This window comes from Vibrio breoganii (assembly GCF_024346795.1).
GTDB classification, from domain to species: domain Bacteria; phylum Pseudomonadota; class Gammaproteobacteria; order Enterobacterales; family Vibrionaceae; genus Vibrio; species Vibrio breoganii.
Map to the genome: position 1 here is coordinate 288,357 of NZ_AP024865.1, position 57,671 is coordinate 346,027.

Here is a 57,671-nt window from a genome sequence, read left to right on the forward strand (position 1 = left end):
TGTTCCCATCGCGCTCCATTTCAATCAGAAATAGCGACTCCATATGACGCAAACCGTTCTGATTGATGTCTTTACCAATTAAGCCTGAGCCTGCTGTAACACTCGCTTCGATGAAATAACTATCGCTAACGGGCGCATTAGTTTCGTTACTAGGTAAGAATCTCACTAACAAGGTCAACATCAAGCCACAAGCCACCACCACACATAAGCCAACGGCGGTAAAGTCAAAGAATGCCAGCGGTGGTAAGTCAGTATCAATAAGAAGGCTGTTAACAATCAAATTGGTCGAAGTGCCAATCAGCGTTAATGTGCCTCCCAGTATTGCCGCATACGACAAGGGTAGAAGTAACTTAGTAGCACTGTGATGTGGGTTATTGCGTATTGGTGATAGCAGGCTCGATACAACCGCAGTGTTATTCAAGAAAGCCGAGAACACCACGGTAAAGCCAAACAGACGAGTGAAGGTTGTCCCGTAGCTTGGGCGTATGACGTATTGCGCCATAATCCTGAGTACGCGGGTTTTTTCAAGGGCAATAGAGCACAGCATTAGCAATATCAGAGTCAGCAGGCCCTGGTTGGAGCCTGCGTTAATGACCTGTTCGCTAGAGACTAAATCCAAAGAGAAGAGTATCAGTAAGGCTAAACCAAACACTCGTGCTGGATGTTTCTGGAAACGAATCAGCGCAATAATGGTGGTAACGAATACCACCAATACAATGCTACTTTGCAAGCTAATGCCCATTGTTTAGCCTTTGCTTAGCAGGTCTTTAGCATCCCAATGCGGGAAGTGCTTACGAACCAGTTGGTTAAGCTCAAGCTCGAACTCTGAGTAGTCGTGGCTGGTTTGAGTTTGGTTCTCCAATGCATCTTCAATCATGCCCGCGCCAACCGTGGCGTTGCTTAATCGGTCGATGATGATAAACGCACCTGTGATACGGTTGTTGTCATAGGCGTCAAACACGACCTTTTCATTAAGGGTAAGGTTACATAGGCCGATCTCGTTAAGGTTTAGCTGATTAGCATCAAGCTTTTGCATGCTATTTACATCAACGCGATGCGCAATCTTAGATACCTGGCCAGTAACGGTTTTTGTCCCCACCTTGATCAGATATTCACGGTTAAGCTGCAATGCATCTTCGTTCATCCAAACCACGTTAGCTGAAACGGCATTGGAATAATGAGGCTGCTGATCTGGACGAACCAAAACATCACCGCGGCTGATATCGACTTCGTCTTCTAAAGTGAGCGTAACCGCTTGCCCTGCGTAAGAGGAAGTGAGGTCGCCATCAAAGGTAACAATGGATTTCACCTTGCTTTCTTTACCAGAAGGTAGCACCTGAATGCGATCGCCAACGCGAATTTCACCAGAAACAACAGTGCCACAAAAGCCACGGAAATCTAGGTTAGGGCGGTTTACATATTGAACCGGGAATCTAAATTCGCCTTCCTCTTTGCCTTTATTGGTTTTAGCCGAGTTAAGCAAGCGCATTAACGTGGAACCCGGATACCAAGTCATGTTCTTGCTTGGGAACACCACGTTATCGCCATGCAAAGCAGAGACAGGTACAAACTGAATGCTGTCAAAATTCAGCTCTTTAGCAAACTCACGGTACTCTTTCTTAATAGACTGGTATCGTTGCTGACTGTAATCCACCGTATCCATCTTGTTTACCGCAATAATGGCGTGCTTAATTCCCAGCAAAGAACAGATAAACGAATGGCGACGGGTTTGTGTTTGAACCCCATGGCGAGCATCAATAAGGATAATGGCGAGATCGGAAGTAGAAGCGCCGGTTGCCATGTTGCGAGTGTATTGCTCATGCCCTGGAGTATCAGCAATAATGAATTTGCGCTGGTCAGTAGTGAAATAGCGATAAGCAACATCAATAGTAATTCCTTGCTCACGCTCAGACTGAAGCCCATCAACCAGTAGTGCAAGATCAAATTCTTGGTCGGTAGTGTTATATTTCTTTGAGTCCTTTTGAATAGCAGAAAGCTGGTCTTCAAAAATCATCTGATTGTCATACAGCAATCGCCCAATCAAGGTCGACTTCCCATCATCCACACTGCCACAGGTAATAAAGCGCAACAGATCTTTGTTTTCGTGCTGTTTTAGATACGCTTCCACATCAACTGAAAGCAAATTCGAAATCGTGTTCATTTTAAATCCTTTTAGTGGGTACTAGCTGCGAGCTTCAAGCTTCAAGCTAAAAACTAGAAGCTAGAGGCTTGTAGCTAGCTACTTGCTTTTAACTTGTTCATCAGTCCAGTGATCATCGCGGACAGTTCGTCGGTTTCTTGAAGCCAAACTTCAGCTTTGTTCTTTGATAAATAGTTGATCTTTAGGCCTATGATTATTTGTGTTTTAGCCTCAGCGAGAGACGCGCGACTAATATCTAAAAACCTTATTTTTTCTTTGTGACTAGAGCGAGTCATACCCTCAGCAATATTGCTTGGTACAGATAACCCAGAACGTGTTAACTGGTCGCGAAATCCAAAGTCATTCAAATGTTTAGTTTCCGTATAAATATCAGCAGATAGACCAACAGCCCTTTGCCAAACAGCCAATTTTTCATAATTCATTTTTACGCCCCCACAACTCCAAAGCTTGGCTAAATTGAGGGGTTGTAAGGTCTGAAAAAAGGCTCAAATTTTTCTAGCTTCTAGCTTCTAGCTTCTAGCTTCTAGCTTCTAGCTTCTAGCTTGTAGCTAAAAATAACCTTCCATCTTCTTCTTCTCCATCGATCCAGAAGAGTCATTATCAATCACTCGTCCCTGTCTCTCCGAAGTAGCCGTCAACAGCATTTCTTGAATAATCTCCGGAAGCGTCTCAGCCTGAGATTCAATAGCGCCTGTTAATGGATAACACCCAAGCGTACGGAATCGAACCTTCTTCATTTCTGGCGTTTCACCAGGCTCAAGTGGCATGCGTTCGTCATCGACCATGATCAGCGTGCCATCGCGCTCAACCACAGGGCGCTCCTTGGCAAAGTACAAAGGAACCATGTCGATGTTTTCTAGGTAGATGTATTGCCAAATGTCGAGCTCGGTCCAGTTGGATAGGGGGAAGACGCGAATGCTTTCGCCTTTATCCACGCGAGCGTTATAGACTTGCCACAATTCGGGGCGTTGGTTTTTTGGGTCCCAGCGGTGGTTTTGGTCGCGGAATGAATAAACACGTTCTTTAGCGCGAGACTTTTCTTCGTCGCGACGAGCACCACCAAACGCAGCATCGAAACCGTGTTGGTCTAGCGCTTGTTTTAACGCTTCGGTTTTCATGATGTCGGTGTGTTTAGCACTGCCGTGAGTGAATGGGCTAATGTCCATGTCTAAACCGCGTTGGTTTTTGTGCACTAGCAAATCAAGGTCGTACTTTTCCGCCAACTCGTCGCGAAACTCGATCATCTGCTTGAATTTCCAGTTGGTATCAACATGCAGCAAAGGGAAGGGCACCTTGCCCGGATAAAAGGCTTTACGTGCAAGATGAAGAAGAACGGAAGAGTCTTTACCAATAGAGTAAAGCATCACTGGGTTTTCAAATTCAGCAGTAACTTCGCGGAAGATTTGAATCGATTCCGCTTCAAGTGCTTTTAAGTGGGTAAGTCGAGCCGTATCCATAATCGAATGTCTATCCCTGTTGTGTCGGTGTGCTAGAAACCTAACAACAATCGGCACACTTGGCTCATAATCAAACAGTCTAAGATAGGCGGGTAAGGACTAAGGGCGTGATTTTTGTGATTTTCATAGTGTCATTTTGTTTTATTTCAATGACTTAAGGTGTGATGTTGTTTTGCTTTATGTCTCATCATCGGCAAAGCATAAAAAGACAATAGTTATAACTAAAAGTTTTATAAGTGGTTTTTGCGTGAGTGATGGGGTGGGAGTGTTGTTGTTTGTGTTGAGTGTTTTCGGACCTAAGATGCTGGATCAAGCCCAGCATGACGGCATTTTTGACTTATGACGGCATTTTAACGAATCACTGCATTTCAACTTTAGATCTTTGTTCTGCCTATTAGAGCTATCTATGTCTGTATAAGCAAAGCGAAACTAAAAATTCCAGTCATCCTCGAGCGCTTCTCTGGGCCGGCAACCCGGTCGAGGATCTGGGTAGTTCAGTAGTTGAAGAGGTCTCCGATAAGGGACCTCGGAGACGACGGAGATTTTGGGCTTGTTCTGCACAATAGAATTGCCACTTGTGGTATCAGTACAGCGAAATTTAAAACTAGAGTCATCCTCTTGTGCTTCTCTGGGCCGGCACCCCGGTCGAGGATCTGAGAAGTTCTGTAGTTGAAGAGGTCTCCGATAAAACACCTCGGAGACGACGGTTCGTTTTGGCCTGTTTTGCGTAATAGTATTGCCATGCGTGGTATTAGTGTTGCGAAATTTTAAACTAGCGTCATCCTTGAGTGCTCCTATCGAGGATCTGAGTAGCTCAGCAGATGAAGAGCTCTCCGACCAGTGTGCTGGCCCAGAAAAGACTCCGTAAACGACGGTGTACTGCCACCTACTGAAAACAAGACCTCATCATCTGCACCTGCTCAATTCACTAAAAACTTCTCCATCAACCATCAACAAACCAGATAGTACCCATCTAGACACTTTCCAAGAACTTCATAGAATAGCGGGCCTATGACGTAATACGATTTGATGCATTGATGCATTGATGCATTGATGTAACTAGTTGAATATAAGCCATCTAAATCAGTGACATCAAAGATACCCAACACCATTCATACTCAGTATGAAACCCGTTTATTGGAATATTTGAAATTATACAATTTTTGTTGAGTAAGCTCTCACTTTGGAGTTAGAGTACTAACTCTAAAGTGTTACTAACAGTAAACTGTTCATCGTATTGTAAAATTAGCATGTCATTTTACGCCAGCACATTGGACTAGATGTCGCGAAAGTAGCGGATGTCTCCTAATATTGCATCGATATTAAAGAAAGTGCCTATAAAGTTAGACGTGAATATCAATCTATACGTTAATGGTATGCTTTAATTATTGGCGTGATAGCAATTTAATTTATTGAATGAATTAATGGCATATTATACCATAAGTGGCATATATGCGGGATGTAACTTGTTGTAGATCAAGGCTTTTGGTTGCTTAACAGCGTTTAATCTTGCGCCAATGTATGTGGTTACACATTACAGACAACTTGTTGTTCAATACTTGAACGAAAAACATCGAATCGTGGAATTTCGAATAATCCTCTGGGCGGTAGCGTATCCAAATTGCGCAGATCGTGTAAAATACCGCTAACTCAAAGTGAATTGATACCCTCTTATGAAACCTAGTTTTAAAACAGTTTTGCCGTTAACCGCCATGTTAGTTTTATCCGGCTGTACCATGCCCGGATCGAGTGTAGATCTTAGTGACAAACAGATTTATAACACGACACCTGACGAATCAAACATGTCGGAACAAGAACTAGCACAAACGCCAATCAATGTTGTAAACGTCTATCCGTTGTCGCCTTCGTTCGTTAACCGCTATTCATCTTTCTTTAATGTTGAAGCACATTCTCGCAGTAACCCAGCATTAGATTCGCAGGTTGCAGCTTATGAATATGTCATTGGTCAAGGTGATATTTTGAATATCACTATCTGGGATCATCCAGAGTTAACGATCCCTGCGGGTTCTTATCGTAGTGCTCAAGAAGCCGGCCATTGGGTACATGCGGATGGCACTATATTTTACCCTTACATCGGCTTTGTAAAAGTTGCAGGTAAGACGGTTACAGAAGTACGCAAAGACATTTCTACAAGGCTTGCGAGATACATAGAAAGCCCTCAAGTTGATGTCAATATTGCAGCGTTTCGTTCGCAAAAAGCCTATGTGACTGGGGAAATCCGCCAACCTGGCTATCAGCCACTGACCAATGTCCCTCTAACTTTTTTAGATGCGATCAACCAAGCTGGTGGATTAACGACCGATGCAGATTGGCGCAATGTTACTTTAACCCGTAATGGCAACGCAGAAACTTTGTCCTTGCATGACTTGATGCAAAATGGCGATTTAACCGAAAACCGTTTGCTTGAAAAGGGAGACATTATTCATGTCCCACGAAACGACGCCCAAAAAGTATTCGTATTAGGTGAGGTTAAAGACCCACAATTGCTTAAAATTGATCGTTCTGGCATGACTTTGACGGAAGCGTTGAGTGGAGTGGGTGGTATCAATGAGTTAGCCGCGAATGCAACGGGTGTTTTTGTGTTTCGTAGCGCACAACGAGATAAGCAACACGAAGAATATTTAGCTGAGGTCCGTGATGCGTCATTATCAGCAGAAGAAAAACAAAAACTAGAACAAGAAAAGCAAGAGCTCGCTGCACAAGGTAAAACGCCTCGTCCAGAAAAGATTGTTGCTAACGTTTACCAACTTGATATCAGTGACGCTGCGGCCTTAGTGACCGGTACAGAGTTTGAACTTGAGCCTTATGACGTCGTTTATGTTACAGCCGCTCCGATTGAACAGTACAACCGTGTTGTGCGTCAGTTATTGCCAACAATAAGCGCATTGAATGACTTCAGTGAGTTTGCGAATCGAATCAATAATTGGTAATCCATTCATTTAATTGAAGTGAATCAATGTTTAATAAAATACTCGTCGTCTGCATCGGTAACATTTGTAGAAGCCCCATTGGTGAAGAGCTACTACAGCAAGCTTTACCTAACAAGCAGGTGACTTCTGCAGGGCTTGGTGCATTAGTAGATAAACCTGCCGATGAAAACTCTGTAAAAGTGTCAGCTTTGAGCAATGTAGATTTGTCTAATCATGTTGCTCGCCAGATCACTACAAAAATGATTGCCGATAACGACCTAATTCTTGTAATGGAAAAGGGGCATATTGATGCAATCACAAAGCTGGCCCCAGCGGCTCGCGGAAAGACTATGCTTTACGGGCACTGGCTGAAAAAAGAAATCCCCGATCCATACAAACAAAGTTTTGAAGCGTTTGAGCATGTCTACGAACTAATAGACAAGTCCGCCAAAGAGTGGATCAAAAGATTGTGAAATCAACCACCGACGCTTTTCTGATAGCTGAAAGCTTAAAGCTGACAGCTATAAACTAGAATCCTATAATTGAACACATTAAAAAATGACCCAAAATACTCGTTCACAACGCACACAGCAACCGCCACAGCCGGATGTCATCGACCTAGGTAAATTGCTTGGTCTATTACTTGATGGCAAATGGATCATTATCTTCACTACCTTTGTGTTTGCAGTAGTGGGTGTTGCTTATGCCCTTCTTGCGACACCAATTTATAAAGCTGATGCACTGATTCAAGTAGAGCAAAAAAACAGCGGTATGCCTGTGTTGAGCGAAGGCCTAAGCGATATGTTTGCGCAAGAGTCTAACGCAGCGACAGAGATAGAGATTATTAAATCTCGTATGGTACTAGGCAAAACGGTCGATAAATTCAACCTAACCACAGTTGCCTCGCCAGACTACTTGCCTGTTATTGGTAAAGGCCTAGCGACTCGCCTAGGTACTGAAGCACACATTAAAGTAGAACGCTTCGAAATCCCAGATTACGCAGAAACAGGTGGCTACACCCTAACCCTAGACAACCCAGAAACAGGTGCATACACCCTATACGACCAAAACGAAAAACTGCTCCTAAAAGGCACCGTAGGTCAACTAGCTTCAAGCTCTTCCACTCTAGGCTCTACCCAGAACCCAGAAGCCCAGAGCCTAGAACCTAGTTCTTCAACGACCTTTATCCTTTTCGTCTCCCACTTAGACGGTCAACAAGGACAAGAATTCAACCTATCTAAACGCTCAAAACTAACTGCGATAAACTGGCTTGCAACGAATCTATCAGTATCTGAACGAGGCAAACAATCCGGTATTCTTTCTTTCGGCTTTGAAGGCCCTAACTCACAGCAAAATATTGATCTTCTGAATGACATTGCAACCAACTACTTCCTACAAAACGTAGACCGCAATGCAGCAGAAGCGGAGAATAGCCTAGAGTTCTTGCAAGAAAAACTGCCAGAGATCAAATCCCAGCTTACTATCAACGAAGATGCCCTCAATCAATATCGTCAAGACAACGAATCTGTAGATCTAGGTCTAGAAGCACAATCAACGCTTAAGGTAATGGTAGAACTTGAGGCGCAACTGAACGAGCTTACCTTCAAAGAGAGTGAATTAGCACAGCGATTTACTAAAGAGCACCCAGCTTACGTTGCGGTATTAGAGAAGCGTAAAACTTTAGAAGCACAAAAACGCAAGCTAGAAGGTCAAATTCGCAAACTTCCAAAGACACAACGTGAAGTACTGCGCTTAACGCGTGATGTGCAAGTAAACCAAGAAATTTACGTTCAACTCTTAAATAAATCTCAGGAGCTTGCGATTGTAAAAGCAAGCACAGTAGGCAACGTACGTATTCTTGATAAAGCTGATTCGAACGGCTTAGCAGTTAAACCTAAGAAACCGCTGATTGCTGTTTTAGCCACTCTGCTTGGCGGTATGTTGAGTGTGGCTTTTGTACTGCTACGTGCTGCGTTCCATCGCGGTGTTGAAAGTCCTGATCAGATTGAAGAGATAGGTTTGTCTGTTTACGCGACTATTCCTAAGTCGGAGCAGCAAGATAAAATAAACAAACAACTGCAGAAGTTAAAGAAAGCCAAGAAGACACGACCAGTTCAGGCTGCGCTTTTGACCGAAGTTAACCCTGCCGATTTGGCGGTAGAAGCATTACGTTCACTTCGTACCAGTTTGCACTTTGCCATGATGGAAGCGAAAAATAACGTCATTATGATTACTGGTCCGTCGCCAGGTATCGGAAAGTCTTTTGTTTCGACGAACTTCGCTTCTGTCATTGCAAGCAGCGGACAAAAGGTTTTAGTTATCGATGCCGATATGCGTAAAGGTCACATTGGTGCTGGACACCAATTTGCTCATAGCCACGGTCTTTCTGAAGTTCTAGTGAATAGCAAAAGCGTTGAAGAAGTTATTCATACTTCTTTACTCGAAAACCTCGACTTTATTGCCAAAGGTAAAACACCACCAAATCCATCAGAGCTATTGATGCACGCAAGGTTTACTGAACTAGTAAAATGGGCAAGCGAAAACTACGACATTGTATTAATCGATACTCCACCGGTATTAGCGGTAACAGACGCAGCAATCGTAGGTCGCCATAGTGGTACAACATTAATGGTTTCAAGATTTGGCGTCACCTCAACGAAAGAACTTGAAGTAGCAAGCGACCGCCTAGAACAGGCGGGAGTAGAAACGAAGGGCGTTATCTTAAACGCAGTAGAAAAGACAGCATCTAGCTATTACACCTACGGTTACTACAATTACGCGTATAAGAGCGAGTAACAACGAAGGTTGAAACAGTGAGAGAAGCATATGTTTCTCTCACTAGTTTGTTACTTAGCTCCCTTTAGAACATACGCTAGCGATGCTAAATGATTCGTCATTGCCGTATGCTAAACCATCGGGGTTTTTCCCGCAGGCTAAACAATCCGTCATTCCCGCATGCTTTTAGCGGGAATCTTAGCCCCAAAACGCGACTCGCTATCTACCGTCATGCTGGACAAGATCCAGCATCTTAGGTACTACGTTAGTAAATAACCCATAGAACGTCCGAAAGGACTATTTTCATGGACCTATTGGGGCAGTTTTAGTAAAACAAGCAAATTGTATGCTTAACAAGGCATAGCACGAAATGGGCTGTCTCAAAATGAATAGAATGTGTCTCATCCCGTTTTTATTTTAATGAATGCTTCAGAGGTAATAGTGTTTCTAGACAACAAAGAATTGGAATTATTGGGATTAAAGTCATTTGGTGAAAATGTTCTTATATCTAAAAAAGCTTCGATTTATAACGCTGCTAATATTTCTCTGGGCTCTAATGTTCGAATAGATGATTTTGCTATTCTTTCCGCTGGAGTCGATGGCATTGAAATTGGTTCTTATGTACATATAGGTTCCCATTCGACAATTATCGGAAAAGCAAAAATAATCTTTGAAGATTTTACAGGTCTATCCATTCGTGTATCTGTTTTTTCTTCTTCAGACGATTTTTTAGGGGAAGGATTAACCAATCCAACTGTTCCAAGCGAGTTTAGAGCTACTGTGAATGCAAGGGTACATTTTAAAAAGCATAGTGGCGTCGGTGCGCATAGTGTTGTATTGCCAGGGGTGACGCTTGAAGAAGGAGCAGCTGTCGGAGCAAATAGTTTAGTTCGCACTTCTTTAGAATCTTGGGCTGTCTATTTTGGGAGTCCAGCGAGAAAGATATCCAAAAGGGCAAAACTAGTTCTCGAGAAAGAAAAGATGTTCAATTTGTCCTTGAAATAAATAGGTTGTCCTGATCTTAAAAACGCCATTCCTTTGAGTCGACGTTAAAGGTGGTTTTGTAAGTAAAAATATATTAACTATCTCTTGTCATCCATCCTTTTTTGAATGATGGTTTTTTACGAGCATGCACTATCTCGTTACGCGCGAAAGTCGTGCTTGGTTTTCAATGCGTCAGATAACCTCTTTTTCAAGATTGGGTGATTATTTCTTTGCGTAACACAAATATCTTCGATGTTCTTGAGCATAGATAGCCACTTTTAAATAAAATTGATATAAATTTAATATAGAGAATATTATGAAAATCCTCGTCACTGGCGGTGCTGGTTTTATAGGTTCAGCAGTCATTCGTCACGTCATTAATAACACTACAGATACTGTTATTAATATCGATAGTTTGACCTATGCGGGCAATCTAGAATCACTTTCAGAAGTTGATTCCAGTGAACGCTACCATTTCGAACATGTAGATATTTGCAATCGTTCAGAGTTAGACCGAGTATTCACAGAACATCAACCTGATGCAGTTATGCATTTAGCCGCAGAGTCTCACGTTGACCGTTCAATTGATGGACCTGCAACTTTCATTGAAACCAACATTGTAGGCACTTATACTCTTCTCGAAGCGGCTCGCTCTTATTGGAATACTCTTGGTGAGAACGCGAAACAGCCATTCCGTTTTCATCACATTTCTACCGATGAAGTGTATGGTGATTTGGAAGGTACTGATGACCTATTTACTGAAACCACTTCATACGAACCTTCCAGTCCATATTCGGCATCAAAAGCATCAAGCGACCACTTAGTTCGCGCTTGGTTGCGTACGTATGGCCTGCCAACGATAGTTACTAATTGCTCAAACAATTACGGACCATACCATTTCCCTGAGAAACTGATTCCACTGATGATCCTCAATGCTATTTCAGGTAAGTCATTGCCTGTTTACGGCGATGGCATGCAAATCCGTGATTGGTTGTATGTCGAAGACCACGCACGAGCGCTTTATAAAGTGGTGGTGGAAGGTGTCGTAGGCGAGACTTATAACATTGGTGGTCATAATGAAAAAACCAACATCGAAGTAGTAAGAACGATTTGTTCACTGTTAGATGACTTGGTACCAAACAAGCCCGAAGGTATTAAACAGTACGAAGATCTAATCACTTACGTAACTGACCGCCCAGGACACGATGTGCGCTATGCCATTGATGCTTCAAAAATAGAGCAAGAGTTGTGTTGGAAACCAGAAGAGACGTTCGAGTCCGGTATTAGAAAAACAGTAGAATGGTATCTTAATAATAAAGAGTGGTGTAATAATATTCAGGATGGCTCATATCAGCGAACACGATTAGGATTGAAAAAATAATATGTACTCATTCAATGATAATAAAGTCAAAACATCAGGTACTAAAGGGATTGTCTTAGCTGGTGGCTCTGGCACACGTTTGTATCCATTAACTCGGGGCGTATCTAAGCAGTTACTTCCGCTATACGATAAACCAATGGTTTATTATCCCGTAGCGACTTTGATGCTAGCAGGCATCAAGGATATTTTGATAATTACGACACCAGAAGATCGACTCAGTTTTCAACGTTTACTGGGTGATGGTAGTGCTTTTGGTATCAATCTTAGCTATGCAGAGCAGCCAACTCCGGATGGGTTGGCGCAGGCGTTCATTATAGGTGAAAACTTTATTGGAGATTCGCCTGTGTGTTTAGTTTTGGGAGATAATATATTTTATGGGCAAGGTTTCCCGCAAACCTTAGCAAAGGCGAATATTAGAACTTCAGGTGCAACTATTTTTGGTTATCATGTAAAAGATCCAGAACGTTTTGGAGTGGTTGAATTCGACAAAAAAATGAGAGTTATATCGATTGAAGAGAAACCAACGAATCCAAAATCTAATTATGCTATAACGGGTTTATATTTTTTCGATAATTCAGTAGTAGAGAAAGCAAAGCAAGTAGAACCATCTGAGCGAGGTGAACTAGAAATAACCAGTATTAATCAAATGTATCTAGATGAAGGCAGTTTAAACGTCGAACTTTTAGGTCGTGGTTTTGCTTGGCTTGACACTGGTACTCATGAAAGTTTGTACGAAGCTTCGAGTTTTGTACAAACCATTCAACATGTTCAAGGTTTAAAAGTTGCTTGTTTAGAAGAAATAGCATGGAGGAATGGATGGTTAACATCAGAAGAAATAATAGAAATTTCCAAGCCTATGCAAAAAAATGAATACGGAAAATATCTTTTACAATTAGTAAGTGATTAATGAAACATAGTAAGCAACAAGTTAAATCTGGCTTTGTTTGGAGTGCGATAGATAGTTTCGGTAACCAAGGAATCGGACTGGTAATTAGTCTAACTCTTGCCAATATACTAGGTCCATCAGCTTATGGACTAGTAGCTATGCTGACTATTTTTATTGCTATCGCTGGTGTGTTTGTAAATAGTGGATTTGGTTCGGCTTTAATAAGAAAAAATGATAGAGATGAGAAAGATTTTTCAACCACGTTTTATTTCTCATTAGTTGTTTCTCTAACTTGCTACAGTATATTATACTTATCGGCTCCGGTTATCGCTAAATTTTATCAACAAACAGAATTGATAAATTTAATGAGAGTGGTAGCTTTAACCATTATTATCAACACATTCGCTATTATCCCGAGGGTCAAACTAACTGTAACGCTTAACTTTAAAAACCAAGCCAAAGCGAATGTGGCAGCAATTCTTTGCGGTGGTTTTGTTGGCTTAATTATGGCTTTCAATGGATTTGGAGCATGGGCTTTGGTTTTACAGCAATTAGTATCTGCAACGATAAGCGTTGCCGTGCTAAATGTTTTATCACCCTGGCGTCCTATAGAAGCATTTAGCAAAAATGCATTTAAGAACCTCTTTGGTTTTGGCTATAAATTATTGCTATCTGGATTACTTGATACGATATATAACAATATATACGGATTAATTATTGGTAAGCATTTTAGTGCGACACAATTAGGCATGTTTAATCAAGCGCATAAATTGTCTTCAATGCCTTCAGCCATGATTACAGGCGTTATTCAGAAAGTCACATACCCAATATTAAGTTCAATGCAAAATGATAGTGTAAAGTTAGATGATGCATACTTAAAAACTCTGAAAATTGCGACTATGGTTGTTTTCCCTGTTATGTTTGGGCTTTGTATAATTGCAGAACCTTTAATTAACCTATTGCTTGGAGAAAAATGGAAGGGCAGTGCCCCATTAATTAGTATACTTTCTATGGGGCTACTTTTGTATCCTATACACGCCATTAACTTAAACATGCTGCAAGTCAAAGGGCGCTCTGATCTGTTTTTAAAAATAGAAGTTATTAAAAAAATCATTATCACATTCAGTCTTATAATTACAGTACCATTAGGTATTACAGCGATGTGCATTGGTATGGTGACTACATCATACCTAGCGTTAATTATAAATACATATTACACAGCAAAACTATCAAGTATATCTCAGTCAAAACAACTCTATACATTACTTCCGATAGGTTTGATAACTGCTTTATCTGCAGCTATAGGATATTTGTCTGGATTCCGAATACTTATTGACTGGCTTTCTATTATTATTATGCTGGCTGCTTCCTTATTTAGCTATATAGTTTTAATGTCACTATTTCAAAAAAAATTATTAGTCGAAGCTAAGTTTTTATTAAATAAAACAAATTAAAGAGGAATATAAATGATAGCATTAAACAGCCCAATTAAACCAGATTTAAAAAAACTTACTAAGTTACTAGAGCAAATAAATAATAATGGATGGTTTACAAACTTTGGGCCGTTACATAAAGAGTTGACTGCCAGACTTGAAGACTACCTAGGCGTTAAAAATCTATTACTTACCAATAATGGTACTTCGGCATTGCAAGTGGCAGCAAAGGCAATCGGCACTCGCTCTATTTTAGCAACACCATTTAGTTTTGTGGCAACTGCAAGCGCCTTTAAGTGGCAGAAAGATGAACTGGCCTTTGCCGATATAGATAAACAATCGCTAAATCTTTCGCCTGAAACTATTAGACTTGCATACCGTAAAGGGTGTAAAGCAGATACTTTAGTAGCGACACATGTGTATGGAAACCCATGCGACGTTAATGCTTTAGATGAGTTGAGTGAAAAATATAACTTTCAAATTATCTACGATGCAGCACATGCTTTTGGAGTTAATATAGCTGAAAAATCGGTACTAAATTATGGTGAAGCCTCAACTTTAAGTTTTCATGCCACTAAGATTTTCCACACCGTTGAAGGTGGTGCAATAATCTTCAAAGATAGAGTAAACTTAGAAAAAGCAGAAGAAATTATCAACTTTGGTATCCGTCCAGGACGAGGCGTAGTCGATGTAGGTATTAACGCTAAACTAAACGAATACCAAGCAGCCGTTGGTCTAGTAAACCTAGAAGAAATCGATAATATTTTAGAGCACAGAGCAGAACTGTTTCATAAATACCGTGAAGGTTTGAAAAATATTGTAGAACTTCCTCAATGGCACCCACAGGCAAATGCTAATGGTGCTTATATGCCAATTTTGCTGAAGAGTGAAGAAGAGATGAAAGCTGTATCTGACGGTTTAGCTGAACATAATATTCAGTCAAGACATTACTTCGAACCATCTTTAGACAAAATATTTGTCGATAGTCATAATTACGGTACTCGAAACAGTGTTTCTTCATCAAGTCGAGTACTGTGCTTGCCAATGCACGCTCATTTAACTTCGGAAAATGTGAAAAAAGTTATTAATATTATGGGGAAATTATTGTGAAAATAGGAATAACAGGTCCTACTGCCGACAGAAATCTAGGGGACTATGCAATGTTTGTTAATAATGTATATGATATGGGTAAATCCCATACATATACAGTATTTTCTTATGATGGACCATTTACAAATCAACTTCGCAAAGATTATTTTTCAGGATATGAGCTAAACTTTACTCCGGTATCTTTCAGTAATTCTGAAGAAAACAAATCGAAAAATATCATATGGGAAAAAATCAAAAGAATTAAAAGAATTAAAAGGCGCATATTAAGGAATGTACCGCATTATCCAACAGATAATGAACTCATAGCTAAATGTGATAATTTTGATCAAATTAGAAAAGAAGTTAGAGAACTTGATGTGTTAGTGGTTTCTGGTGGCGGCTATTTAAATGATCTTTGGTTTAACTGGTCGAGAAGAGATGATCTTTATAAGATATTTATACCGATATTTGCTGCAATTAGAGAAAAAACCAAGATAGTTTTTACTGCTAATGGATTTGGCCCGTTCGATACAAGTGCGCCGTTCTATGAAATTATATTCAGTGATCTGAAGAAATCTAATGCGATTATAAGTTCTAGGGACGATAAGTACTCTCCTTTGTACTTAAATAAGCTTGGAGTGACGGAATTTGTGGCTCTTCCTGATGATTTGTATTTAGTAAATGAAAATATCATGGATAATGTTGATAAGAATTATAATGATAATGGTTATATATTAATTGAAATGTATGGCGGATTAGAATATAAAAAAGACAACATAGCGAAAATAATTAAAAAATATAATGAAGATGGCTATTTTGTTAAATTTGTGTCATTTGATGTTGATGAATCTGTTCTCCCTACTTTAGGTGAATTTGAAGGTGAGGGGTTTGAGATAGTTAGATTTAAAGATGGGTATCTCCAAATTGAAAAAATAATAGAGCTAATAAAGGGCGCTAGATTAGTAATTTGTAATCGCTATCATGCGTTAGTTTTAGCTGTGACAAATTCAGTTCCTGTTATTAATATTATAAAACCAGTGTATGATTACAGGTATTATCAAAATAAAAATGTTGGCGTTCTTGATAGAGCATTTAAAGGTCTTAGTTTTGATGAGTTAGATTTTATTTCATTCGATTTTGATAAATTTACAAATGATCTTGATTTATTATCAGATATAATGGAAGAACAAACGATGTTATACAAAACTGAAGAGTACAAAGAGAACAAAAAGAATCTGGCTATGATTAGAAGTGAGTTCTTTAAGGATAATTTTGGAGCCTGACTATGAATATTCTAATCGTACCATCGAGTACCGAGGTTGCACATGAGATAGTAAGGTCGCTTCAATCTGTAAAAAATATAGAATTATTTGGTGCTAACAGTATTGATGCATACTCTGAATTACCTTCTAAAAATAATTTTATTGGAATTCCGTACATCAACGATGACAGTTTTATATCTGAAATATCAGATATTATTAAGCAGTGTGGTATAACGCATGTATTTCCTGCCCACGACGCAGCGGCATTAAAGCTATCAAAGTTTGTAGAAGAGCTAAATGTAAAAGTAGTATCTTCTTCTTATGAAACCAACAGCATATGTCGTTCTAAAAAGTTAACATACCAAGCTTTATCTGGAATCATTAGAACACCTAGGTTATACGATCCTACAAGTCCAGAGTTACAATTACCGCTATTTTCTAAACCAGATATAGGACAAGGCAGTGTTGGCACTTTTACCGTCGAAACACAGGCAGATGTAGTAAAAGTAAGCAGTAGTGATCTGTTATGCGAGTTATTACCTGGAGATGAATATACGGTCGACTGTATAAGCGATGCTAAAGGAAATCTTATACATTCAAGCGCAAGGCAGCGTAATTCTATGCGTAATGGTATTGCTGTCGAATCTCAGTTAGTTAGCAATCAAGAAATATTTAGAGGTATAGCAAGTAAGATCAATGGGAAATTAAACCTAAAAGGTGCTTGGTTCTTTCAAGTTAAAGAAACTAAAGACGGTGAATTATGCTTACTTGAAGTAGCTACTCGTATTGCAGGTTCTATGATAACTAGTCGGTTTAACGGTATTAATTATGCTGAACTATCGTTACTTATAAGTGAAGATGTACCAGTCATAGCGATAGATAATAAGCTGGATGTCACCCTCTATCGTAATCTCTCATATCAGTTTAAAACGAGCTTAAGTTATGACACTATCTATAGTGATTTCGATGATTGTTTGATATTTGGTGATAAAGTAAATGAAGATTTAGCAAAGTTGTACTTTTCTGCTATCAACGAGGGGAAGAAAATTGTATTGATAACGCGCCATGCTGGCAACTTAAAGAAAAAGCTTGATTCACTACGACTGCAAAATTTCTTTGATGAAATTATTCACATTACAGATGGCACTCCTAAATCAGAGTTTATCAAATGTAAAAACGCGATATTCATAGATGATGCATTCAGTGAAAGGTTAGATGTACACAACAACTGCAAAATACCATGCTTTTCAGTAGATATGATAAAAGGACTAACATGTTTACAAAATTAAAAGCACCAAACTCTGAAGATGAGATCACAAAGCTATGGAAACACACAGATAAAGTCTACGTATCTGTACTATGTACAAGCTTTAATCATGAACTATATATTCAAGATGCGATTGAAAGTTTTTTAGCCCAGGAAACTGAATACAAATTTGAGATTATTATTCACGATGATGCTTCACATGACAACTCTGCAGAAATCATCCAGCGCTATCATGAGAAATTTCCAAGTATCATCAAACCAATATATCAAAGAGAAAACCAATTCTCAGAATACCCTACTAAGCCACTAATTAATTGTCTTATGGATTCTGAAGGAGAATACATTGCTATCTGTGAGGGTGATGATTTTTGGGTGGACAATCGTAAAATTCAGAAACAGATTTGTTCGATTGATGAATTTAAAGAGGTTGATATTTGTTTTACCTCTGCATTTGGGTTGTCACCTGGTAATATAGCCACTAAATTAGCTGAATATGGTACTCAAACAAAGTTATTTGGAGTTTCGGAAGTAATAAGGTCTGGTGGTGGATTTATGCCTACTCCATCGCTGTTTATAAGGCGAGCTGTTTTGGTAAACCTTCCCGATTGGTTTAAAGAAGCTAAAGTAGGAGATTTTTTCATACAAATACTAGGCTCACTGAAAGGTGGAGCTTTATATATTCCAGAACAAGCTGTATGTTATCGAATTATGGCGATAAATTCATGGACGTCTAAAAATACGGGTATTCAGTTGTATTATCATCGAGTGAATATGAAAAATACGTATTGTAAACTTGCTTATAATTATCCACAGCTTGTTGAACCCCTTAAATATATATCTCGAAAAGGAGACTTTCAAGCATTGTTGGCATTCGCTAAACGCGGGCAAATTATGTTATCTGTTAAAATGATATACCAAATGATGAACAAAAAAATTAGTATTTACAAGCGAGGTTAGTTTATGGCATCACTTTACGAATATAGTAGTTTAGGATTCATGAATCCGTTTTATCTCGAAAAGCAAGAGGGTATAGTAGTAGGCGATTTTAAAAGTCTTGCTCTTTTAAGTTCAAGGGTTTTAGATACTACATCCGTGGTCCAAATCCTTAATAAATCTCATACGCTAGGTGATAGGACATTAATTGAAGGTGTAAAAATGACACCTTGGAATGCATACTTATCTCACGACAAAAATAAATGGGAATATAATAAGTATCTTCCTAGACATGGGTATGAATTGACAACGCCGGAAGTAGCAGCAGATAAACTTTATGAGAAGTTAGAAAAAGAATTAGCTACTCAGCTAGTAGGAAAGAAAAAGATTGGTATTCTTCTCTCAGGGGGGATGGATAGTAGGGTTGTTGCTGCGATAGTAAATAATATTCTTTCTGGGTCTAATGTCGAAGTTGTGGGTCTGACATGGGGTTTAGTTCATTCGCGAGATGTCGTGTATGCTCAGCGTATTTGTAAAGACTTTGAGTGGGAATTTAGACATTTTAAACTAGATGCTGATATGTTACGTGAAAATATTGACATTGCGGCTGAAGCGGGAGCAATCTATTCACCAGTTCATTTGCATGCTATGCCCTCTATAAGTAAGCAAACTGATTTAGATATTATTCTAGCAGGGAGTTTCGGAGACAGTGTTGGTCGTGCTGAATACTCGGGAACATCTTTAGTTAACCTTAAGTCACTTAACTATACTCCTAGAAGTAAATTCAATTTGATTAAAAGAACTATAATAGAAGAAGCAAAGTCTAATATAGCTAACGATATTAAATTATATAGGGAATTATTTCCAAGAGATGAAGAATATCAACACTGTGAAATAGAAAAACAAGCTCACTATATGCGAAAGCAACTTAATCAGTGTATGGCGTTTATAAATGATAGAATCCCATTATATCAGGCATTTACATCTGTAGAAGTATATGGGTATATTTGGGGTTTAGATCCGACTATACGAACTGATGAAATTTATTATAAATTACTGACTAAGTATTCTCCATCACTCTTAGATATACCTTGGGCGAGAACTGGAACGAAGTATTTTACCTCTAACTCTGAAAGTTCACCTTTAGATGAACTTTCAAAAGATCATCACGACTATGGTACTTGGATTAGACATGATCTCTACGAAGATATTAAAAATTTAGTACTTAGTGATGCTATTGATAAAATAGGTATTTTCAATATGAGTTCCCTAAAAGAGTTAATTTCTCTTAATAAAGGCATTAAAGGGAAAATGACCATGGTTGATGAGTATTTAATTTGGATTGCTTGTTTAGCTAAGTTTATTGAAAGGTACAATATATCAAATAACAAAAAGTCCCCGAAGAAAATAATTGGTGTGTTCGACGTGGTCTTCACAAAATCTGAGTTCTATGCTTTCAAAATTAAAAATAAAATTTAATGGTTAGAAAATTTTTCACGCTACAAAGCATCATATCAGTGTTGCTTTTCTTTATACAACCCTTTGCTAGTTTTGTTTATTTTCTATTCACTTTTAATAAACTTAAGACTTATGAAGTTCTTCTATTTATTTGTATAGTTTTCACTAGTATTTCGTTTTTCTTTGTTCCATATGCCGGTATGGACTTGCATAGTCATTATCTTTATTTTTCTGATAGTAAATTTGGATTTACTTTATTTGAATATTCAGATCGCTACGCGATTATCAAATTTCTTTACTCTATTACGAATTACTTTTATTTGGATAAACGTCTGGTTCAAGTGTTTTGCGTATTCCTTGCCACGATGTTCTATATGAAGTCATTTTTATTAATGCTAAAGAGTGATAAATCTGAAAATGATAAACTAATTATATTTTTGCTATTTTTATCATTTAATTTCTTGGCAAGTGTTAATGGGTTACGTTCTGGTGTTTCGATGTATGCATTAATATATTTCATAACACTGTATGAAAGTAAATCAAAATTGTCTATATTTGCGTTATCTGTAGCAATTATCTTCCATTCATTCGCTTTAGTAGTTTTATTCACTTGGTATATTTCACGTAACTTCGATGACCATAGACTTTACAAATTAGTTTTACTATTTTGTTTTGTAGCTTCTCTATTGAAATTTAGTCCTCTTGATTATTTTGCTTCAATATTTTTATCAGAACCTTTATATAACGCTTATTTTGGATCAGGTTTATTTGCATCAACAGAAGAGTTTTCTTTAGCCACAATTTTAATGAGTAAAATACCATGGGTCATTATAGGAATTTACGTATTTGTAGTTAATAAATTTACCTTAATAGAGAAACTGTCAATTGCTTTATTGGCTTTGGCGCTTCTGTCATTTGAAAATGTTGCATTCTCTGGTCGATGCTCAATGTATGTTTTATCACTTTTTCCTCTGAGTCTGGCCTATAGACTTCAGAGAAAAGAACTATGGTTCAAATATTATATCGAGCTTTGTATGCTGTTTATTTTTACCATTTTAATACAAATAATGTGGTCATTCTATTCGTATCCTGGAGTATTCATTAATATGTATAAGGGCTTAATTGGCATTAATGTTTTTTCTCTGTTTGCATTTTCTAAGTTTGGTAGTGGATTTATTTTAAGATGATGAATTTTAGTGAGATAATTAAAGTAGATGCGAAAGCAAATAAAATTAAACCTAAGGCATTAATGTATTTTAGGAATGATATATGGGCGTTTATATATTCACTGCGGTTTCTCGAGTGTAATAGTTTTAGGTTAAGCCCTATATATATCTATCATCGTATTAGATTTAGAACTTTGTCAAAAAAACTATCATTTAGTATACCTTTGAATACTTGTGGTCCAGGTCTATACTTACCTCATTATGGTACTATTGTTATTAACAAAAATGCTCGAATTGGGTCCAATTGTACTATTCAGACAGGTGTAGTAATTGGGATGCATCCAAGAGATAAAATGTCAGTACCCACAATTGGAGATAATTGCTATATAGGTCCAGGTGTTAAAATATATGGTAAAGTACAGATTGCTAAAAACTGTGCTATTGGCGCTAACGCCGTAGTTAATCGTTCATTTCTTCGAAATGGTAGAGTAATTGCTGGTGTTCCGGCAAGAGAGGTAGGGTTAAATGGTTAGGCAAGACGTTATGTTGGTTATACCCTCACTATCTTCTGGTGGTGCTGAACGCGTTATGGTAGAGCTAGCAAAAAAATGGGCTAGTTCACACAAACTAAACATTCATTTTGTAATATTAACCGATCTTGAAGACTTCTATTCACTACCTAGTGAAATAACGGTGCATCGCTTGGGTTACCCTGTTTCAAAAACATCAAAATTTAGCAAGGCTTTGATGATAATTCGTACAATGTTTAGGTTTAGAGTTTTAGTTAGAAATATAAGACCGACGTTTGTTTTGAGCTTTATGACCCAAACAAATATTTTCTCCTTGTTTTCTCTTTTTGGCCTCAATATAAGAAAGATATATTCCGAAAGAAATATGCCAAAGAAAATAGGTAAGCACTTTTATAGCTTCATAACTAAATATAGCTCTGGAATGATTTTACAAACTCAAGAGTTATATTCTAGACTTTCTCAGGTTGGTTGTGACTTAAAAAAGCTGCACGTTATACCTAATCCAGTAGCTGAACTAAACGTTGACAAATACGATCTGAATCGAAATTATGAAATTCTGACGATTGGTCGACTCGTTGAGCAAAAAGGACATCGTGATTTACTTCATGCTTTTTCAATTTTTGTTAAATTAAACCCTGAGTATAAACTGATTATTTTAGGGAAAGGCCCCTTAAAAAATGAGTTGATAAAGTATGCGAAGAAGCTCGCTATTTATGACCAAGTCACTTTTTGTGACCCTATTTCTAATATTGAAAGTTACTATAGTAGAGCAAAATATTTTGTTCTTTCATCAAAGCGGGAGGGTTTCCCAAATGCTTTATTGGAAGCATATTGTTATGGTGTGCCTTGTATTTCATATGATTGTTTGACTGGACCCGCAGACATTATATCGAGTTCATCAGAAGGACTTTTGGTTCCGATTGGAGATGTTGAATCTTTGGCACAAGCAATGCACAGATTTGCTAATGAACCTGATTTGCTCATGGGAATTTCTCAAAAATCTGTTGAATCAAAGAAAAAATATTCTATAGAGTCTATTTCTGATAAATACCTTGAAGTTTGTTTAGGTCGTTAATAATGAAAAAAATCAAAGTTATTTACAACTGCTCAGTAAATGTAGTTGGTGGAGCAGTTCAAAATGCGGTTAACTTCATAAAGAAAGTAGAAACTACAGAGCAAAATGATTTCCTATTCTATTATCTGCTAAGTCATGCTGTTTATAAACAAGTTAAAGATATTATCCGTGATGAGAATTGTTCAGTAGTTAGTTCACCAGCTAAGTCTTACAAATCACGGTTGGAAATTAAGAAAATAGTTAAAAACTTGAATCCAGATATTGTTTATACCAATGCTGGTCCAGCATATGTTGATTTTGATTGCTACCATATCATGGGGTGTAGTAACCCGTATCTCTTGGCACCAAGTAAATATGCGCTACAACTAGATAACAATCTGTTAGAGCGTTTTAAAAGAGCACTCCATTCATATTATCAAGCGCATTATATTAAATACGCCGACGCTTATATTTTCCAAACATTGAATTCAAAAATTGCATTTGAGAAGAAAAACACTTGTATCGATAGTTTTATTGTTAGTAACGCTATATCAGAAAGTTTCTTATCTGCGACCTTTGAAACTCAAGTGAATGAAGGAACCATTAAACTTTTAGTGCCCTCAGCTTATTATAAACATAAAAATTTAGCTTTAACCGTGCATGCGCTCAACCTTTTGGAAATAAATGAAACAGTTAAATATAGCTTGTCTTTTACATTGAAAAAAGAAGATTTCGAAGCTCACATTCAGCCATTGGTTGAATTCTATGGCTTGCATGATGTAGTTAAAAATGTAGGGCCGTACAATCATGAAAATGCGTCTGAATTATATGCTTCTCATGATATTTTTATTCAACCGAGTGTCTTAGAGGTTTTTTCTACTACATATTTAGAAGCTATTGCTACAGGGAAGCCTTTGGTTGCAAGTAATCTACCTTTTGCAACAGAAATTTGTGAAGATTACGCTTGTTACTTTGAACCTGATAGTGCTGCTAGTCTAGCCAACGCCGTATTAGAATGCTCTAATTGCGATAGCGTTACTGATGATAAAAAAGCCATGTCAGAAAGAATTCTTCATAATTACGGTAGTCAAGAAGAACGCACAAATAATTTATTAAATATATTGAGAAAAGTGGGGAAAAATGTTCGACAATAAAACACTTTTGATTACAGGTGGTACGGGTTCATTTGGTAATGCCGTACTTGACAGATTTTTAGAAACAGATATCGCTGAAATTCGTATTTTCTATCGTGATGAAAAAAAGCAAGATGATATGCGGAAGAAGTACAACTCATCGAAGCTTAAGTTTTATATCGGTGACGTTCGCGACTATCAAAGTGTGAATAATGCCATGCGTGGCGTCGACTACATTTATCACGCTGCAGCCCTTAAGCAAGTCCCTTCTTGCGAGTTTTATCCATTAGAAGCGGTGAAAACTAACGTACTTGGCACTGAAAATGTACTAGAAGCCGCGATTCAAAATAATGTTGAACGTGTTGTTTGTCTGAGTACAGATAAGGCAGTCTACCCAATTAACGCAATGGGTATTTCTAAGGCGATGATGGAAAAAGTGATCGTCGCCAAGAGCCGTAATCTCGAGCATACCAATACCACTATCTGTGCAACGCGCTACGGTAACGTTATGGCGTCTCGAGGGTCGGTTATTCCTCTATTCCTACGCCAAATATTCAGTGATGAGCCTATCACAATCACTGACCCTGGCATGACACGATTTATGATGACCCTTGACGACGCCGTAGATTTGGTTCTTCATGCGTTTGAACACGGCTCAAATGGCGACATCTTCGTGCAGAAAGCACCAGCAGCGACAATCCAAACCTTAGTGGATGCGTTACTCAAAGTGGCAGATAAACCTGAGCACACCGTTAATGTGATTGGTACTCGCCATGGTGAAAAATTGTTTGAAGCATTGTGTAGTCGAGAAGAGATGTTCGTCGCTCAAGACCAAGGTCAGTATTATCGAGTCCCATCGGATAATCGTGATTTAAATTACTCCAAGTTCAATGAAGAAGGTGAGAAAGACTTATCTTTAGTCGAAGATTATAATTCCCATAACACTGACCGCTTGGATACATTGGGTATGGTTGAGTTACTTCGTAAACTTAGCTTTATTCGTGATATTGAAGCAGGTAGTACTGTCGTACCAGAGGGAGTGTAAATGAATATTGTTGTGACGGGAGCGAAAGGGTTCATCGGAAAAAATCTGTGCATGATGTTAGCAGAAAAAGGTTTTAATTCGATAACGCCTATTGACCAGGATACACCGCAATCAGAGGTTAAGCAGGCGTTGGCAACTGCTGACTTTGTATATCATCTAGCGGGTGTTAATCGTCCGAAAGACGAATCAGAGTTCGCTGAAGGTAATGCAACCCTGACCGAGTTTGTTATTGAAAACATAAAGCTAAACGGTCGTAACACCTCAGTGATGTTGAGCTCTTCTATTCAAGCAAGCCTAGACAATGCTTATGGTGTAAGCAAGGCTCAAGCCGAAGCTCTTGTGCACGATTACGGTATCGAAACGGGTGCTGGTGCGTTTGTTTACCGTTTTCCTAACGTTTTCGGTAAATGGTGTCGTCCTAACTACAATTCTTTTGTTGCGACATTTTGTCACAATATCGTCAATGATATCGAAATTAGTATCCACGACCCTAGTGCGGCTGTGACCTTAGTTTACATTGACGATGTTTGTCAGGCGCTCATTGCTTTGCTTGATGGAAACTCTGAGAGTGGTGTTAAAAGCGTTCCAGTTGAATATAAGACAACGGTCGGTGAAGTTGCGAACCTACTTCGTGGATTTAAAGAAAGTAGGGAAACGTTGGTTACTGAGCACGTGGGTACGGGTCTAGCTCGCGCTTTGTATTCTACTTATTTAAGTTACTTCAAACCTACTGACTTCCACTACACTCTACCAAAATACGGTGATGAACGTGGTGTGTTCTGTGAAATGCTGAAGACTAAAGAGTCAGGACAGTTCTCTTTCTTTACTGCCCATAGAGGCATTACTCGTGGTGGTCATTATCACCACACGAAGAATGAGAAATTTCTGGTCATCAAAGGTAAAGCATTGTTTAAGTTTGAGCATATCATTACAGGTGAGCGCTATGAACTTACGGTGGATTCAGATGAAGCGACTGTCGTAGAAACAGTACCTGGCTGGAGCCATGATGTTACTAACATCGGTGAAGAAGAATTGATTGTTATGCTGTGGGCAAATGAGATATTCGATAGAGAAGCGCCCGATACCATCGCGAAACCGCTGTAAGGATTTAAGAGAACTATAATGAAAAAACTAAAAATTATGTCGGTGGTGGGTACGCGCCCTGAGATTATCCGACTATCACGTGTATTGGCCAAACTCGATGAACACTGTGAACACATATTGGTACACACTGGGCAGAATTACGATTTTGAGCTCAATGAGGTGTTTTTCAACGATCTTGGTGTTCGCAAGCCGGATTACTTCTTAAATGCTGCGGGTAAGAATGCGGCAGAGACTATCGGTCAAGTGATTATTAAGGTTGACCAGGTTTTAGAAGAAGTACAACCTAGCGCTATGTTGGTATTGGGTGACACGAATTCATGTATTTCTGCTATCCCTGCGAAGCGTCGTAAAGTCCCTATCTTCCATATGGAAGCAGGCAATCGTTGTTTTGACCAGCGGGTTCCAGAAGAAACCAATCGAAAGATTGTCGACCACACGGCGGACATCAACTTAACATACAGTACTATTGCGCGTGATTATCTTATTGCTGAAGGCTTACCGGCAGACAGGGTAATTAAAACGGGTAGCCCAATGTTTGAAGTCTTGAACCACTATATGCCTCAAATAGATAGATCAGATGTACTTGAACGATTAGGTTTAGAAATAGGTCAGTTCTTTGTGGTCAGCGCGCATCGTGAAGAGAATGTTGACTCACCTAAGCAGTTACTGAAATTGGCGGAGACATTGAATACGGTAGCGCAGCATTACAATTTGCCAGTTATCGTGTCTACTCATCCCCGCACACGTAATCGCATTGAAGCACAAGGGCTGGAGTTCCATCCGAATATTCAACTTCTTAAGCCACTGGGTTTTCATGACTACAACCACCTGCAAAAGAACGCGAAAGCGGTATTGTCTGACAGTGGCACTATCAATGAAGAATCGTCGATTATGAATTTCCCGGCCCTCAACTTGCGTGAAGCGCACGAGCGTCCTGAAGGAATGGAAGAGGCGTTTGTAATGATGGTGGGTCTAGATGTTGAGCGAGTTCTACAAGGTTTGGCAATATTAGAGTCTCAGCCAACGGGTGATGAGCGTCTATTACGACAAGTCTATGATTACTCAATGCCGAACGTATCAGATAAGGTAGTACGTATAGTTCATTCTTATACAGATTATGTTAAGCGTGTTGTCTGGAAAGAATATTAATGAAACTTGCTTTAATCATTGATGATTATTTGCCCCACAGTACACGTGTTGGGGCAAAAATGATGCATGAACTAGCTCTAGAGTTAATAGGGCAAGGACATGAAGTCACGGTCATTACCCCTCATTTTGATGAAGGTGAGCCAAGTTTTAGTGAAGATAAACTAGACGGTGTCATAGTTTGGCGCTTTCGTTCTGGCCAAATTAAGGATGTCCCTAAGGTCAAGCGAGCGATAAACGAAACGCTACTTTCCCATAGTGCTTGGAGTGCAATTCAATGTAAAGTCGATAAGAACTCATTTGATGGGGTTGTTTACTATTCTCCATCAATTTTCTTCGGCTCACTGGTCTCAAAAATAAAAAAACGCTGCCAGTGTAAAAGCTATCTCGTTCTGCGCGACTTTTTTCCTCAGTGGGCTATTGACTCGGGCCTGATGAAAGAGGGCTCTTTAATTGAACGTTATTTTAGGTTTTTTGAATCGGCCTCTTACCGCCAGGCAGATACTATTGGCGTTATGTCTGAGAAAAACCTCGAGATATTTAACACCAATACTGATTCGCAATATCCAACCACCATACTGCGAAACTGGGCCAATTTATCGCCTCATTACCTATCAGATAAAGATTCTAGCTTGAGAGAACGATTGGGAATAAACGACGAAGTCATTTATTTCTACGGTGGTAATATCGGCCACGCTCAGGATATGGCTAACCTGATGCGTTTAGCCAGAGCTATGAAGAGTTTTGATGACGCACACTTCCTGTTTGTAGGACAAGGTGATGAAGTTAAGTTAGTGAATGACTTAATTAAGGAGTGGGACCTAACCAATTGCTCTTACTTACCTTCTGTTTGTCAAGCTGAATTTAAAGATATTCTGGGTCAAGTTGATGTCGGACTGTTTTCATTATCAGCCCAACACACGGCTCACAACTTCCCAGGTAAGCTTTTAGGCTATATGGTTCAGTCGCTGCCAATCTTAGGTAGTGTGAATAAAGGAAATGATCTACTTGAGTTGGTGAATAACAATCAGGCTGGGTTGATTAGTGTTAATGGCGAAGATGAAGTATTTTTTGAGAATGCGAGCAAATTGCAAAGTGATGTAAAGTTGCGCAGAAGTATTGGAACCTCAGGTTATAAGTTATTAGAAAAAGAATTTGCTGTAGGGAATATAGCGTCATCTATCGTTGATTCTTTAAAGGGTGAGTAATTTAGACCTACTTTAATGGTTAATATAGTGGTATTGCGGTGGAGCAATTGGTTTTTAGTATCAGAAGACAAATAGCTTGCCCATGCAATCTGGTTTAGGGAAATTAAATGAAGTATTTAGTTACTGGTGCTGCAGGATTTATCGGCAGTGCAGTTGTGGAACAGTTAACAGCAAAAAATCATCAGGTTGTCGGTGTTGATAATCTGAATGATTACTACGATGTAGCTTTAAAAGAAGCGCGTTTGGCCCGTATCCAACATAGCAACTTCAAATTAGTTGAGCTCGACATTGCTGATCGCGATGGTGTAGCTAGCTTGTTTGAAGCTGAGCAATTTGACCAAGTCATCCACTTAGCGGCACAAGCCGGTGTTCGCTATTCAATTGAAAATCCGCATGCGTATGCGGATTCAAACCTTGTTGGTCACTTAAACATTCTAGAAGGGTGTCGTCACTGTAAAGTGAAACACTTGGTGTATGCTTCTTCTAGTTCAGTCTACGGGCTAAACGCGAAAACACCATTTGCAACATCAGATTCGGTTGACCACCCAGTGTCACTGTACGCTGCGACCAAGAAATCAAATGAGCTAATGGCGCACAGCTACTCTCATCTATACGATATTCCAACCACAGGTTTACGATTCTTTACTGTATATGGTTCGTGGGGCCGCCCCGATATGGCACCGTTTATCTTCACCAAGAAGATTCTCGATGGCGATACCATTGATATCAATAACAATGGTGATATGTGGCGTGATTTTACCCATGTAAAAGACATCGTTGAAGGCGTGGTACGTATTGCTGAGGTAATACCAACACGTGATAACGATTGGTCGGTTGAAGCGGGTTCTCCAGCAGCCAGTTCTGCTCCTTATGCCGTGTATAACATTGGTCACGGTTCTCCAATCAATCTTATGGATTTTGTAAAAGCCATTGAAGACGAACTGGGTATTGAAGCGAAGAAAAACTTCAGAGAAATGCAACCAGGCGATGTTTATCAAACCTACGCAGACACTAAAGACTTGTTCGCTGCCACGGGTTACACGCCAAAAGTAACGGTTAAAGAAGGCGTGGCTGAGTTTATTAAGTGGTACCGCGAATTTTACAACAAGTAGAGTTCCAGTAGGGTGCGCGAAAGGGTGTGCTTTAAAAGGCTTAAAGAAAACAATCGGTTGGTGTTTTGCTTTTCTTGATTGAGACGCGGATGAGACGCAAAACGGTCGTCAACAGGGCGCCCAATAGTGTCTCAGGTCGCGCGCAGTGTGAGGCACTCATTTGAGAAGCGTCCGTCTCAATATTGTTAAGGCACCGTTGTATCGATGCGCTCTATGCGCACGAAAACATCGAGCTAGGATAATCGACTCACCCGTTATTTTGGGCCATTTGGTGTGTATTGTTAGCCGCATTCATTTCGGCCGAATTCGCCATTTAATTGTCAGAGTTTCGAGTGGGTGAAGCTAAGCACCTAAGTGAAAAGCTTCGTGATTACAATCACATTAAGATTGGATAAATTTCAAATCTGTTTTACGTTTGTTCTTGAGCTTCTGGTAAAAGTTTTCGTGAGAGTCTAAGTGAAGAAGATAGATCTCAAGTTTATTCTCGACCCATGAATAACCCAGTAGCGCGAGTTGATCGTTAAGCTGAAATTTGTGGACGCGCATATGAGAAAGATCACCTTTCTTTTGTTCGCCTATTTCTGGATGCTCAACAATTTTTTCTATTTCATCTTCCACGATGGTTAATAGAGTATCGGGAAGTTTCGCTAGTGCTTTCTCAAAGCGACGTGATTCGTAAATATCAATGTTTTTTTGTTCTTCGCACATAACGTTGAGTCAGACCTTGTTTCACTTCTTGATTTGCCAATAGAGATTCTTTTACAAATTCATAGGGTAAATCTGGATTATCAATCATGATTTGTCCGATTTTGGCCCAATACTCAATCTGTTTTGGTACAGAGCGGTTTTCTGCTTCTGCATGTACCTTAGCTTGGTTCACGAAGTTTTCATCGAGTCTTACACTAGTCGCCATAATGAGTTCCTTGCTTGCTTATATTTAGGTTAAGTATGCGACAATTTGTTGCGTTGGTCAATCAGGTACGGCGACAAGGGAAAAAAGGCGAGAGCTGGTCTTTCGTTTTGAACATCAAGTTTCTATCTCTAAAATATATTATTACCAAGGTAAACTATGAAAATTGCCATTGCTGGTACAGGCTATGTAGGCCTGTCTAATGCGATGCTGCTTGCTCAGCATCATGTCGTTGTCGCGGTTGATATCGTGGCTGAAAAAGTTGAGATGCTTAATAACAAGCAGTCTCCAATTGTTGATACGGAAATCACCGATTTTCTTACCAACAAACCACTCAATTTCACCGCAACCTTAGATAAAGTAGTAGCGTACCAAGACGCGGAATACGTCATCATTGCTACACCAACGGATTATGATGTTGAAACCAATTACTTTAATACCTCTTCAGTGGAAGCGGTGATTAAAGATGTCATGGCGATTAACCCAAATGCAGTGATGGTCATCAAGTCTACCGTACCTGTAGGTTATACGGCTCGCATTAAAGAAGAGTTTGGTTGTGAGAACCTGTTGTTCTCACCTGAATTCTTGCGTGAAGGCCGCGCTCTTTACGACAATTTGCACCCCTCTCGTATTATCGTTGGTGAGCGTAGTCAACGTGCAGAAGTGTTTGCTAATCTTCTTGTTGAAGGTGCAATAAAAGACAATATTGAAGTGTTGTTTACAGATTCTACAGAGGCGGAAGCCGTTAAACTGTTCTCTAATACTTACCTCGCTTTACGTGTTGCTTACTTTAACGAACTAGATTCCTACGCAGAAGCACATGGGCTAGATGCACGTCAAATTATTGAAGGCGTAAGTTTAGATCCTCGTATTGGCAGTCATTATAATAATCCGTCGTTTGGCTATGGTGGCTATTGTTTACCAAAAGATACTAAGCAACTTCGTGCAAACTATGCCGATGTACCAAATAACATCATTGGTGCGATCGTTGATGCCAATACCACTCGTAAAGACTTCATTGCTGACTCTATTTTGAAGCGAAAACCAGAGCGTGTAGGTATTTATCGTCTAATTATGAAATCTGGTTCTGATAATTTCCGTGCATCTTCCATCCAAGGCATCATGAAGCGACTCAAAGCCAAGGGCATTGAAGTGATCGTGTATGAACCTGTATTAAAAGAAAAAGAGTTCTTCCATTCAGCAGTGATTGACGATCTTGGTGAGTTTAAAGCAATGTCGGATGTGATTGTATCTAACCGTATGGTGGAAGAACTGCAAGATGTGGCGGATAAGGTGTACACCCGAGATTTATTCGGCAGCGATTGATTCTGCTATTTCAATAAACCTAAAACTCTAATTATTTAGTGCCTCACTGCAGTTGGGAGAGGCACTCATTGGGGTGCAAATGCTTCAATTTAATACCTCAATCATTTTATATAACAAGTCAGTACAAAAACTAAAAACACTAAATATGATTAAACACTGTTTATTCCCAGCAGCAGGCTATGGGACGCGCTTTTTACCTGCTACTAAATCCATGCCAAAAGAAATGATGCCGATTGTTAACAAGCCTCTCATTGAATATGGCGTTGACGAAGCTATCCAAGCCGGTATGACAAGCATGGCCGTAGTTACCGGTCGTGGCAAAAGCTCATTGATGGATCACTTCGATAAGAACTACGAGCTTGAGCATCAGATTCAAGGCACGAATAAAGAGCCTTTGCTTAATGACATTCGTTCTCTTATCGACTCGGCGCAATATACTTTTATTCGCCAGCGTGAAATGAAAGGGCTAGGGCACGCAATATTGACAGGTAAAGAGTTAGTGGGTGATAACCCGTTTGCTGTGGTGCTTGCTGATGACCTTTGTATTAATGATGACAAGGGTGTGCTTGCTCAAATGGCTGCGCTTTATCGTCAGTTTCGCTGTTCTATTGTTGCAGTGGAAGAAGTGCCTGAATCTGAAACGCATAAATATGGCGTAATAGCAGGTGAGCACTTAAGTGATGATTTGATCCGCATTACCGATATGGTGGAAAAACCGGAACAAGGCACTGCGCCAAGCAATCTTGCTATTATTGGTCGTTATATTCTTACGCCTGATATCTTTGATATTTTGGAAGAGACTGAGCCTGGTAAAGGTGGTGAAATTCAGATTACGGATGCACTGCTTAAACAGGCGAAAAGTGGATGTGTGATTGCGTATAAGTTTAAGGGTAAGCGTTTTGATTGCGGTAGTGTGGATGGTTACATCGAAGCGACGAACTACTGCTATAAGAATGTTTACTTGAAAGGTAGCAAGGCTGAGATTGATAAGGACTCTACTGAGAAGTTGTAGTTGGTTTCGTTTTGGTTGTGTTAGATCCCCGATAAGAGACCTCGGGGATGACGGGGTTCGGACTTCGGGGACTATGGGGTTTGGACTTCGAGTATGGCGGTGCCTGGGCTCTGGGTGACTGGTTCCTGGGTTATCGGCTTGCTGGTTTTTGGACTCGGGGATGGCAGTTTCGGACTTCTGGGATAACCTGTTGCAGAAACCGGCAATGAACAATTTTAAGGGTTTCGCTGAGAGTATGCGAAGCCTTTCTGGGCAGTATGGGATGGGATACCTGTGCTCCCTAAGATTCTGGCGTTCGCCAGAATGACTCATTATTTTAATTACGTCATTTTTCGAAGTTACGTTTGGTTGGCTAGACCGATAAATTAGATTCCTAGATTCCTAGATTCCTAGATTCCTAGATTCCTAGATTCCTATTTCATAGCTTCACGATTTTATATTTACATTACTAATAGGCTTAACGTCATGTCATTTTTCGACTATCTGATCGAGCTATCGATGTTCTTCTTCCTCTCGCTTGCTGTGTTGTACTGCATGCGTAAAGTGGGGTACGCGGTAGGGCTCGTGGATAAACCCAATGCTCGTAAACTCCACCAAGGCAGTGTGCCGTTGGTGGGCGGCATCTCTATCTGTATTACCGTACTGTACTTTTTGTACGTGAATGCAGATGACTTGGAGTATCCGGGATTATTTGCATCGTGCTTAACTATACTGGTATTGATTGGTGTAGCTGACGACCGCTTTGATATCAGTTATAAACTGCGTATGGGCATACAAGCAGTTTTGACGTTGGTAATGATTCATTACACTGGGTTGACGTTGACACATATTGGTAATGCCTTAGGGTTCGGTGCTTGGCACTTCCCTCCGGTTGTCGATACCATTGTTACGTTATTTGCCGTCATTGGCGCAATTAATGCGTTCAACATGGTTGATGGTATTGATGGCCTACTAGGCGGTTTAACCATTGTGGTTTTTGCTTCACTAGGGCTTGTCTTTTATGCGCACGGTTTAGAAGAGCCAACGTACTTTGCGATGGTATTCATCACTATAACCATACCCTTTGTGCTCTTTAACCTTGGCTATTTTGGCAAGGTCAGAAAAGTGTTCATGGGTGATGCCGGTAGTATGATGATCGGTTTTACCGTTATTTGGATTCTGATTGGCGGAACCCAAATGGCCGATGACACTTACGTTATCAGACCCGTAACGGCTCTATGGCTTATTGCAGTGCCGCTTATCGACATGATGGCGATTATGATCCGTCGTATTCGTAAGGGTCATTCACCATTCCATCCAGATCGTGAACACTTCCACCACATCATGCAACGCATTGGCTTTACGCCGCGTGAAGCCTTGGTTGTGATTTGTTCAGTACAAATCTTGTACTCAACGATTGGTCTATTAGGCGAATACTTCCAAGTACCTGAATACATCATGTTCTACACCATTGTAGGGTGTTTCCTATTCCACACTTACTGGATGACGCACTCGTTTCAGATGGCGAAGATCGTGAGAAAGTGGAAGAGGTTGGAAGATGTGCCGGTGGAGGAGCGGGTGTAGAGCGGTTTTGTGGGGTTTTGGTTCTGGGTTCTTTGATGCCGAACTCAATGTACGGACTAAGCACCTGAATCAGGAATTAGGTAATGATGTTTGAGTTCCTGGTGATTTAGCGACTGACTTAAATGCATGACGTGATGATGAAAACCCTAGAAGGCTTATGGCTTTCTAGGGTTTTGTTGGTTTTGGGCCTAATGGTCTTTCTTAGGCTAATACGATGCGAAGCCAATACGCCGATGTACCAAGGTGTGCAAGGCACTATTGCAGAATTAGTATGATAACAAATTAATAAAGTTTCTCTCGTATAAGTGTTGGTTAGTTAGCCCGTTTTTTTAGAAGCTTAAAAACAGAACGGATACCAGTGTGTGGTTATCGAAGTGTAATTGAAACTTAACAGAGTGTTTAAGAATACACCATAAGACACTGCAGTCGAACGAGACCTAGAGGGTTTGACTGATGAGAAGGAAAGTCTCGATTGGCCACCTAAGTACTACATTCTTTAGTTCAGACCGACTCACATCGTAGTTACATACATTTTTACCTTTGCTAGCAGCTTTGTTGATTGCTCGCCTACTAGAAAGCCTTGGGAAAAAAGATTATGATTGTCTTAAAATCTAGAAGGAACGAGAAAATGAGAAAAATAATATTAGCAAGCTTTAATGAAGCACTAGAGCAGACGAATGCAAGTGAGCGTTACGAGCAGATTGATGATGATCAAATTTTGCTCGAAAGTGGCTTAGATTCGCTAGGTTTTGCAATATTGGTTGCGCTTTTGGAAGAGGAGTTGGATTTTGACCCGTTTCAAGAATTGGAAGATGCAATTTATCCTACGACCTTTGGAGAATTCGTAGCGATCTATGAGAGGGCGGTTAATTGAGTAATCTTTTAGATTATGTCAGACAAGTTCCTCCTGAAAGAACGTTTCTCATATCTAAGCAATCTGTATATACATTCGCTAGTATCATCGAATTGAGCGTTGACTTTGCGTCAAGATACTCTTTTTTAGAAAATAAAAGTTGCGCCATTATTTCAAACGATAGATTATCGTTAGCTTTGTATCTTCCAGCAATTGACAACTTGTGTAACCGAGTATTTTTGCAACCAAGCGACATCGGAGGGAATGAAGACTTTTTTTATTCTTCTGCAAATATAGAGTATGTGGTTGAATTAGACTCTTGTATGGTAGTGTCTGTAACGCATCTTCAAGAATATAATGGTAAGGCTGATACTCAATCTAGGGATTACTTATTAGCGACATCAGGCACAACTGGAACCCCTAAAATTGCAAGTTATAGTTTAGCCTCATTGACGTCTACCGCTAAGAAAGACGTTAGTCGTGGTTGCGAGTTTGTTTGGGGGTTAACTTATGACATCAACAGATTCGCTGGCTTGCAAGTATATCTGCAAGCAATTGCTAGTGGTTCAACATTAGTAATACCAACTGAATCTAGCAATATAAGCACATTGGTGAGTTTGTTTTCTGAGCACTCTGTCAATTGTCTATCGGCTACTCCGTCTTTTTGGAAAAAAGTTTTAATGGTACCGAACCATAAAAATTTAGCATTAAAAAGAATTACGTTAGGCGGAGAAATTAGCACTCAAAGTGTATTAAATAACTTGGTTAAAAGTTTCTCAGAAGCTTTAATAGTGCACATTTACGCTTCTACAGAGGCGGGTGTTGGATTTGTAGTCAAAGATAAGCTAGAGGGATTCCCCTCAAGTTACTTGAACCACGGTGGTTATGACGGAACTGACCTGAAGATTATCAATGGTATACTTTGGATTAAAAGCTCCAAGGGGTGTTCTGGATTTATAAAAAGTACTCTTGAATATGACGATGAAGGATATATTTGTACCGGTGATATTGTTGAAGAAGTAGGCAAACGAATAATCTTTTTGGGCAGAGATAGCGGTTCGATCAATATAGGTGGTAATAAAGTAATGCCTGAAAAGATTGAAGCTGTTTTGGAGCAACACCCAATGGTGGAATTAGCTAGAGTATATTCGAAGAAGAATCCATTATTGGGTGCTTTAGTCGCCTGTGAACTATCGATTCATCACGATGCAGAGCAATTAACAGCTAAAGACCTTAAACGAAATATAGTTTCATTTTGTAGGGATAAACTTAATACTTGGGAAATACCTGCATTTGTCAAAAAAGTTGATGCTATTGATATAAATACTACTGGTAAGAAAGCACGGAAGAACAAATGAAAAATATTATTGTTACAGGTTGTGCAAAAGGCTTGGGCCTTGAAATAAGTAGGCTACTCGCGAAGTCTGGTTACAACGTCATTGGTGTAAGTCGAACAGCCACACAAGAGTATGATGCGCTTATTAATGAATATAAAGATAACGTATCTTTTGTCCAATTTGATTTTGTGAACACTGAGGATATCTCCAGTTTGGTAAAAAGTATTACCAAGGAATATGGTAGAATTTTTGGTCTAATTAATAATGCTGCCTTAGGGCATGATGGTGTGCTCGCTACAATGCACGAGAGTGATATATCACTTTTATTGAAAGTGAATGTAGAAGCACCATTATTATTAACAAAGTATGTTTCTAGATCGATGCTCTTGAACAAAGAGGGCAGAATTATAAATGTTGGTTCTATAATAGGATCTACCGGATACAATGGACTAAGTGTATACGGAGCTACAAAGTCTGCTATGGGTGGTTTTACCAAGTCTCTAGCTCGCGAGCTTGGAAGAGCTAAAATTACTGTCAATACTTTAGCTCCGGGTTATATGGAGACGAGTATGACGGGAGATTTGGTAGGTGATAAACTAGATAAAATCAAAAGACGAAGTTGTTTGGGCAGATTGGCTAACGTACATGATGCGTCTAATGCGGTTTTATTTTTAGTGTCTGATGCAGCTAATGGTATTACTGGCACTACTTTGACGGTTGATGCTGGTAGTACAGCGTGACCGCTTTTAGTTAGTTGTTACTTTTATGAATGTGAAGTTTAAAATATATTATTTTAAATGGCTTATTACTTAGAATAGGTATTTGGTTACTTTATCAATTACAACTTTCTAATTATTGATAGATATATATTTAACACGAAATATTAATTTTCAGTGTTAAATATACTATAATCACTTTTAGAGTTTTTAAATTGATTTGCGCCTATTAAAGTATTTGTAAAATAGCTTTCACAGTTTTTGTAAGATCTTGTCGCAGGTTTTGGAGATTATATAATGAAGTTTTGGAATATATTATGCTGATGAAGAACATTAGATTAGCCATCATAGGCCAAGGATATGTAGGATTACCTTTGGCGGTAGAATTTGGCAAGAAATATTCTACTATTGGATTTGACATCAATGAGGAACGAGTCGCCGAATTAAAGAGAGGTATCGACCGCACCTTGGAAGTAGAGAAAGAACAACTACTTGAGGCCAACTATCTTACATACACGTCTAAGTTAGAAGATATTCGAGATGCGAATATCTATATAGTAACTGTTCCTACTCCAATTGATGATAACAAGACTCCTGATTTGATGCCTTTGCAGAAGGCATCAGAAGCCTTAGCTAAGGTAATAGCTAAAGGTGATATTGTTATTTTCGAATCAACTGTATACCCTGGTGCAACGGAAGAAGTATGCTTACCCATTATCGAAAAAATGTCAGGCCTTTTGTTTAATCGAGATTTTTTCGCTGGTTATAGTCCAGAGCGTATTAACCCGGGTGATAAGATAAATACACTGACAAAAATTCTGAAAATAACATCTGGCTCTACACCTGAAATAGCAAAAAAGGTCGATGCACTATACGCCTCAATTATTACAGCCGGTACACATATGGCGTCTTCTATTAAGGTTGCCGAAGCTGCAAAAGTAATAGAAAATACCCAAAGGGATTTAAATATAGCTATCATTAATGAATTTGCTAAAATATTTAACAAATTAGGGATAGATACAGAAGAAGTATTGGAGGCTGCGGGCACTAAATGGAATTTTTTGAAATTTAAACCAGGGTTAGTAGGAGGTCACTGTATAAGTGTCGACCCATATTATTTAACTCATAAAGCCCAAGAAGTAGGTTATCGCCCAGAAGTAATTCTCGCAGGGCGCAGAATTAATGATGGCATGGGGGAATACACTGCTACTCAGTTTGTTAAAAAACTAGCTAGTAAAAAAATTCACATCGACGAAGCAAAAATTTTAGTCATGGGCTTTACTTTTAAAGGTGACTGTCCTGATGTACGTAATACTAAGATTATTGACATTATCAATGAGCTTAAAGACTTTAATATGAAGGTGGATGTGTATGACTCTTGGGCGGATAAAGAAGAAGTCCGTGATGAGTATGATTTGTCATTATTAAGTAAGATTGATGACTGTGACTATGATGGTGTTATTTTGGCTGTCGACCATTCTGAAATAAAGGCATTGGGCATTGATAAAATAAGAGCATTATGTAAAGAAAAACATGTGGTTTATGATGTGAAACACATTCTTGGTGTACACGATTCTGATTTAAGGTTGTAGTAATGAAAAAGTTTGGTTTAATCGGAGCTTCGGGATATATCGCTCCTCGTCATTTAAAGGCGATTAAAGATACAGGGAACGAATTAGTCGTTGCAATGGATATCAATGATTCTGTTGGGATTATGGACAGCCATTTCCCAGAGGCTGAGTTTTTTACAGAATTTGAAGATTTTTCTGCTTTTGTAGAAGATCAGCAACTCAAAGGCGAAAAACTGGATTACATTGCTATTTGCAGCCCAAATTACTTACACGTCGCTCACATGAAATATGCCTTAAAAAATGGTATAGATGTTATTTGTGAAAAACCGTTAGTGCTGAATTCAAAAGATTTAAGTACGTTGAAACAATACGAAGAATTGTACGGTTCTAGAGTGAATTCAATTCTCCAACTCCGGTTACACCCATCAATTATTGACTTGAAAAATAGAGTTGCGGAAGCACCAGAAAATAAAGTGTTTGATGTTGACCTTACTTACATGACTTCTCGCGGTAAGTGGTATTTGAAATCTTGGAAGGGATTTGATCATAAATCAGGTGGAGTAGCTACCAATGTCGGCGTGCATTTTTATGACATGCTTCACTTTGTTTTTGGTGACTTAAAATATAATGAAGTGCATTTTAAAGACGAGAAGACAGCTAGTGGCTATCTTGAATTTGAAAAGGCACGTGTTCGTTGGTTCCTCTCTATTGACGCAAAAAACCTGCCGGAAAACGCGATTAAAGGCGAGAAGATGACGTATCGCAGTATAACTATTGGAGATGAGGAATTAGAGTTTTCAGGTGGCTTTACTGATTTACATACCCAAAGTTATCAAAATGTACTTAGTGATAATGGATATGGAATAGATGAAAATCGCATTGCAATTGAAACTGTAGAACACATACGCCAAAGCGATACTGTTGTTGCTGGTGATAAAGCACACCCATTGCTTTATAAGGTTTTGTCGTAACTGTTATGTCTAATTATTTTAAACATGAAAGCGCCATTGTTGATGAAGGCGCCGCTATTGGCTTGGATACACGTATTTGGCATTTTACACATGTTTGCAGTGGTGCGGAGATTGGTTCGGGTGTGTCTCTTGGACAGAACGTTTTTGTTGGTAGTAAAGTCACGATTGGTGACAAGTGCAAAATTCAAAATAATGTCTCCGTATATGACGACGTGCATTTAGAATCTGAGGTATTCTGCGGGCCAAGTATGGTGTTTACCAATGTGTATAACCCTCGTTCTGGCATTGAAAGAAAAAGCGAGTATAGGAGCACTTTAGTCAAAAAAGGAGCAACGCTAGGAGCTAACTGCACGATAGTATGTGGAGTGATAATAGGAGAATATGCGTTTATTGGTGCGGGCGCTGTAGTTAACGCGAATGTTAAGCCCTATGCTCTGATGGTTGGTGTGCCGGCGAAGCAAATTGGTTGGATGAGTGAGTATGGTGAGCAACTTGATTTGCCATTGACTGGTGAGGTTAAAGTAACTTGCCCTTATACCAATGAGATTTATCAATTAAAGGGTTCTATCTTGAGTAAGGTTGGGAAATAATATGCAGTTTATCGATTTACAGGCACAATATAAACACCTCAAATTAAGGATCGATAAACGAATCCATAAAGTATTAGACCATGGTCAGTACATTATGGGGCCTGAAGTATTTGAACTTGAAGAAAAACTTGCTGAATATGTAGGTGTAAAACATGCTATTACATGTGCAAATGGCACCGATGCATTGACTCTATGCATGATGTTACTAGGAGTGAAGCCTGGTGATGCAGTTTTTTGCCCAACCTTTACATTTTTCGCTACAGCAGAAGTCGTTGCATTCGCCGGTGCTACTCCAGTATTTGTAGACTCAGATCAAGAAACATTCAATATGTGTCCGAAGGATCTAGAAAAGCAGATAAAGCAAACCATCTCTGAAGGCAACCTGAATTTGAAAGCTATCATAGCAGTGGATTTATTTGGTTTACCAGCAAACTATCCTGAATTGCAGCGAGTTGCTGATAAATATGGCTTGAAGCTTATCGAAGATGCTGCGCAAGGATTTGGTGGTTCAATAAACAATCAAATGGCTGGTAGCTTTGGTGATGTTGCGACTACTAGTTTTTTCCCAGCGAAACCACTTGGTTGCTACGGCGATGGCGGGGCTATTTTTACCAACAATGATATGTACGCAGACTTATTGAGATCGTATAGAGTACACGGAAAAGGTTCTGATAAGTATGACAATATTCGTATAGGTGTAAATAGCCGACTTGATACAATTCAAGCGGCAATATTACTTGAGAAACTAGCTATATTTCCTGCCGAATTGGAAGCAAGAAACATAGTAGCGAAGCGATACGAAGAGTTATATAAGGATACTTATATAACACCGCAGGTGCCCAATGGTTATACTAGTTCTTGGGCTCAATATACACTACGAAACAAAAATCGAAATGCGGCTATGAAAAAATTCAAGCTTAGAGGTATACCTACAATGGTTTACTATGCAAAGTGTATGCATCAACAAACAGCTTTTAAGGCATATAACCAAGTAGATAATAATTTCTTAGTTGCTGAGAAATTAGCGAGTACTGTATTTAGTCTGCCTATGCATCCTTACCTTAAAGATATAAACTAGTAAATTAAGGCTATTAGAATATGCATGTTTGTATAATTCCCTCATGGTACCCATCGGGTAAGAATGACGTTGGCGGTAGTTTTTTCCGAGAACAGGCCATAGCGTTGAAAAGGTATGGTCACAAAGTAGGTGTTATATCACATACACAGATACCCATAACGCAAGCTAACATCGGTACATACAGAATAAATAAGACTAGTTATGAAATAGATGAGGGAGTTTTTACTTATCGAAATAGTGGATGGGGTTGGTTGCCAAAAGTACCTTATGGTAATAGTTGGCTCTCAGTTGAGAACGCAATAAAATTATTCGAGAGTTATATCAAGGATAATGGCATGCCCGATATTTTACATGCTCACTCATTGTTCAATGGTGGTATTCAAGCGTTTGAAATTAATAAACGATTTGGAGTCCCTTATGTAATAACAGAGCATAGCACCGCCTTTTCTCGAGGGACAGTCAAACCATGGCAAGAAAAGTATGCAACAAAAGTGCTTAGAAGTGCCAGTCGGGCAATAGCTGTGAGTGAACCCTTTTCTGCATTACTCAACAATTACTTCGATGAAACCATTGACTGGATCTATGTACCCAATTTACTTTCTAAAAACTTTGAATATCAAAAGATAAGTTCTAGAAAAAAAGTCGATAAATATCAGCTTTGTAACGTTTCGATGCTCGAAGACAAAAAAGGCCTAGACATTTTGCTGAGGTCATTTTCTAAAGCTTTTTATGGGAACAAGAATGTTATTTTGAAAATTGCTGGTGATGGCTCTAAAAAAACAGAGCTTATTACATTAGCGAAAGATCTTGGAATATCTGATCAAGTTGAGTTTTTGGGCATGAAAAGTCGAAATGACGTAGTTGAATTAATGCAACAAAGCCATACATACGTTTTAACTAGTAGAATAGAGACTTTTGGAGTTGTTCTAATCGAGGCTTTGTCTTTAGGTGTTCCTATCATAGCGACAGCGTGCGGTGGTCCCGAATCGATTGTCAATAAAGATAATGGTCTACTTGTTGATGTGAACGATATAGATGGCGTTGCAAATGCTATGTTGGAAATTCTAGAAAACTACGAAGGATTCGTTCCAAAAGAAATTAGAGAAGACTGCTTGACTAGATTTAGTGAGAAAGCCGTAGTGGCTAGGTTGACAGACCTATACTCAGATGTACTCTTTGAAAAGAAATGAAGTTGAAATGGTTAACTGTTTATGAATAAGATCTTATCTTTCGCAGTAGGACCTATAGCTGCTGCACTATTAGGTTTTATATCACTACCAGTTTTAACGTGGTATTTTTCGCCTGAAGACATAGGCAGAATATCGTTATTTCAAGTCGTTATCAGTTTTTCAGTGTTACTATTCAGCTTGGGTTTAGATCAGTCATACGTCAGGGAATACCACGATAGTGCTGATAAACCCGCTCTACTTGCTTTGTCGTTCTTTCCTGGTTTTGTTCTACTTACTACTATCTTGTTAGTGGTTTTTTGGGTCTCTCCTACTTATTTGTCTAATATCTTCTTTGATATAAAGAGCATATCTTTAACTATTATGGCTAGTTTAATTTTGCTTCTTTATTTCTGCTCTCGATATTTGACTTTAATTTTCAGAATGCAAGATCGTGGTTTAGCATTCTCTATGACGAAGGTATTACCGAAAATATTGTTTTTGTCTATTATATTCTTTTATATAGTATACAGTCGTTCTTTTGATTTCGAACATTTACTTTTTGCTTATTTTGGTTCCATATCCTTAGTGGTTTTATTAGGAGCTATATATACTTATAAAGAATGGTTTTCCATTTCGACTAAGAACATAAAGTATCAACAATTAAGAAGTATGTTAAATTATGGGATTCCTTTAATATTTAGTGGCATCGCTACATGGGTATTAATGGGTACAGATAAGATAATTTTGAAAAAAATATCATCATTTGAACAATTGGGAGTTTATTCAGTATCCTTAAGTATAGCATCAGCAGTAGCAATATTAGGTACAGTATTTAATACATTGTGGGCACCCTCTGTATTCAAATGGGTTTCAGAAGGTAATAATTTAGATAAAGTCAAAAATATATCCGAATACGTACAGATAGGCGTTGCTTCTATATTTGTGATTGTTGGGTCTATGTCGTGGTTAATATCTTTCGTATTGCCAGATGATTATATTGATGTGCAGTATATATTACCGCTTGCTATTTCAACACCATTGCTATACACCCTATCTGAAACTACAAGTATGGGCATTTCAGTAAAGAGAAAAACTAATTATGCTATGTATATCGCTATAGTAGCAGGTGTGTTGAACGTTATTGGTAATTTAGTTCTTGTTCCTGAACTTGGAGCCAAGGGTGCTGCTATTTCCACCGCAGTAGCAATGTGGTTGTTTATGGTTTTTAGAAGTGAGTTTTCTAATAATATTTGGTTTAAGATTAGTGATCGTCGAACATATATATCATCCGCTTTATGCCTGATTGCATCTATACTTTTATGTATATCAGAATATGATGCCTATGTTCGAATGATAGTTTGGTTTGGAGTAGGAACGATTGTGATTTTCTCTTATCGAAATATTTTTATTAAGTTGGTTTATGCATATAAAAACTAGAAATGTAATAAAAATTAGTTTTATATTATTATTTACCAAAACACCTTTAAGTTTTTTGGTATTTACCATGGCAACTATTTTTAACTCTATATTTTTTCGTAAAGTTAAAATATCTGTAAAATATTGGTTTTCGACTTTTTTACTATTTATATGTTGTTTGTTAAGTTCTATCGTAAATTATTTAACTAATAGTTTAAGTGTGTATTCTTTGATTATTCCTTCGGTCTTCATGTTACTTTTTATTTCATCAAGTAAGATAAGGTTTGACTCTATTTTTATATCTTCAATAGTTTTTTCCGGCACCATATTATTAACTATTTCAATGTCCGAAATCATATTTAATTATAGTATTGCAGGTTATTTGTATGAAGAATCACCAATGATAGACGCAATGTCTAATAATAGATACTTAGTCTCTTCTATGTTCGCAAATTACAATGATTTTAGTTTTGCAATGTATTTTTATATATCAATTCTTTGGTTTGAAATTTTTAACTCAAAGAAGAAACAATCACTGATCAAAGCAATAGTTATGTTTAGCGCTATAGTTATTTGTATTATGATTGGTTCGCGTGGTTTTATACTTTCATTCATAATGACTATTTGGTTCAGTTTTCTTCTATCATTTAATACTATGAAAGGAAAACAATGGTGTATATCGTTAAGCTTTATTGTTTTAATTGCTGTAATACCAATATTAGCATTGATATTTTCGGATAACAGTACTTCAATAAGAAGTAGAATAATATTTGACTATTTTGATTATATAATTGAATCCCCTTATTACTTAATATTTGGATTCGGTGAATTGAATAACTATGTCACAACTTTCACAAGTTTGTATGGAGAAAAGCTTTATGATCCTCATAATATCTTCTTAGAGCTAATATTAACTTATGGTTTGTTACCGTTTGTATTATTATTAATAATATACTTTAAAGCAGCATATCGTATTTTATTTATCCGAAACAACGCATTGATGCAAACTAGTGAATGGTATTTAGCTCCAATATTACTAACTCTGCCAGTGATTGGTGCAGTGCCTAGTTCATCGTTGTTGTATTATTATTTGCAAGCACTTCTTATTGCACTAGGCACATTAAGATTTAACAAATTTTGTAAAGAGAAAAGACTATGAACATTGGTTACATTATAGATTGTGAATTTGATATCTTAAAGCCAAATTCAGTAGTAAAAAAAGTATTACTTCAAACAAAATATTGGTTGGAATCAGGCCACGATGTAAGCGTCTATTCTGTCCATTCTGGAACAGTAACCAACTTGCGTAATACTAAAACTTCAAAAATATCGGAAGGATATTTAAAAAACGATTCTTCCTTAAAAAAGTTGAGTCGTATATGGGGGTTTTATAGAAACATATCCCATATGAATATGTTTTGTGAACATAATTTAATATATACAAGATATTCTTTTTATACGCCCCATCTTGCTAGATTAATAGCACAAAATCTTGTACTAATGGAAATTAATTCTAATGATGATATCGAATATAGAAAGGCAAGTTTGTTTAGTCGATACTACAATACACTATTTAAAAGAAAAATACTAAAACATATAGATGGTTTTATTTGTGTTACGAATGAGCTTTCAAATTATATAACTGGTTATAGTTCAGCTACAAAAAATGTTATAGGTAACGGTATAGAGTTTAGACGAGAATTGGATGAGGAAATTTTATCAATCCATAATAGTAAGCCTATACTCACATTTGTAGCATCTCCTGGGAACGCAAGTCACGGCTTGGATATAATTTTGGGTCTTGCTTCTGATTTAAAAGACTATCATTTTAACATTGTTGGTTGTGATGGTCACAGTGTAGATAATGTCAAATATTGGGGGTACCTAGACAAGGTCGAACTTGATAATATACTTAAGAACTCTGATTTTGGAATAAGTGGAATGGCAAGTTGGCGACATGGAATGATGGAAGCATGTCCTCTTAAAAGTAGAGAGTATTGTTCTTATGGACTGCCTGTTTTTGGAAATTATAAAGATACTGATCTACAAGACACGTCCGTATATTTGCAAGTAACAGCGCATTCGGCAATCGAAAAGTCAAAACAAGTTTCCGATTTCGTAGAATATTGGTTGGACTGTGATGAACGGAAAAAAGCTGTAATTGATATAGCTAAAGAAGTGTTAGACAGTAGCACTAAAGAAAATGAACGAATTAGCATTTTTGAAAATTATCTGATTAAGCATAAGAGAAATAAATGAAAAAACTGCTATTTATTACTTCTTCATTTCCTTATGGAGAAGGGGAATCCTTTATTAAACCCGAGATTGAATACTTGGGACGGTTTCATGAGTTAACGGTTATTCCTACATACCCGAGAGGTAAGCTCAGAAATGACGTTAATTATGACTCTACTTACAACTCTAAGCTAAGTTTGTTTTCTTTATACTATTGTATAGGATTTATTAGGTTTTGTTTCACAAAACCTCTTAAGTTGTTTAAGTTGTTAAAGCTGTGTAAGGGCAAGCTCTTTATTAAAACTATACGTAACATAATATTGCTCCCCAAGGCAGTATTTATTTCAAAGGTTTTATGTAAAGAAAAGAACTATGACTTTATTTACTGCCATTGGTTGTCAGCACCGAGCCAACTAAGTTTGTTGATTTCAACTTTAACGAATATCCCTTTCGGTATTACAGCCCATAGATGGGATTTAATTGATGATAACAATACCTTACATAAGCTATCTTCATGTTCGTTTTTGAGACTAATTTCTAAAAAATCTTGTGAATTACTAGATAAAGACCTCTACTTAAATAATGTTAATAAGATTTCAGTCATATACATGGGAGTTGATATAAAACGTTTGATAGTCCCTGAGTTCAGATGTAGGCAACAAACATTTCACGGAGTATGTGTCGCATCTTTGATAGATGTGAAAGGGCACAAGGTACTACTTGATTCTATTAGTATTCTTAAGGCAAATGGTTTTCAGTGCAAAATCTCAATTATAGGTGACGGGTATTTAAGAGATGAACTAGTAAAACTGACGAATGATCTAGACATTTGTAATGAAGTAACCTTTCTAGGTTCTTTAAATCATTTAGATGTTTTAGATCTAATCTCGTCAAAACAAGTTAATTTTATGTGTTTACCCAGTCTTGATCTTGGTGAAGGGTTGCATGAGGGCGTTCCAGTATCATTAATGGAAGCAATGGGATCTGGTCTTCCTTGCATTTCTACAAACACGGGTTCTATTGGTGAGTTAATTAAGCATAAAAATAATGGAATACTCGTAGATCAAGAAAATTCAACGCAGTTAGCAGATGCTATTTATGAATTGTATTCTAATCAAGATCTTTATAATTCTATTGCTATAAATTCAGTAGAGACAATCAAGTATAAGTTTAATGCATATAGGAATAATGGAAGTTTAAATGAATTAATTAAAAATAATATTAAATAAGTTTACTTGGATATAAATTAGTTTTCTGCACCTAAATCTTTAAATTCAAGAGTATTTATCAACTTTGATTAAAGGCGTAGAATTATTAACCAAATATAATATGAGGCAATTTTCGTGTTTCATATAAGCAATTTAATCATCAAGTGTAAGCCGCCTTTGTCAAGCTTGTAGAAGAATTTAACTATGTTTCAAATTCTCGTAAGGCATAGTTGTGTCAAGATCTAGTGAAAATTGGTGGTATCATCTGTGCTGATTTACCAAAATCTTAGATCGCCAATCAATAAGCGACGTAAACTTAGTGTACTTATCTATCTGTATGGTTTTCATTCCGGTCTTGGTTTGTAACTAACTAGTAACCTTCAAGTTTGAGAAAAGACCACAGAGATATTATAATTCTGACGTAAGAAGAAATTTTAATTCTTTAAACTAGGAAGTATAGTGAAAATTGTGCGAGTTTAAAATTTCCCATCTATTGGGTATTAAAGAAACTTTCTGGTGTCAGAAGCATTTATAAACAGACCGTCTAACGTTAATTTTGCCAAACTTTACACAATAAAACACGAAATATACGGATGATATTCTACACAACATGTATTCTCGCTCTTTTAATAACTTAGACTGCAAATGCTATGAATTATTAGTTAATGAAATAATGAGTATTCTGGTCGATTCAAACAGCATGTGTATTAACACTATTTAGCTATTGACGATATCAATCATACAAAGATTAGAGTTATGTTACCTTAAACAAATGCTGATTATGAATGCTTACAGTTGCGGTATTGAAAGTATTCTAGCAAGTAATGACGTTCATAAAGAACCTGCTTGGTTCAATGGAAGAGTTACAGTAAGGTTTGGACGAATGGATGTGATATTACAACAATTATAATGCTTATCAAGTGAATACGTGTTGTAGCAGAACACTAATTAATAGTAACAACAGAAGAATTAAAATATATCTGAGCAGAAAGGAAATCTAGCCCAGATATAAACTGACAGGTACTGCATATCAGAGTAGATAACTGGCAGTTTCGGTCTGAATTAACATGGACTTTAGCTGTTTAAAATAATTTATTTAGAAATGGTATCACCTTGACCTGCGCCAGTTAGAGTTAATAAAATATAGTTAAAATAGTTTCTTACACTAGTTTTTTCTATCATTTCTTTATCCAATCTTGCTAGTTCTAGGGGAGTTGACATATCAACATTTTTTACTTGAGCAAGTCCCGTTATGCCAGGCCTCACATCATAAACTTTTAGCTTACTTCGAACTTCTATTAATTCAAACTGATTCTCAAGATTCGGCCTCGGACCAACAATACTCATATCACCTCTGAAAACATTCATTAGTTGCGGCAATTCGTCAAGCTTGGTTTTTCGTAAAAACTTACCAACCTTTGTTATTGAAGCGTCACTAGCTAAGTGACTAGCAACTGATTTAGTTTCCACAGTCATAGTTCTAAACTTTATGAGTTTAAAGGGGCGACGATCTTGACCTAGTCTGATTTGAATAAATACGGGGTGACCAGTATCGAAATATCCAATTAGTAAAACTACTAACATAACAGGCCATAAAAATAATAACCCAAAGAAAGACAGTAAAATATCTAATAATCTAATCATCGTCTACCTCAATTTTTTCATCGCTTGTTGTACAGTATAGGGAGGAACCCAGTTTAACTCTTCTTTCAACTTAGTTTTATCTAAGATCATTTGGCCATAAATCTGATTACTATATGAACTTTTACCTATGAGTTTCAAGATAAAATTGAGTACAAACCTAGGTATTGGAATGTTATAAAGATGTTTATTCAATCCTTTAGCAATCTCAGAAGTAAGTTCATTCATTGATAAAGGATTTAAATCACTAGCCAATATCAAATTTCCGCTAACTGTGTCTGACTTGGCTAATTCTATTAATAAATCGCAAAGATTGTCTACAAATATATAATCTCGTTTACTATTGCATAAACCAAAAGGAAGGATAGGAAAACGCTTAACTAAGCAGCTAAGAAAATTAATACTTGCAGGAGCGTTTTTCCCATAAACTAATGGTGAACGAACAATTAACAACTCTTTTGAAAACTGATTTGCTATTAGTCTTAGCCGATTCTCTGTTTCGAGCTTACACTTTGCAGCCAATGTGATAGGTTGACATAAGTGATGTTCATCAATAATGTTTGATTTAGTATTTATATTCCCATATACGGAAGTACTACTAACATAAATAAATCGCTTAATACCATTTTTAAACGCTAAAGTTGCTACTTTCGAGCTATAAATAATGTTCTGATTATATTCTTCTTCACTAAACTCCCTATGTGCTAATCCTGCGAGATGAATAAGAACATCACAATCATAGAGTATATCATCTAAATCATCTAAAGAGTTAAAGTTCAATTTTTCATTGTTTTTCTTAACATTGATAACATTCCGCGATATCGAATAGTCTATATCTTTGCAAGAAGATAACTCCGAACCAATAAAGCCTGATGCTCCAGTGATAGCAATTTTCAAGAAACCTCCTATTTATTATGGCACTAAAAATGATATTTATGGTAATAGCAAATGTCAAGTTTAAACGGATTAATATGTTTTAAACCTGTGTGGGACTTTCACCATCGATAAGTTTACCTTAACAAGAATTTTATATTAATGAGTTTGGTTAGATTAAGTGGTTTACTGTTTAATCCTGTCCTTTCTAGCTTAAATAATTTTAAATCGTCGATTTCTTTTTACTAAGAGTACGTATAATAATCTTCTTTCAAGGAAAATAAGATCTATCCTTGAAAGAAGAACAACGAAGTTATTTTTCATTTTTTCGCTCTTTCAATTCTATTATATTTGAGTATAGACTAGCTAAGTGTTGGTAATTAAATCGATCTAAAACTACTCTTTTGCTATTAACTTTATATGGTTTTTTTATAAATTTGAGGACTTTATTCACTAAGTCATCTTTTTTCAAAGTATCAAAGAATATTTCACTTTCGGCCACCTGAAGAGGGTTGTTAGGGGCATTAATACCACTGAGAACTACTTTATTGGCCATCATGTAGTCAAATATTTTATTTGGAGAAATCCCATAACCATACAGTATACTCGGCTTTGCGTTTATAAATGCAAGATCAAATAATCTTAGTATGTTACTAATTGAACTTTTAGGAACAGGTTCGTAAAAAAACACATTTTTCAACGACTGTTCCTGGCAAGTAAGTAATAAACGCTCTTTCTCTACACCGGTTCCTACTATAACTATCGCAACTTTTAAACGTCCAAGATCAGTTGCAGCATCTATAAGAGGGTCTAAAAAATTTGGAGTTCCTACAGCACCGGTATAACCAATGCAATAATCGAAGTTAGAGATATCTTTTGATATTCTATCATATGCTTGACATTGATCGAGTTCTCCATCATTTTCAACCTCGATACCATTTGGTATATACGAAAATCCTTGTTTTTTTAGTCCTCTTTGCCTTATATACGTTTCTGAGTTTGCAAGAAGTGAAACACAATGGTCACAATTTCTATATCCAAAATTTTGAAATATTTGAATTAGTAATGCCAATGGGTGAAATTTATTTATTTGCGTAAGTTCGGTTAAACTTAAAGGCCATAAATCTCTAACCTCTAGAATTAGTTTAGCGTTATATTTTCGTGCGTAATATAATGCAATAGGAAGGTAAAATGGATGAGCAGTAGAGGCAATTATTGTATCTGGTTTATTCAATCGCGAGAAACGTCTAAAATGCTTATTCATCATGTTCATTCCGAAGCTAAGCATATTAAGGACCCGATTTAGACCATTACTTTCATATTTCTTTGTTGGAACTAGAAAATACGGTACGCCTTCAACCTCTATAACCTCGTTTTTTGGCTTGTTTTCACCAAAACGACAAAGGTGGTGAAAACCTGAAGAAATAATAGTTACGTTACATTTATGTTGTTCGCTCAAGTTTTTTGCTAAGTAATATGGCCTAAACGACATACCTTCTTGTGGACTACCTGAATAAGGATGTATATACCAAATATTCATATACTAACTTTTCTTGAATTTTTTTAGAGATCTAGATGGGTTGCCAAAGACGCTATCACCATCTAAAATATCTTTTATTACAACAGCTCCAATACCAACTTGTGCATTATTTCCAATCTGTACCTTTTCTTTTATATTTGCTCCTGGCGCTATCCAGCAATTTTCACCAACGATTACTCCGCCACATAATATTGCACTGGCTATGATATAAGTTCCTTTCTTCACATGACAGTTATGAGAGATATGTACGAGATTGTCTATTTTTACATTATCTTCGATTGTAGTATTTCTTAATACACCTTTTGCAATACAAGTTGATGCACCTACTTCGACGTTATTACCGATCGTTACTCCGGCAAGATGCATAAATCTAATTGGAACGCCATCTTCTAGTCGCTCAAAACCAAAACCATCACCACCTATAACTGATCCAGAGCGAATAAAACAATTTTTACCAATTGTAGTTCCTCTCATAATAACTACATTGTGTTCAATAACAGTTCCTTCGCCGATGACGACTCCGTTTTCTATAGTGACATTTTGTCCTACTGTAACAGTATCGTGTATAGACGGCGCACTTGAATCAAGATCAAATTCTGTCGTTTTATTGAGTAAATCAAGAGCCTTGACAAAAGTTAGTCTAGGGTTCTCACTAATGATTACATTCGTACTTTCGCTTATTACACTCGCTATAACTACAGAATTGTTGTTTTTATGATGCACACCACGAGAGAAAGTTAATGAGTTTTGGTTGGCTAATTCTAGATCTGCTATGTTGTCAATAGCGTATTCTGCAGATCCAACGAAGGGGGCGCCTAATTGCTCGGATAGCCACTTCAAAGAAACTGAGTTTTTTAATTTATGCATATTATCTAATTACCATCCTAATTACTTCGAAACATTCTGAATATTTTGTACCAATTTGTGCTCCTCTAACCTTAGCAAGTGAACTTGTATAGTCAGCGGTAGTGTAATATCGTTTAGACTGAGATCTGTAACTAGCAATAGCTGCATCCTTCTTTTTAATATGCTGCTCTTCTAACACCACAAACCCTATATTATTCGTCGTTAACTGATTCCAGTTTAACTCATAGCCCCATATGTTTGTTGTTTTAAAAGCTCTTACACCTTCTTGATATATTGTCGCATGATCTTGATGTATGTCTTGACTGGACGGTAATAGAACCAAGTCGTATTGTTTACTATTCTTTAATTTAACTAGTGTCTCTAATATATCCTGCCTAACGGCACTGAAGTAACGTACCTTGAAATTGAGTACAGTTACGTTTTCGTTTATTATTCCGAGTTGACTAGTAGCATCGAGAACTTCTGTTCTTAATATGTCAGGATCGTAGCATTCTGGCACAGATTCTTCACAGGCCGAAAACGCTACGTAGTCTACATTTGAACCTTGTTCTATAAATTTTGAAATTGTACCACCTGCTCCAATTTCACCATCGTCTGTGTGAGGGGCAAGTACCAAAATATTTTTGAATTCATTTTTCATTTATTTACCCATTTAGTTGTTATTCTGTACTAAATCTGATGGTTCGTCACTTGGATTATATTCCAAAGGAGCTACTTTTAGAAGTTCATTAATTTTTATACTATTCAAACTAATAGATGCTTCCTCAAGTTTAGTATATATAATCTTAAAATCCGCTAACGAAATGGATATTTCGTTGGCAGTTAAAATTCTCTTGTGTGAAGTTTGCTGAACTTTTTCACTGATTAGAAGCTCTTCGAACAATTTTTCGCCGGGCCTCAAACCAGAATATTCGATAGCTATATCCCCTAAAGGATTATTATCATCCTTGATCTCTAATCCTGATAGGTTAACTAGATTTTTGGCTAAGTTTACAATTTTGACTGGTTCCCCCATGTCTAGTACGAATACATCACCACCTGTTGACATCGCTCCAGCTTGTATTACTAATTGCGCTGCTTCTGGTATCGTCATGAAATAACGAACAATCTGTGGATCTGTTACAGTAATTGGACCACCACTTGCTATTTGCTTTTTAAAGAGAGGTATAACTGATCCAGATGAACCTAGAACGTTACCAAACCTCACCATACTAAAGATCGTTTCACAGTCTTTTTGAGTAGCTAAGGCTTGTAAAGATAGTTCGGCTAATCGCTTAGAAGCGCCCATGACATTTGTAGGACGAACCGCTTTATCTGTCGATATCAGAACAAACGAATCTACTTTTGCACTTATTGCTGAACAAGCTGTGATGTAGGTACCAAATACATTGTTCTGAACCCCTTCAACTATATTATATTCAACTAATGGTACGTGTTTGTATGCGGCTGCGTGATAGACAGTTTTAACATTGAATGTTTTCAGCACTGATGTTAAACGCTCTTGATTTTGAACGGAGCCGAGTAAGGGATAAATTTTGGTATTGAATTTTTCTTTTTTTACAATATGTTGAAGTTCCCTGTCAATTTGATACAAAGCAAATTCTGATATTTCGTAAAGTACAATACTTTTCGGTTGTTGTTTTATTATCTGGCGACATAGCTCTGATCCAATTGAGCCTCCTGCACCGGTAACCATAACGTTCTTGTCCTTGATATTTGCTTCCATTAATGATTGTTGTGGTTCGACAGGGTCTCGACCGAGGAGGTCTTCGATAGCAACGTCTTTTAATTCATCAATTTTAGCTTTACCCGAAACTATATCTCCCATATCTGGGATAGTTAATACTTCTGCAGATAGGTGAACGAGTTCGTCTAGGATCTCTTTCCTTCTAGAACGGGATGCACTTGGAATAGCTAGCAATATCTGTTCTACGTTGGCACGGTCGATGGATTTTTCTGTTTGTTCAATTTTTAGAACTTTTAAACCCATCAATACGGTATTTTCGAGGGTTTTATCCTGATCTATAAAACCTATAACTTTATGCGTCTCTGAAGACCGTAATGCGAGGGCTAGTTGCCTGCCTGCGGAGCCTGCACCGTAAATAAGAACGTTTTTACGTCCTTTAGAGTATGATTGGCTGACTAATACCCGAGCTATCAAGCGCACTCCACCACATGATAAAGCTAAGAATGCACCGTAGATAATGGGAACAGAACGTGGAACGTCCGAGTTTAGATAGTATGCAAGTAAGCCAACTGATACTGATGAGATAATAGTACCGATACTGACCACGTATAAAGCATGAAAAGTCAGATATCTTAGTATTGCTCGATATAGGCCAAGTTTTGTGAAGGCAAATAAAGTGATGACTAAGGTACCTAGTAGTACCTGTTCATTATCATATTGTGGAAGCGACATTAGATCGCCAAGGCGTGCCCAATGGGCTGCGTAGTAGGATGCGACGATGAATGTGGAGTCAATGAAAAGACTGATTAGTCTTTTCATTGAGCGAGGAAGGTTCCAAATGTACTTTAATTTGAGCATTGAGACTATTGACTGCTTTAGAGAGAATACAACTGAGTAATTCTATATCCAATCTATATAAATGTCTCGGGTCAATACCCCATTAACCGTAACAAATTCTCAGCAGTCTCAATCGCTTCCTTCCTATTGGCAATATTCAGCTTCTGATACAGGTTACGAATGTGCGTCTTTATCGTAGTTCCCGCCACATCTAATTCTTGCGCAATCTGCTCGTTACTGAAGCCTGAGTAAATTAAGTTCAGTACCTGCCATTCACGTTGGGTGAGGGGACTGGTGCGGATCAGTTCTGGGATGTTTGGGTGGTTGACGAGTTGGTTTACGAACTCTTCGTCGAAGTGTACGGCGCGGCTGCGTTGTTTGTTGCCGATTTCTTTTAGCAATTGCAGTGCGCGATGACGTTCTAGGTCGCCGAGTTGTCCTTTGTTTACAAGCTTTTCAAGAAGTTTGTTGATGGTTGCGCCGTCGACGATGAAGTTGCCTAGCATGCCGGTTTGGTTAGTCATGCTGAGCGCGGTTTTTAGTTTTTCGCTGGCGGTAACTTCGTTGTCGAGCTTGATGTTAAGCACGGTTTCGACAATCAAGTTGCGGTTGATGTCGGTGATCAAGCCATGGGTGTTTGCTTGCTCTTGCAAGAAGGCTATGGTGTCTTCGGCCTCTTGTAGCATGTCGCAGGCGATTTGTGCGCGGGCGATGTTGCGAAGCTGCAACTGGTTAAAGTGGTTGGTGGCGTCCGTTGGCGTTTCTGTTTGAATGAGCCAGTTGTGGATTGCAGTGATGTCTTTGCTGGCTTGCCAGTACAGGATTTGTGAGAATGATGCATTGGCTGACCAATCGATGTGATAGTTTGATTCAGCTAGCAGTGCTTCGATATTTTTTACGAAACGACCGGCTTTATCGAGCTCACCTCGACCCATCGCCACACGCACTAGCATTGAGTAGCTGTGCAGGTGACCACTCGGCTGATTAGCCAGTACATCAATGCCTTTATAAGCTGAAAGCTCGGCGTCATCTAGGCGGTTCCAGCACCATTGGATTTGCGCACGTGTTCTAAGTAAATGCTCGTGGAGCGGTACTTGCTGGAAGTGGTGTTCTTCTATTAGCTTGAAGGCTTGGTCTTGAAGCTCGTAAGCTGCTTGAATATAGCCTTGCGCAATCAATATTTCACTCTGCTGGATAAGCGCCCACAGTACGTGGTGGAACACTTGATACTGACGAGCCAGTTTTTCTGTTTGCTGCATCATAGGCAGTGCGCGGTCTAGTCGACCCAGTACGTGGTTGACCTCGCCGATGACGGATGTTCCAACAATACGGCTTCTAAAGTCGTTGTTGTCTATTTGGCTTAGTGCTAATTCTGCCAATCGAAGGGCTTCTTCCGGTTTACCTTGGTTGATGGCAACCTGCGCTCTTAGTGCTCTTACCTGGCCTTGCTCTTTAATAGACAGGGGAATGTTTCGCTTATCAAGCTCTAGCTTGGCTTCTGCTAGCAGATCACCAACGGTATTAAATCTGTGCTGACTTTGTGCAAGCCAAGCTCTTAGTAGCGGTAGCTTTGCCGTTTTATATAGTTGATCGGTATCGAGCTCTGCGATGGCTTTTTCTAGTGTGGTGAGTTCGCCACTGTTAAACATCTTCCAGCCATGTTCTTGCATGATGCTCGCACACAGCTCTGAGTCCTTTGCACGCTGCGCGTGTACTAGCGCTTGGATAGGGCGGTCGTGTTTAAGCCATGATTGAGCAGCTGCTGTTTGCAGTGCCACTTCTTGTTGGGGTAGGTGAGTATGACGCTGATGGCTCAGGAACTCACTAAATAGGTTGTGGAAGCGATACCAGTTATTCTCACTTGATGCGGTGCTTAGGAATAAACCGTATTTGTTTAGGTTTTCTAGCATGCCAAGGGCGTCTTCGCGACCAGTCACATCAATGATCAATTGATCACTAAAGTTGTCGAGTACCGAACACTGCATTAAGAATTCTTTTGTGTCGGCATCAACGAAGTCAAATACCTCTTCTGCAAGGTAATCCCATAAGTGGGTGTGATTAAATTCACTGATGTTTTGCAAAGACTGTTGAAGAGGCTTGTTTTGTTGCAGCGCTTGTACCGCAATTAACTGCATCGCTGATGGCCAGCCTTCTGCGTAAGTGCGCAGGTCGTCGGCGGTGGTCTCGTCAATCTCTTCTTTCATGCGCATATTAAAGAAGCGAGTGGTTTCTTCTTTATCAAACGCCAGCAAATCATCATCAATTTCGATCATCAGATCGCGTACGCGCAGGTTTGCGGTGCCCAATGGCGGGTTAGAGCGACTAGTCACAACGACGGTTAGGTTATCCGGCATGTGTTTGATGAAGAAGCGCATTGCCTCGTGGATCTCTTCATTATTAATGAAGTGATAATCATCTAACACTAAATAGGTTTCGTGTACGTTGTTGGTTAGCTCGCCGAAGATCTCCCCAAATAGGGAGTGCAGGGAAGAGTATTGTCTCTTCTCTATCAGAGCCTGAGAGTTAGTACACGCATTATCCGTCGCTTTGTTCAGCGCCTGAATAAAGTAGTTTATGAAGCGGTAGCTATCGTTGTCACTCTCGTCTAGGTTATACCAACCTACGTGAGCCTTATCTGACAGCCATTGTGCCGCCATTGTGGTCTTGCCGTAACCCGCTGGAGAGCGAAGTAGCACCAACTTATAGAAAGGAGCTTGCTGGAGTAAATCCAAAACACGAGGACGTACGATAGCGTTG

The 57,671-nt window shown here is 38.3% G+C and carries 49 protein-coding genes (2 of these 49 cut by a window edge); 36 read left to right on the plus strand and 13 right to left on the minus strand.

What is annotated here, in order from left to right; translation table 11 throughout:
• From OCU35_RS14465 to cysD, 4 genes are all read right to left on the minus strand, one after another.
• Positions 1–742 carry the 5' end (the start) of an SLC13 family permease gene (locus tag OCU35_RS14465; protein ID WP_261826368.1) on the minus strand. Its footprint begins 992 nt before the window's first position, so the window shows 742 of its 1,734 coding nt (coding positions 1–742); the start codon lies at positions 740–742; its stop codon lies beyond the left edge, outside the window.
• A 3-nt stretch (positions 743–745) separates the two neighbouring features.
• Entirely contained in the window at positions 746–2,161 is a 1,416-nt protein-coding gene (cysN, locus tag OCU35_RS14470) for a sulfate adenylyltransferase subunit CysN (protein ID WP_102463950.1), read from the minus strand.
• A gap of 74 nt (positions 2,162–2,235) precedes the next feature.
• Positions 2,236–2,583, minus strand: coding sequence for a four helix bundle protein (locus tag OCU35_RS14475; protein ID WP_017031520.1), 348 nt, complete (start codon positions 2,581–2,583; stop codon positions 2,236–2,238).
• A 126-nt stretch (positions 2,584–2,709) separates the two neighbouring features.
• Positions 2,710–3,618, minus strand: coding sequence for a sulfate adenylyltransferase subunit CysD (gene cysD / locus OCU35_RS14480; protein ID WP_017031519.1), 909 nt, complete (start codon positions 3,616–3,618; stop codon positions 2,710–2,712).
• Positions 3,619–5,291: 1,673 nt separating this feature from the next.
• On the opposite strand from cysD, the gene OCU35_RS14485 reads away from it, so the two are divergent.
• The 21 genes from OCU35_RS14485 to OCU35_RS14585 all read left to right on the plus strand — a co-directional run bounded on the left by OCU35_RS14485 (position 5,292) and on the right by OCU35_RS14585 (position 29,514).
• Positions 5,292–6,569 carry a polysaccharide export protein gene (locus OCU35_RS14485; RefSeq protein WP_261826369.1) on the plus strand — a complete coding sequence of 426 codons (1,278 nt, stop codon included), beginning with the start codon at positions 5,292–5,294 and terminating at the stop codon, positions 6,567–6,569.
• Positions 6,570–6,595: 26 nt separating this feature from the next.
• Complete coding sequence (locus OCU35_RS14490) at positions 6,596–7,021, plus strand: arsenate reductase/protein-tyrosine-phosphatase family protein (protein ID WP_261826370.1); 426 nt, start codon at positions 6,596–6,598, stop codon at positions 7,019–7,021.
• 85 nt (positions 7,022–7,106) lie between these two features.
• Entirely contained in the window at positions 7,107–9,344 is a 2,238-nt protein-coding gene (locus tag OCU35_RS14495; RefSeq protein ID WP_261826371.1) for a polysaccharide biosynthesis tyrosine autokinase, read from the plus strand.
• 375 nt (positions 9,345–9,719) lie between these two features.
• A complete protein-coding gene (locus OCU35_RS14500) occupies positions 9,720–10,328 on the plus strand; it encodes an acyltransferase (RefSeq protein ID WP_261826372.1) in 609 nt (202 codons plus the stop codon).
• 295 nt (positions 10,329–10,623) lie between these two features.
• Positions 10,624–11,688, plus strand: coding sequence for a dTDP-glucose 4,6-dehydratase (rfbB, locus tag OCU35_RS14505; protein WP_261826373.1), 1,065 nt, complete (start codon positions 10,624–10,626; stop codon positions 11,686–11,688).
• A 1-nt stretch (position 11,689) separates the two neighbouring features.
• The gene (gene rfbA, locus OCU35_RS14510) at positions 11,690–12,595 is read left to right on the plus strand and encodes a glucose-1-phosphate thymidylyltransferase RfbA (RefSeq protein ID WP_261826374.1); all 906 of its coding nucleotides are present in this window, start codon (positions 11,690–11,692) and stop codon (positions 12,593–12,595) included.
• Positions 12,595–14,028 carry a lipopolysaccharide biosynthesis protein gene (locus tag OCU35_RS14515; protein WP_261826375.1) on the plus strand — a complete coding sequence of 478 codons (1,434 nt, stop codon included), beginning with the start codon at positions 12,595–12,597 and terminating at the stop codon, positions 14,026–14,028. The genes rfbA and OCU35_RS14515 overlap by 1 nt, the downstream gene beginning before the upstream one ends.
• A gap of 12 nt (positions 14,029–14,040) precedes the next feature.
• Positions 14,041–15,117 carry a DegT/DnrJ/EryC1/StrS family aminotransferase gene (locus tag OCU35_RS14520; RefSeq protein ID WP_261826376.1) on the plus strand — a complete coding sequence of 359 codons (1,077 nt, stop codon included), beginning with the start codon at positions 14,041–14,043 and terminating at the stop codon, positions 15,115–15,117.
• Positions 15,114–16,379, plus strand: a complete 1,266-nt coding sequence (locus OCU35_RS14525; protein WP_261826377.1) for a polysaccharide pyruvyl transferase family protein — start codon at positions 15,114–15,116, stop codon at positions 16,377–16,379. Before OCU35_RS14520 ends, OCU35_RS14525 begins: the two co-directional genes overlap by 4 nt.
• Positions 16,380–16,381: 2 nt before the next feature.
• Positions 16,382–17,647 carry an ATP-grasp domain-containing protein gene (locus OCU35_RS14530; RefSeq protein WP_261826378.1) on the plus strand — a complete coding sequence of 422 codons (1,266 nt, stop codon included), beginning with the start codon at positions 16,382–16,384 and terminating at the stop codon, positions 17,645–17,647.
• A complete protein-coding gene (locus OCU35_RS14535) occupies positions 17,632–18,582 on the plus strand; it encodes a glycosyltransferase family 2 protein (RefSeq protein ID WP_261826379.1) in 951 nt (316 codons plus the stop codon). Before OCU35_RS14530 ends, OCU35_RS14535 begins: the two co-directional genes overlap by 16 nt.
• A gap of 3 nt (positions 18,583–18,585) precedes the next feature.
• The gene (locus OCU35_RS14540; protein ID WP_261826380.1) at positions 18,586–20,037 is read left to right on the plus strand and encodes an asparagine synthase-related protein; all 1,452 of its coding nucleotides are present in this window, start codon (positions 18,586–18,588) and stop codon (positions 20,035–20,037) included.
• Positions 20,038–20,390: 353 nt separating this feature from the next.
• Positions 20,391–21,203 (plus strand): EpsG family protein, encoded by an 813-nt coding sequence (locus OCU35_RS14545; protein WP_261826381.1) that lies wholly within the window; start codon positions 20,391–20,393, stop codon positions 21,201–21,203.
• Complete coding sequence (locus OCU35_RS14550; RefSeq protein ID WP_261826382.1) at positions 21,200–21,715, plus strand: serine O-acetyltransferase; 516 nt, start codon at positions 21,200–21,202, stop codon at positions 21,713–21,715. The genes OCU35_RS14545 and OCU35_RS14550 overlap by 4 nt, the downstream gene beginning before the upstream one ends.
• The gene (locus tag OCU35_RS14555) at positions 21,708–22,787 is read left to right on the plus strand and encodes a glycosyltransferase (protein ID WP_261826383.1); all 1,080 of its coding nucleotides are present in this window, start codon (positions 21,708–21,710) and stop codon (positions 22,785–22,787) included. The genes OCU35_RS14550 and OCU35_RS14555 overlap by 8 nt, the downstream gene beginning before the upstream one ends.
• Positions 22,788–22,789: 2 nt before the next feature.
• On the plus strand, positions 22,790–23,920 hold the full coding sequence (locus OCU35_RS14560) for a glycosyltransferase (protein WP_261826384.1): 1,131 nt from the start codon (positions 22,790–22,792) through the stop codon (positions 23,918–23,920).
• Complete coding sequence (locus OCU35_RS14565; protein WP_261826385.1) at positions 23,907–24,944, plus strand: polysaccharide biosynthesis protein; 1,038 nt, start codon at positions 23,907–23,909, stop codon at positions 24,942–24,944. Before OCU35_RS14560 ends, OCU35_RS14565 begins: the two co-directional genes overlap by 14 nt.
• Entirely contained in the window at positions 24,945–26,048 is a 1,104-nt protein-coding gene (gene wbjC, locus OCU35_RS14570) for a UDP-2-acetamido-2,6-beta-L-arabino-hexul-4-ose reductase (protein WP_261826386.1), read from the plus strand.
• Positions 26,049–26,066: 18 nt separating this feature from the next.
• Entirely contained in the window at positions 26,067–27,197 is a 1,131-nt protein-coding gene (wecB, locus tag OCU35_RS14575) for a non-hydrolyzing UDP-N-acetylglucosamine 2-epimerase (protein WP_261826387.1), read from the plus strand.
• The gene (locus OCU35_RS14580; RefSeq protein WP_261826388.1) at positions 27,197–28,402 is read left to right on the plus strand and encodes a glycosyltransferase family 4 protein; all 1,206 of its coding nucleotides are present in this window, start codon (positions 27,197–27,199) and stop codon (positions 28,400–28,402) included. The genes wecB and OCU35_RS14580 overlap by 1 nt, the downstream gene beginning before the upstream one ends.
• 107 nt (positions 28,403–28,509) lie before the next feature.
• On the plus strand, positions 28,510–29,514 hold the full coding sequence (locus tag OCU35_RS14585; RefSeq protein WP_261826389.1) for an NAD-dependent epimerase: 1,005 nt from the start codon (positions 28,510–28,512) through the stop codon (positions 29,512–29,514).
• A gap of 381 nt (positions 29,515–29,895) precedes the next feature.
• Here the strand turns inward: OCU35_RS14585 and OCU35_RS14590 are convergent, their stop codons facing one another.
• Entirely contained in the window at positions 29,896–30,222 is a 327-nt protein-coding gene (locus OCU35_RS14590) for a type II toxin-antitoxin system RelE/ParE family toxin (RefSeq protein WP_261826390.1), read from the minus strand.
• A complete protein-coding gene (locus OCU35_RS14595; RefSeq protein WP_261826391.1) occupies positions 30,197–30,427 on the minus strand; it encodes a ParD-like family protein in 231 nt (76 codons plus the stop codon). Before OCU35_RS14595 ends, OCU35_RS14590 begins: the two co-directional genes overlap by 26 nt.
• A gap of 156 nt (positions 30,428–30,583) precedes the next feature.
• On the opposite strand from OCU35_RS14595, the gene OCU35_RS14600 reads away from it, so the two are divergent.
• The 15 genes from OCU35_RS14600 (at position 30,584) to OCU35_RS14670 (ending at position 47,490) form a co-directional block, all read left to right on the plus strand.
• The gene (locus OCU35_RS14600; protein ID WP_261826392.1) at positions 30,584–31,750 is read left to right on the plus strand and encodes a nucleotide sugar dehydrogenase; all 1,167 of its coding nucleotides are present in this window, start codon (positions 30,584–30,586) and stop codon (positions 31,748–31,750) included.
• A 145-nt stretch (positions 31,751–31,895) separates the two neighbouring features.
• Positions 31,896–32,762 (plus strand): UTP--glucose-1-phosphate uridylyltransferase GalU, encoded by an 867-nt coding sequence (gene galU / locus OCU35_RS14605; protein ID WP_261817994.1) that lies wholly within the window; start codon positions 31,896–31,898, stop codon positions 32,760–32,762.
• Between the two features lie 465 nt (positions 32,763–33,227).
• The gene (wecA, locus tag OCU35_RS14610; protein ID WP_261826393.1) at positions 33,228–34,325 is read left to right on the plus strand and encodes a UDP-N-acetylglucosamine--undecaprenyl-phosphate N-acetylglucosaminephosphotransferase; all 1,098 of its coding nucleotides are present in this window, start codon (positions 33,228–33,230) and stop codon (positions 34,323–34,325) included.
• A 628-nt stretch (positions 34,326–34,953) separates the two neighbouring features.
• Positions 34,954–35,199, plus strand: coding sequence for an acyl carrier protein (locus tag OCU35_RS14615; protein ID WP_261826394.1), 246 nt, complete (start codon positions 34,954–34,956; stop codon positions 35,197–35,199).
• Positions 35,196–36,536, plus strand: coding sequence for an AMP-binding protein (locus OCU35_RS14620; protein ID WP_261826395.1), 1,341 nt, complete (start codon positions 35,196–35,198; stop codon positions 36,534–36,536). The genes OCU35_RS14615 and OCU35_RS14620 overlap by 4 nt, the downstream gene beginning before the upstream one ends.
• On the plus strand, positions 36,533–37,255 hold the full coding sequence (locus OCU35_RS14625; RefSeq protein ID WP_261826396.1) for an SDR family NAD(P)-dependent oxidoreductase: 723 nt from the start codon (positions 36,533–36,535) through the stop codon (positions 37,253–37,255). The genes OCU35_RS14620 and OCU35_RS14625 overlap by 4 nt, the downstream gene beginning before the upstream one ends.
• A gap of 293 nt (positions 37,256–37,548) precedes the next feature.
• The gene (gene tviB / locus OCU35_RS14630; protein ID WP_261826397.1) at positions 37,549–38,823 is read left to right on the plus strand and encodes a Vi polysaccharide biosynthesis UDP-N-acetylglucosamine C-6 dehydrogenase TviB; all 1,275 of its coding nucleotides are present in this window, start codon (positions 37,549–37,551) and stop codon (positions 38,821–38,823) included.
• 2 nt (positions 38,824–38,825) lie between these two features.
• Complete coding sequence (locus OCU35_RS14635; protein WP_261826398.1) at positions 38,826–39,773, plus strand: Gfo/Idh/MocA family protein; 948 nt, start codon at positions 38,826–38,828, stop codon at positions 39,771–39,773.
• Positions 39,774–39,778: 5 nt separating this feature from the next.
• Complete coding sequence (locus OCU35_RS14640; RefSeq protein WP_261826399.1) at positions 39,779–40,363, plus strand: acyltransferase; 585 nt, start codon at positions 39,779–39,781, stop codon at positions 40,361–40,363.
• Between the two features lies 1 nt (position 40,364).
• Positions 40,365–41,441 (plus strand): DegT/DnrJ/EryC1/StrS family aminotransferase, encoded by a 1,077-nt coding sequence (locus OCU35_RS14645; protein WP_261826400.1) that lies wholly within the window; start codon positions 40,365–40,367, stop codon positions 41,439–41,441.
• A gap of 20 nt (positions 41,442–41,461) precedes the next feature.
• Positions 41,462–42,631 (plus strand): glycosyltransferase, encoded by a 1,170-nt coding sequence (locus tag OCU35_RS14650; protein WP_261826401.1) that lies wholly within the window; start codon positions 41,462–41,464, stop codon positions 42,629–42,631.
• A 21-nt stretch (positions 42,632–42,652) separates the two neighbouring features.
• Positions 42,653–44,047, plus strand: a complete 1,395-nt coding sequence (locus OCU35_RS14655; protein WP_261826402.1) for a lipopolysaccharide biosynthesis protein — start codon at positions 42,653–42,655, stop codon at positions 44,045–44,047.
• Between the two features lie 67 nt (positions 44,048–44,114).
• On the plus strand, positions 44,115–45,185 hold the full coding sequence (locus tag OCU35_RS14660) for an O-antigen ligase family protein (protein ID WP_261826403.1): 1,071 nt from the start codon (positions 44,115–44,117) through the stop codon (positions 45,183–45,185).
• On the plus strand, positions 45,182–46,285 hold the full coding sequence (locus OCU35_RS14665; RefSeq protein ID WP_261826404.1) for a glycosyltransferase family protein: 1,104 nt from the start codon (positions 45,182–45,184) through the stop codon (positions 46,283–46,285). Before OCU35_RS14660 ends, OCU35_RS14665 begins: the two co-directional genes overlap by 4 nt.
• Complete coding sequence (locus tag OCU35_RS14670; RefSeq protein WP_261826405.1) at positions 46,282–47,490, plus strand: glycosyltransferase family 4 protein; 1,209 nt, start codon at positions 46,282–46,284, stop codon at positions 47,488–47,490. The genes OCU35_RS14665 and OCU35_RS14670 overlap by 4 nt, the downstream gene beginning before the upstream one ends.
• A 1,071-nt stretch (positions 47,491–48,561) precedes the next feature.
• On the opposite strand, the gene OCU35_RS14675 is transcribed toward OCU35_RS14670, so the two are convergent.
• From OCU35_RS14675 to malT, 7 genes are all read right to left on the minus strand, one after another.
• The gene (locus OCU35_RS14675) at positions 48,562–49,113 is read right to left on the minus strand and encodes a sugar transferase (RefSeq protein WP_261826406.1); all 552 of its coding nucleotides are present in this window, start codon (positions 49,111–49,113) and stop codon (positions 48,562–48,564) included.
• A gap of 3 nt (positions 49,114–49,116) precedes the next feature.
• Positions 49,117–50,007 (minus strand): NAD-dependent epimerase/dehydratase family protein, encoded by an 891-nt coding sequence (locus OCU35_RS14680; RefSeq protein ID WP_261826407.1) that lies wholly within the window; start codon positions 50,005–50,007, stop codon positions 49,117–49,119.
• Between the two features lie 289 nt (positions 50,008–50,296).
• The gene (locus OCU35_RS14685) at positions 50,297–51,523 is read right to left on the minus strand and encodes a glycosyltransferase family 4 protein (protein ID WP_261826408.1); all 1,227 of its coding nucleotides are present in this window, start codon (positions 51,521–51,523) and stop codon (positions 50,297–50,299) included.
• A 3-nt stretch (positions 51,524–51,526) separates the two neighbouring features.
• Complete coding sequence (locus OCU35_RS14690; protein ID WP_261826409.1) at positions 51,527–52,390, minus strand: DapH/DapD/GlmU-related protein; 864 nt, start codon at positions 52,388–52,390, stop codon at positions 51,527–51,529.
• Between the two features lies 1 nt (position 52,391).
• Entirely contained in the window at positions 52,392–53,030 is a 639-nt protein-coding gene (locus tag OCU35_RS14695) for a PIG-L deacetylase family protein (RefSeq protein WP_261826410.1), read from the minus strand.
• Between the two features lie 12 nt (positions 53,031–53,042).
• A complete protein-coding gene (locus OCU35_RS14700; RefSeq protein WP_261826411.1) occupies positions 53,043–54,935 on the minus strand; it encodes a polysaccharide biosynthesis protein in 1,893 nt (630 codons plus the stop codon).
• Between the two features lie 71 nt (positions 54,936–55,006).
• Positions 55,007–57,671 carry the 3' portion of an HTH-type transcriptional regulator MalT gene (gene malT / locus OCU35_RS14705; protein ID WP_261826412.1) on the minus strand. Its footprint extends 41 nt past the window's final position, so 2,665 of the gene's 2,706 nt are visible here — the last part of the coding sequence; the start codon falls outside the window, past its right edge; the stop codon is at positions 55,007–55,009.

Bases quoted from the DNA above. Each gene is read 5' to 3' on its own strand.
- cysN (WP_102463950.1), bottom strand. From the start codon at position 2,161: ATGAACACGATTTCGAATTTGCTTTCAGTTGATGTGGAAGCGTATCTA.
- OCU35_RS14475 (WP_017031520.1), bottom strand. From the start codon at position 2,583: ATGAATTATGAAAAATTGGCTGTTTGGCAAAGGGCTGTTGGTCTATCT.
- cysD (WP_017031519.1), bottom strand. From the start codon at position 3,618: ATGGATACGGCTCGACTTACCCACTTAAAAGCACTTGAAGCGGAATCG.
- OCU35_RS14485 (WP_261826369.1), top strand. From the start codon at position 5,292: ATGAAACCTAGTTTTAAAACAGTTTTGCCGTTAACCGCCATGTTAGTT.
- OCU35_RS14490 (WP_261826370.1), top strand. From the start codon at position 6,596: ATGTTTAATAAAATACTCGTCGTCTGCATCGGTAACATTTGTAGAAGC.
- OCU35_RS14495 (WP_261826371.1), top strand. From the start codon at position 7,107: ATGACCCAAAATACTCGTTCACAACGCACACAGCAACCGCCACAGCCG.
- rfbB (WP_261826373.1), top strand. From the start codon at position 10,624: ATGAAAATCCTCGTCACTGGCGGTGCTGGTTTTATAGGTTCAGCAGTC.
- rfbA (WP_261826374.1), top strand. From the start codon at position 11,690: ATGTACTCATTCAATGATAATAAAGTCAAAACATCAGGTACTAAAGGG.
- OCU35_RS14515 (WP_261826375.1), top strand. From the start codon at position 12,595: ATGAAACATAGTAAGCAACAAGTTAAATCTGGCTTTGTTTGGAGTGCG.
- OCU35_RS14520 (WP_261826376.1), top strand. From the start codon at position 14,041: ATGATAGCATTAAACAGCCCAATTAAACCAGATTTAAAAAAACTTACT.
- OCU35_RS14530 (WP_261826378.1), top strand. From the start codon at position 16,382: ATGAATATTCTAATCGTACCATCGAGTACCGAGGTTGCACATGAGATA.
- OCU35_RS14535 (WP_261826379.1), top strand. From the start codon at position 17,632: ATGTTTACAAAATTAAAAGCACCAAACTCTGAAGATGAGATCACAAAG.
- OCU35_RS14540 (WP_261826380.1), top strand. From the start codon at position 18,586: ATGGCATCACTTTACGAATATAGTAGTTTAGGATTCATGAATCCGTTT.
- OCU35_RS14545 (WP_261826381.1), top strand. From the start codon at position 20,391: ATGAAGTCATTTTTATTAATGCTAAAGAGTGATAAATCTGAAAATGAT.
- OCU35_RS14550 (WP_261826382.1), top strand. From the start codon at position 21,200: ATGATGAATTTTAGTGAGATAATTAAAGTAGATGCGAAAGCAAATAAA.
- OCU35_RS14555 (WP_261826383.1), top strand. From the start codon at position 21,708: ATGGTTAGGCAAGACGTTATGTTGGTTATACCCTCACTATCTTCTGGT.
- OCU35_RS14560 (WP_261826384.1), top strand. From the start codon at position 22,790: ATGAAAAAAATCAAAGTTATTTACAACTGCTCAGTAAATGTAGTTGGT.
- OCU35_RS14565 (WP_261826385.1), top strand. From the start codon at position 23,907: ATGTTCGACAATAAAACACTTTTGATTACAGGTGGTACGGGTTCATTT.
- wbjC (WP_261826386.1), top strand. From the start codon at position 24,945: ATGAATATTGTTGTGACGGGAGCGAAAGGGTTCATCGGAAAAAATCTG.
- wecB (WP_261826387.1), top strand. From the start codon at position 26,067: ATGAAAAAACTAAAAATTATGTCGGTGGTGGGTACGCGCCCTGAGATT.
- OCU35_RS14580 (WP_261826388.1), top strand. From the start codon at position 27,197: ATGAAACTTGCTTTAATCATTGATGATTATTTGCCCCACAGTACACGT.
- OCU35_RS14585 (WP_261826389.1), top strand. From the start codon at position 28,510: ATGAAGTATTTAGTTACTGGTGCTGCAGGATTTATCGGCAGTGCAGTT.
- OCU35_RS14590 (WP_261826390.1), bottom strand. From the start codon at position 30,222: ATGTGCGAAGAACAAAAAAACATTGATATTTACGAATCACGTCGCTTT.
- OCU35_RS14595 (WP_261826391.1), bottom strand. From the start codon at position 30,427: ATGGCGACTAGTGTAAGACTCGATGAAAACTTCGTGAACCAAGCTAAG.
- OCU35_RS14600 (WP_261826392.1), top strand. From the start codon at position 30,584: ATGAAAATTGCCATTGCTGGTACAGGCTATGTAGGCCTGTCTAATGCG.
- galU (WP_261817994.1), top strand. From the start codon at position 31,896: ATGATTAAACACTGTTTATTCCCAGCAGCAGGCTATGGGACGCGCTTT.
- wecA (WP_261826393.1), top strand. From the start codon at position 33,228: ATGTCATTTTTCGACTATCTGATCGAGCTATCGATGTTCTTCTTCCTC.
- OCU35_RS14615 (WP_261826394.1), top strand. From the start codon at position 34,954: ATGAGAAAAATAATATTAGCAAGCTTTAATGAAGCACTAGAGCAGACG.
- OCU35_RS14625 (WP_261826396.1), top strand. From the start codon at position 36,533: ATGAAAAATATTATTGTTACAGGTTGTGCAAAAGGCTTGGGCCTTGAA.
- tviB (WP_261826397.1), top strand. From the start codon at position 37,549: ATGCTGATGAAGAACATTAGATTAGCCATCATAGGCCAAGGATATGTA.
- OCU35_RS14635 (WP_261826398.1), top strand. From the start codon at position 38,826: ATGAAAAAGTTTGGTTTAATCGGAGCTTCGGGATATATCGCTCCTCGT.
- OCU35_RS14640 (WP_261826399.1), top strand. From the start codon at position 39,779: ATGTCTAATTATTTTAAACATGAAAGCGCCATTGTTGATGAAGGCGCC.
- OCU35_RS14645 (WP_261826400.1), top strand. From the start codon at position 40,365: ATGCAGTTTATCGATTTACAGGCACAATATAAACACCTCAAATTAAGG.
- OCU35_RS14650 (WP_261826401.1), top strand. From the start codon at position 41,462: ATGCATGTTTGTATAATTCCCTCATGGTACCCATCGGGTAAGAATGAC.
- OCU35_RS14655 (WP_261826402.1), top strand. From the start codon at position 42,653: ATGAATAAGATCTTATCTTTCGCAGTAGGACCTATAGCTGCTGCACTA.
- OCU35_RS14660 (WP_261826403.1), top strand. From the start codon at position 44,115: ATGGCAACTATTTTTAACTCTATATTTTTTCGTAAAGTTAAAATATCT.
- OCU35_RS14665 (WP_261826404.1), top strand. From the start codon at position 45,182: ATGAACATTGGTTACATTATAGATTGTGAATTTGATATCTTAAAGCCA.
- OCU35_RS14670 (WP_261826405.1), top strand. From the start codon at position 46,282: ATGAAAAAACTGCTATTTATTACTTCTTCATTTCCTTATGGAGAAGGG.
- OCU35_RS14675 (WP_261826406.1), bottom strand. From the start codon at position 49,113: ATGATTAGATTATTAGATATTTTACTGTCTTTCTTTGGGTTATTATTT.
- OCU35_RS14685 (WP_261826408.1), bottom strand. From the start codon at position 51,523: ATGAATATTTGGTATATACATCCTTATTCAGGTAGTCCACAAGAAGGT.
- OCU35_RS14690 (WP_261826409.1), bottom strand. From the start codon at position 52,390: ATGCATAAATTAAAAAACTCAGTTTCTTTGAAGTGGCTATCCGAGCAA.
- OCU35_RS14695 (WP_261826410.1), bottom strand. From the start codon at position 53,030: ATGAAAAATGAATTCAAAAATATTTTGGTACTTGCCCCTCACACAGAC.
- OCU35_RS14700 (WP_261826411.1), bottom strand. From the start codon at position 54,935: ATGCTCAAATTAAAGTACATTTGGAACCTTCCTCGCTCAATGAAAAGA.